The following is a 55229-nucleotide window of genomic DNA, read 5'->3' as shown; positions in this document are numbered from 1 at the left end:
CTGCACCTCGGCCGGCAGCTTCGTCAGCCGCATCATGTTGGCGACGTGGCTGCGGCTCTTGCCGACGACTTTTGCGATGTCTTCCTGGCTGCGCTTATATTCGTTGGCGAGCGCGTGATAGCCCTGCGCCTCCTCCATCGGGTTGAGGTCTTCGCGCTGCACGTTCTCGATGATCGCGAATTCCAGCGCGTCGCTGTCGCTGATGTCGACGGGAACGATCGGCACCTCGTGCAGGCCAGCGAGCTGCGAGGCACGCCAGCGTCGCTCGCCGGCGATGATCTCGTAGCGGTCTTGCGCTCCCTTCACCGGACGCACCACGATCGGCTGGATCACGCCGTGCTGCTTGATGGAATCAGAGAGCTCCTTGAGCTCGACTTCCGAGAAGGTGCGGCGCGGGTTGCGCGGATTGGGCTTGATGAATTCGATCGGCACCTTGCGCTGCGCGCGCGGCCGCTCGACATGGGCGGCCTCGCCGCCGACGTCACCGATCAGACTCGCAAGACCCCGGCCCAGTCGCGAACGCGCTTCGTCGGCCATCGCCAGCTCCCTTGGATTCACTTGGCAGTACTCCAGAACTGAATTTCAGATTCTCGATCGTAGGGTGGGCAAAGGCGAGGCTTCGCGCCGTGCCCACCATCTTTTCAATCGAACGATTTTGGTGGGCATGCTTCGCTTTGCCCACCCTACGGCAGCTAATGCGTGGTGCGCAGCTCGCGCTCGCGCTGGATCACTTCGGTGGCGAGCCGCAGGTAGGCTTCGCTGCCGACACATTTGAGATCATAGACCAGCACCGGCTTGCCGTAGGACGGCGCCTCGGAGATGCGCACGTTGCGCGGGATCATGGTCTTGTAGACCTTCTCGCCCATGAACTGGCGGACGTCGGCGACGACCTGGTTCGACAAATTGTTGCGCGAGTCGAACATGGTCAGCACGATGCCGTGGATCGACAGATTCGGATTGAGCGTCGAGCGCACCTGCTCGACCGTCTGCAGCAATTGCGACAGACCTTCGAGCGCAAAGAACTCGCATTGCAGCGGCACGAGGATCGCATCGGAGGCTGCCATCGCATTCACCGTGAGCAGGTTGAGTGATGGCGGGCAGTCGATCAGCACGTAGGTGTAGTCGGCCTCCGGCGAGACGTTGTTGTTGAGCGCACCGATGGCATCGCGCAGCTTGAACGCGCGGCCAGGCGTGGTGCCGAGCTCAAGCTCGAGGCCGGAGAGGTCCATGGTCGAGGGCGCGATGTGCACCCGCGGCACCGCGGTTGCGACCACCGCTTCGCGCAAGGCAGCTTCACCGACGAGCACGTCATAGGTCGAGCAGGATCGGTTGCGACGATCGATGCCGAGACCGGTCGAGGCGTTGCCCTGCGGATCGAGGTCGACGATGAGAACGCGCTCACCAATCGCTGCGAGTGCCGTGCCAAGATTGATCGCCGTGGTTGTTTTTCCCACGCCGCCCTTCTGATTCGCGAGCGCAAGGATCCGCGGATGGCCTTGCGGCACCGTCTCGGTCTGCTCCTGCTGAGGTTCGTCAATCACGGTCATGCCACTTCCCCACTCGACCCCGTTTCCGGGCCTCACCCACGCCGCTGGATAGTGTCCAGCTCCACGATCCAACCGTCGCCCGTCCGGCTTTGATGGAGCTTAGGCTGAATAGTCCAATATTTAGCGGCTTCGGTCAATTCAGCCTCTACATCTTGACCCTTGAGGAACAGCGCTTTTGCACCGTTGCGCACCAGGGGCTCCGCAAACCCGATGAGTTGATGTAGCGGAGCCAACGCGCGCGCGGTGACGCAATCGACCGGGCCAGTGATTCTATCCACATTATCCCCGATCTCGGCGAGATGTACGAACCCCGGCGAACCCGTGATGCGGATCGCTTCGCGCAGGAAGGCGGCCTTCTTGGCGATTCGCTCGACAAGATGGACGCTGGCGCCCGGCACCTCGGCCATCACGCAGGCCAGCACCACACCGGGAAAACCACCGCCGCTACCGAGATCAGCCCAGCGCTTGGCGGCCGGCGCCAGTGAAACGAGCTGGAGCGAATCGGCGATGTGGCGGGTCCAAAGATGCGGCAAGGTTGAGGGCGCGACCAGATTGGTCTTGGCCTGCCACTCCCGGAGCAGCGCGATGTAGAGATCGAGGCGTGCCTCCGTTTCACGTGAAACCGGAGCGAGCTTGAGGGCCGCAGCCTTGTCCGCGGCGAGCGCTGAGCCCAGCGCTTCCTCGCTCAGCGATGACGCTGGCTTCCGAGCCCCCTCGCCCGCATCAGATTGCCGTAAGGAAGATTTGCCTTTGGCCGGGCCGCGCTGTTTCACGTGAAACGCCTAAGCAATCTTGGAGGTTTTCCGGCGTGCCTCGCGGCGCAAATACGCGGCGAGAATGCCCAGCGCTGCCGGCGTCATGCCGTCGATCCGCCCCGCCTGCCCGACCGTGAACGGCCGCGCCTTCTCCAGCTTCGCCCGCACCTCATTGGAGAGGCCGGGCACGACTTGATAGTCGACATCGGCAAGGACCAGCCCTTCATCCCGCCGGAATGCCTCGACGTCGGCGCTCTGGCGCTCGAGATAGACGTCGTACTTGGCGTCGATCTCGAGATGGGTCGCGATCACGGGGTCAATGGCCGACAGCTCTGGCCATATCCCGCGAACCTGGCCCCAGCCGACATCCGGATAAGCTAGTAGCTCAAAGGCCGACCGGCGCTGGCCATCTCGGTTCAGGGACAGCCCGTGCCGCGCCGCTTCATTCGGCGTCAGCGTCAGGGACTTTGACAGCGTCTTGGCGGCCTCAAGAGCCGCCATCTTGGCGCGATGGTGCGCCGTCCGGGCATTGCCGACACACCCGAGCGCAATACCCTTCTCGGTCAGGCGCTGGTCGGCATTATCAGCCCGCAGCGTCAGCCGATACTCGGCGCGTGAGGTGAACATCCGATAGGGTTCGGAGATGCCCCGGGTAACGAGGTCGTCAATCATCACGCCGAGATAGCCATCAGCCCGGTCGAACACCGTCAACGCCGCCCCGCTGGCGGCCAGGGCCGCATTCAGGCCGGCCACGATGCCTTGAGCCGCGGCCTCCTCATATCCCGTGGTGCCGTTGATCTGTCCGGCCAGGAACAGCCCCTGCACCCGCCTGGTCTGGAGGGTCGGATCGAGCTCCCGGGGATCGACATGGTCGTATTCGATGGCATAGCCCGGCCGAACCATCCTGACCCGCTCCAGGCCCGGGATGCTGGCGAGGATCGCGAGCTGGACCTCCTCCGGCAACGAGGTCGAGATGCCGTTGGGATAGACGGTCGGGTCGTCGAGACCTTCCGGCTCCAGGAAGATCTGGTGGCCGTCCCGATCGCCGAAGCGGACGATCTTGTCCTCGATCGAGGGGCAATAGCGTGGCCCCGTGCTCTTGATCTGGCCGGAGTACATCGGCGAGCGATGGACATTGGCCCGGATCACCTCATGGGTCGCAGCCGTGGTCCGGGTGATGCCGCACTGGATCTGCGGGGTCGTAATTCGCTCGGTCATCACCGAGAACGGCTCCGGTGGATCGTCTCCCGGCTGCATCTCCACGGCGGACCAGTCGATCGTCGTGCCATCGAGGCGCGGCGGCGTGCCGGTCTTGAGCCGGCCCAGTGTGAAGCCGGCCCGCTCGAAAGACTTCGACAGACCCATCGCCGGCGCCTCGCCGACGCGCCCCGCCGGCCAGTTCTTCTCACCGAGATGGATCAGGCCGCGCAGAAAGGTGCCCGTGGTGACCACGATGGCCCCTACCCGGATGGTCCGGCCATCAGCCAGACGGAGCCCGGTGACGCGACCGCCCGAGACGATCAGCTCATCCGCCTCGCCTTCGATCACGCCAAGACCATCGGTCTGTTGGATCGCGGCCTGCATCGCGGCCGCATAGAGCTTGCGATCGGCCTGGGTCCGGGGACCGCGGACCGCCGGACCCTTGCGGCGATTGAGCATCCGGAACTGAATGCCGCCAGCATCCGCCACCCGGCCCATCAGGCCGTCGAGCGCATCGACTTCGCGGACCAGATGGCCCTTGCCGAGCCCCCCGATGGCGGGGTTGCAGGACATCGCGCCGATGGTCGAGAAACGGTGCGTTACCAGAGCAGTCGTCGCGCCCATCCGTGCAGAAGCAGCAGCGGCTTCACAGCCGGCATGACCGCCGCCAATGACGATGACGTCGAAAGTCTCTCGCTCTGTACGCATGGGCGGACTTCTAGCTCAGGGACGGAGAAGCCGGAAGTGGAAACTGGGTGAGACGGTTGTTTCACGTGAAACAGCCGTGCCCCGCCGGAGTCATTTCGCCGAAAACAACCCCATGCAAAGTAGGAGGCAAGCACCAGCGCTTGTTTCACGTGAAACAAGCTGGTCCGTTCAGTGGGGAAAGGTGTGGCGGCAAGGACCATCATGGCGAGCGCAGCGAAGTAGTGACGAGATTGGGGCGCAGCTCAACTCTCGACCGCATTGCTCGCGGCCCGCCTGGAAACGGCGACCAGAGCCGAAAGCTCTGTTTCACGTGAAACACAAGAACTGGAACAAGCGCTAGTTCTAGAATGAAGAACTAGCGCTACTTTCCGATGCAGAATTTCTGGAAGATGGCACCCAGGACGTCCTCGACGTCGACCCGACCCAAGAGCCGGCCGAGCGCGTAAGCAGCGGCGCGAAGCTCCTCCGCGGCCAGCTCCTCGCCTTCGCCGAGAAGACCGAGGCTCCGCTCCAGCGAGCTGGCGGCCTGGCTCAACAGCTCGCGCTGCCGGACGCGTGTGACCAGCGCACCCTCACTGGTCCCGAAGAATTCGGCAGCGAATTCCACCAGCGCGGTGATCAGCTCCGGCAGCCCGTCGCCGCGCCGCCCCGAGATCGCAAACATTCGGGCACGCGGGTCAGGCCCCATAACCTTGTTCGCCTCCGACCTCAAGGCGTCCCTCGCAGTCTCGCCGAGATCGATCTTGTTGCGCACAGTCCAGACCGGCGCGGGCCCGGCCGGCCGGCCCTCCTCGCCGCGATCGGCATCCGCCAGCCACAGCACGAGATCGGCGTCCGCCGCGCGGGCGCGGGCGCGACGCACGCCTTCCTGCTCGACGGGATCGTCGGTCTCGCGAATGCCGGCGGTGTCGATGACGGTCACGGGATAGCCATCGAGATCGAGCTGAACCTCGATCACGTCGCGCGTGGTGCCGGCGTGCGGCGAGACGATCGCGACCTCGCGCCGCGCGAGCTGATTGATCAGCGTCGACTTGCCGACGTTCGGCGGGCCGGCGATCGCGACGACGAGGCCTTCGCGCAGACGTTCGGCTTTGCCCTGCGCTGCAAGGACTTTTGCGATCTCGTCATGCAGCGCCTTGATGTTCGCGCGCGCTGGCGCCAGCAATTCCGCCGATACGTCGCCTTCATCGGAGAAGTCGATGCCGGCCTCGATCAGCGCTGACGCCTCGATGATTCGCTCGCGCCAGTCGCGCGCCCGCTCGCCGAGCAATCCCTGCAATTGCCGCAGCGCCTGGCGACGTTGCCGGTCGGTGTCGGCGTGGATGAGATCGTCGAGTCCCTCGGCCTCGGTGAGATCGAGTTTGCCGTTCTCGAAGGCGCGGCGGGTGAACTCGCCAGGATCGGCTATCCGTAAGTTCTGAATAGCAGAAATTTCTGCGAACAGCGCCGAGAGCACCGCGCGTCCGCCATGGACGTGAAATTCGGCAACGTCCTCGCCGGTCGCGCTCGCGGGCCCAGGAAACCAGAGCACCACGGCATCGTCGACCGCCTCGCCGTTCGCGTCCCGCAGCAGCACCCGGTGTGCAACCCGCGGCTTTGGCAGTTCGCCCACCAGTCGCATCAGGACTTGGCTGGCTTCTGCGCCCGAGACGCGGACGATCGCGATCGCGCTTGGCGGTCGGCCCGACGAAAGTGCAAAGATGGTCTGGTCGCGGGGATGCATGGCCTATTTGTCCGCGTACCCGCCAAAACGCAAATCTCGTTTTGGGGCTCTCTCCGCGAGCCCGCTAGGCGTTCCTTGCGTGGCAAGTACCGGATATTGCGATGCAATATAACGCCCAGCATTTTTTGCTGCACATTTTCTGCTACCAACCACTCGCCGGCGATCACGCAGGAACAATAACCTAGCAATCTCAGTAATTTAAATAGACTTCGATCGCGCGCATCCTGATTCACATTTTGCTGCGGTATCCCGCAGCATTGCTGCAACATAAACGCAAAAGGGCGCCTGAAAGGCGCCCTCCCGCGAAAACTGCTGCAACCCGGCTCAAGTATTCATCGAATCGAAGAACTCGGCGTTGCTCTTGGTCGAACGCAGCTTGTCGAGAAGGAAGTCGATCGCGTCCATCGTGCCCATCGGGTTGAGGATGCGGCGGAGCACGTACATCTTCTTGAGCACCTGCGGATCGGTGATGAGCTCCTCCTTGCGGGTGCCGGAGCGCGAGATGTCGATCGCCGGGAAAGTACGCTTGTCCGAGACCTTGCGATCGAGGATCAGCTCCGAGTTACCGGTGCCCTTGAACTCTTCGAAGATGACTTCGTCCATGCGGCTGCCGGTATCGACCAGCGCGGTCGCGATGATGGTCAGCGAGCCGCCCTCCTCGATGTTGCGCGCGGCGCCGAAGAAGCGCTTCGGACGCTGCAGCGCATTGGCGTCGACGCCGCCGGTCAGCACCTTGCCGGATGACGGCACCACGGTGTTGTAGGCGCGACCCAGGCGCGTGATCGAATCGAGCAAGATGACGACGTCGCGGCCATGCTCGACCAGGCGCTTTGCTTTTTCGATCACCATCTCGGCGACCTGCACGTGACGCACCGCCGGTTCGTCGAAGGTCGAGGACACGACCTCGCCCTTCACCGAGCGCTGCATGTCCGTGACTTCCTCCGGACGCTCGTCGATCAGCAGCACGATCAGATAGCAATCGGGGTGGTTGGCCGTAATCGAATGCGCGATGTTCTGCATCAGCACGGTTTTACCCGTGCGCGGCGGCGCCACGATCAGAGCGCGCTGGCCCTTGCCGATCGGCGCGACGATATCGATCACGCGCGCAGAGAGATCCTTGCGCGTCGGATCGTCGATTTCCATGCGAAAACGCTGGTTGGGAAACAGCGGCGTGAGGTTGTCGAAATTGACCTTGTGCTTGGCCTTTTCCGGGTCCTCGAAATTCAGCGTGTTGACCTTGAGCAGCGCGAAATAACGCTCGCCCTCTTTCGGGCTGCGAATATGGCCCTCGATGGTGTCGCCGGTGCGCAGGCCGAAGCGGCGGATCTGCGACGGCGAGACGTAGATGTCGTCCGGGCCCGGCAGATAATTCGCATCCGGCGAGCGCAGGAAGCCGAAGCCGTCGGAGAGAACCTCGACGACGCCTTCGCCGACGATGTCGGTCTCAGCGAGCGAAAGCTGCTTGAGGATGGCGAACAACAGCTCCTGCTTGCGCATGGTGCTGGCATTCTCGACCCCATTCTCTTCCGCGAACGAGACGAGCTCGGCCGGGGTTTTGGACTTGAGGTCTTGGAGTTTGATTTCCCGCATTGGGGTGGTCCTGTGGGGTAACCTTGGAAGGGGGGTGCGAGGAGGCTTCGAAAATGCGGACGCGAGCAGGTAAGGTCCGCAGGTCTAGCAAGGTGAGTGCCGGTGGGGCTTCAAACCTGATGCGGCGCCCGGCTTTCGAAGAAGCTCGGACACAACCACATCCGCCTGCGTTGGGTGGGGATAGGGATAATATAGAAAATCGCTTGGCCCTCCGCAAGCCGAAGCACTGAGCGCCGCCCCTCGAACTTTGCCTAGAACGGCTTCACGATCACCATGATCACGATGAAAATCATCAGGACCGTCGGCACCTCATTGATAATACGATAGAATTTCTGTGTCCGTGGACGCCGGTCGGCCGCGAAATCCTTGCAGTAGCGAGAAAAAAAGCCGTGGACCGCGGACAGCGCCAGCACCAGTGCCAGTTTTACGTGCAACCAGGGCGAGGTGAACCAATGGCCGGACCACGCGAGATAGAGCCCGGCGAGCCAGGTCACCATCATCGCGGGGTTGATGATCGCCTTGAGCAGCCGGCGTTCCATCACCTTGAAGGTTTCCGACTGCTTGGAGCCGATCTCGGCCTCGCAGTGATAAACGAACAGCCGCGGCAGATAGAGCATGCCGGCCATCCAGGAGATGACGGCGATCACGTGCAGCGCCTTGATCCAGGGGTAGAGCGCGTCGAGCATTTCCAGCTTCCGAATTTAAGCCCAGCGGCGGGATCGCTGGGGATAGTAAGAACTCGTTAAGTTCTTCCAGCGCACACATATCCGTCCGTAGCGCCCTTCTCAAATCTAGAATCTTAGATTCTTAAGGTTTGAGTCTGAATGACGGTGGATTGGACTCACGCAACGCTGTCAGACGCTTTGCGGGTGCTTGTACACATCCATCAACATATCCGGCGCGCCTTCCGCGAACGCGGATAATCCATCCATCTTCAAAGACTTGTGCGAAATTGTCGGCAGCTTATGAAAAGGCTTGCCGGTGCTGTCCCGCTTCCCCGTCGCCTGGCCCTCGGACTTGTCCTTCCGGGCAGCAATGTGAAGAAACTTGGCCGTTATCCCGCCCGTGGTGTCGCACAACCCTTTCCGAGGGGTTAAGCTCCACAGAAATTCACAAACTGCCCAGCCGTCATCCCAAGCCCTCAAGCGAAGAGTTTTCGTGCCGACCTCCAACAATTATTTCCATCTGCACCTGGTTTCCGACTCCACCGGTGAGACCCTGATCACCGTGGCGCGCGCGGTCGCCGCTCAATACGCCAACGTCACGCCGGTTGAGCATGTCTATCCGCTGGTACGCAGCCAGAAGCAGCTCGATCGCGTGCTCGACGAGATCGAAGAAGCGCCGGGGATTGTCCTGTTCACGCTGCTGGAGAAGGATCTGGTCTCCCGGCTCGAGGACAAGTGCAAGGAGATCAACGTTCCGAGCCTGTCGATCATCGGTCCGGTGATGCAGCTATTCGAGGCCTATCTCGGCGCGGCCACGACGGGCCGTGTCGGCGCCCAGCACGTGCTCAATGCGGAATATTTCAAGCGCATCGACGCCCTGAATTACACGATGATGCATGACGACGGTCAGCACGTCGACGGCCTGGAAGAGGCCGACGTCGTCCTCGTCGGCGTGTCGCGGACCTCGAAGACGCCGACCTCGATCTATCTCGCCAATCGCGGCATCCGCACCGCCAACGTGCCGCTGGTGCCGGGCATTCCCGTGCCGGCGCAGTTGGAGACGTTGACGCGGCCATTGGTGGTGAGCCTGCACGCGACGCCGGAGCGGCTGATCCAGGTCCGCCAGAACCGGCTTTTGACGATGGGCGCCGATACCAGCAGCGACACCTATATCGACAAACAGGCGGTGGCGGACGAGGTCGCCTTCGCCCGAAAGCTCAGCGCCAAGCACAATTGGCCTCTGCTCGAGGTGACGCGCCGCTCGATCGAGGAAACTGCGGCTGCGATCATGAAGCTCTATACCGACCGGCAACGCAACCGTCCCTCGAACTAGGCCGTCCATGTCACTCTGGCGCAGCAAAGCCCCGTTGATCCTGGCCTCGCAAAGCCAGGCGCGAAAATTGCTGCTGGCGAATGCGGGCCTCGCTTTCGAAGCAAGACCCGCCGATATCGATGAGCGCGGCGTGCAGGAAGCCTCGAAGCTATCCGGCCCGCGCGAGATCGCTCTGCTGCTGGCATGTGAAAAGGCGAAGGCAGTATCTGCTCAATCTCCCGGTTGTTACGTTATCGGCGCCGACCAGACCCTGGCGCTCGGCGAGCTTCTGTTCACAAAACCGTCCGGCCGGGCTCAGGCGATGGCGCAACTGCGCGATCTCGCCGGCCGCACACATGAGCTGCACTCCGCGGTCGCCGTGGCGCGCGACGGCACTGTGCTGTTCGAGGATGTTTCAGTCGCTCGCATGACCATGCGTCAAATGACCGAGGCCGATCTTTCCGCCTATCTCGATGCCGCCGGAGATGCCGTCACCACCAGCGTCGGCGCCTACCAGCTCGAAAGCCTCGGAGTTCATTTGTTCGAGAAGATCGAGGGTGATCATTTCACCATCCTCGGCCTGCCGCTGTTGCCGCTGCTTGCGTTCCTGCGGCACGAGAGCCTAGTTGCTGTTTGAATCGACAAATGGCTACGACCTGATGCTGATCCTCGGACTGACCGGCTCGATCGGAATGGGCAAATCCACCACCGCGAAATTGTTCGCGGAGGCTGGTGTTCCCGTCTACGACGCCGACGCCGCCGTCCATCAGCTCTATGAGGGCGAGGCGGCTCCCGCGATCGAAGCCGCCTTTCCCGGCACCACAGCGAATGGCAAGGTCGATCGCGCAAAGCTGTCGGCGCGCGTGGTCGGCGACGCCGCGGCCATGAAGCAGCTCGAGCAGATCGTCCATCCGATGCTCGGCGCCTCGCGCGCGCGATTTTTCGCGGATGCCGAGGCCAGGAAGGCGGCCGTCGTGGTGCTGGACATTCCGTTGCTGTTCGAGACCGGCGGCGAGAAGCGCGTCGATGCGGTCGTAGTGGTGACGACGTCGCCGGCACTCCAGCGCGAGCGTGTGCTGGCGCGCGGCACCATGGATGCCGAAAAGCTCGACGCCATCATCGCCAAGCAGACGCCCGATGCCGAGAAGCGCAAGCGGGCCGATTTCGTGGTGGATACCTCGCATGGGCTTGATCCCGTGCGCGCGCAGATCAAGCATATCCTGGCCGAGGTCGTTAAGATGCCGCAGCGGCGAAGCTGATTCGCTCAACCACCGGCATCCCCGAAACCATGCGCGAAATCGTTCTCGACACTGAAACCACCGGCCTTGATCCCCTGCGCGGCGACCGCCTGGTCGAGATCGGCTGCGTCGAGATCTTCAATCGCATGCCGACGGGCCAGACCTTTCACCGCTACATCAATCCCGAACGGGACATGCCAGCGGAAGCCTTTGCGGTGCACGGGCTGTCGGGCGAGTTTCTCGCGACCAAGCCGCTGTTTCACGAGGTCGTCGACGAGTTCCTGGAATTCATCGGCGACGCACCGCTGGTGATCCACAATGCCTCGTTCGACATCAGCTTCATCAATGCCGAGCTCGACCGCATCAAGCGCGCCGCGATCCCGCGCGAGCGGCTGGTCGATACGCTCTTGCTGGCGCGGCGCAAGCATCCCGGCGTGTCCAACCGGCTCGACGATCTCTGCTCGCGTTACGCGATCGACAATTCCCACCGCACCAAGCACGGCGCATTGCTGGACTCCGAATTGCTCGCGGAAGTCTATGTCGATTTGATCGGTGCCCGGCAATCGCAGCTCATCCTGGCCTCAGAGTCCGAGGAGATTCGTGTCGGGACGGGTGGGGACATGCCGCGGCGGCAGCGGCCGACGCCGCTGACCCCGCGCGTCAGCGAGGCCGAGCGCGACGCCCATCGGGCCTTCATTGCGACGATGGGTGAAAAGGCGATCTGGAACGAGTATCTCGCTCAGCCGGCGGCAGGTCCGACTTAACTCGACCAGACCGTGATGAGGTGAGGTCTGGTTGCTAGTCGCGGCGGAAGTGCGCTCCCTCTCCCGCTTGCGGGGGAGGACCGGGGTGGGGGTGCTTCCGCAATCGACACTCCCGATGTGGAGAGAGCCCACACCCGCCGAGGCTTTACCTCGGCGTCTCTTAAAAGAACGGTCGCCGAAGGCGGGCCTGTGCCTCCCCCGCAAGCGGGAGAGGTTGCATCGAGCCCGTGGCCAGTCGTGCTAACCAAGAGCCATTATTTATTAGATATTAGAGCCAGCCTCAGCTCGGCTTGACCTGGCCCTGAGCGGCCATTTGCCGCTCCATGTTCTGCCGGTAGAGGCCGACAAAATCGACCGGATCCAGCATCAGCGGCGGGAACCCGCCGTCGCGCACGGCGGTGGCGATGATTTCGCGCGCGAACGGGAACAAGAGCCGTGGGCATTCGATCATGACCAGCGGGTGCAGGTTTTCCTGCGGCACGTTGACGATGCGGAACACGCCGGCATAGGCGAGCTCGAACGAGAACATCACCTTGCCCGCAGTCTCGGCCTTGCCCTCGACCGACAAGACGACCTCGTACTCGTGTTCCGAGAGATTGTTGGCGTTGACGTTGATCTGGATGTTGATCTGGGGCTGCTGGCTCTGCGGCTGAAGCGAGGCCGGGGCGTTCGGATTCTCGAACGACAGATCCTTGGTATATTGCGCCAGCACGTTGAGCTGGGGAGCCTGGCCTGCCTCGGGGGTGCCGTTTCCGTTGGTCATGAAAATGTCTCCTTACCCGAATGGGCCTGTTATCGCGGCCGGTTGGCTAACATAGGCCCGCCTCGTTCCACAAGGACGAACGACCCCGGATTCGGCCTCCTTGCAGCGTCGAAAAGGGTGGCCCCTTACCCGCTCCACCCCGGCGAGGCACATCTTAAACGATTGAAGATGCGCGATTTCCAGGCAGGATCCGATTTCCCCTCAAGGATAAAACGCGCTACAATTCGCGCTGTGCCAAAAGGCGCCATTGGCCAGGCTAGATTTCGTGCCTACATCGCCTAAGGCATGATCCGGAAAAGTGCGAAGCGGTTTTCCGAAAAGATCATGCTCGAACAAGGACCTGAAGCGGACCTAAAAAGGTGATGTAGCCTTGCCGTTCTTGTATGGAACGGTTGACTGGCCGGACTGATTTTCCCGGCGAAGACCCTGAGCAGAGACCAGAGAGCGAACACGACGTGGATATCTACACCATCATCTTCCTAGCGCTGGCGGTCTTCATTTTCCTGCGTCTGCGCAGCGTGCTGGGGCAGCGTACCGGCAACGAGCGGCCTCCGTTCGACCGCACCGCCCGCAATGCGCTCCAGGGTGCCCAGGACAAGAACGTCGTGACCATGCCGGGCAAGGTGATCGATCAGGCCCCGCTGGCGCCGACCGCCGACGTCACGCAGCCTGCCGACCGCTGGAAAGGTCTGGCCGAGCCCGGCACTGCACTCGGCCAGGGGCTGGACGCGATCGTCGAGAAGGACTCCTCCTTCGATCCGCGCCACTTCCTGTCCGGCGCACGCGGCGCCTATGAGATGATCGTGCTCGCCTTTGCCAATGGCGACCGCCGTGCGCTGCGCGACCTCTTGTCCTCGGAAGTGTTCGAGAGCTTCGACGCTGCGATCAAGGAGCGCGAGAAGAACGACCAGAAGACCGAGACGCGTTTCGTCTCGATCGACAAGGCCGAGCTCGTGGGTGCCGAGCTGCGCGATCGCACTGCGCAGCTCACCGTTCGCTTTGTCTCGCAGATGATCTCGGTGACCCGCGACAAGGCCGGCAACATCGTCGATGGGAACGCCGACAAGGTCGCCGACATCACCGACATCTGGACCTTCGCCCGCGACACCACCTCTCGCGATCCGAACTGGAAGCTGGTTGGCACCGGAAGCGCGCATTAAGTCAGCCCTGACAAATTGCGTGACGGCGCTGTGCGCAGGTGCCGTCGCGCTGTCGTCGTTTTCGCTCGGCGCCGAGGCGGCGCGCCGTCATCACCACAGCCGCATTGCTCCTGAAATCGCCGCCCCACCGCCGCGGGCCTTGCCCTACCCTCAGCTCGCGTTGCCCTTTGAAATTCCCGGCGCGCAATATCTGCCGCTCGCCTGGTCCGAGGTGGCCGGCTGGAGCGATGACGATCACCTCGCGGCCTACAAGGCGTTTCGTGCGAGCTGCAAATCGATCGCCGCGCAGCAGCAATCGGTTATCGAGCCCAAGGTTATGGAGCCCAAGGCGATCGGAGGCTCGCTTGGCGAGCCGTGCCGGATCGCCAAATTTCTTGAGCTCTCCGATGAGAGCAAAGCGAAGGCGTTTTTCGAACAGCATTTTTCGCCGCTGCGCATCTCGCGGCTCGGCGAGGCCGACGGTTTCGTGACCGGCTATTACGAGCCGGTGCTCGACGGCTCGCACGTCCAGACCGACGTCTACAACGTCCCGGTCTATCGCCGCCCCTCGAACCTGTTTGTGCGCGGCTTCAAGCAGGATGCGCCGAGCCTGCCGAACAAGGGCCCGGTGTACCGCAAGATCGGTCGCCGCAAGCTGGTGCCCTATTACGACCGCGGCGAGATCGAGGACGGCGCGATCGCCGGTCGTGGCCTTGAGATCGCCTGGCTGAAGGATCCGACGGATCTGCTGTTCGCGCAGATCCAGGGTTCGGCGCGAATCAAATTCGACGATGCCTCGTCCATCCGGATCAACTACGACGCCTATAACGGCTATCCCTACACGGCGGTCGGGCGCATCCTGATCGAGCGCGGCATCATCCCGAAAGAAGAGATGTCGATGCAGAAGATCAGGGAGTGGATGGCGCAGAATCCCGACGGCGCCAAGGAGCTTCGCCGCCAGAACCGTTCCTACATCTTCTTCCGCCAGGTCAATCTGTCCGACAAGGACGAGGCGGTCGGCGCGCAGGGCATTCCGCTGACGGCCGGACGCTCGATTGCGGTCGACAAGTCGCTCCATGTCTATGGCACGCCGTTCTTCATCGAGGGCGAGCTGCCGATCGATTCCGAGAAATCCAGGACGCCGTTCCATCGCCTGATGATCGCGCAGGATACGGGATCGGCCATCATCGGCCCCGCACGAGCCGATCTTTATTTCGGCGCCGGCCAGGAAGCCGGCCGCGTTTCGGGGCGGCTCCGCCACAACATGCATTTCGTGATGCTGGTACCCAAAAGCCTCGATCCCGTCGCGCGGGGTTCGCGGCTGCCCCTGCCCGATCCGCGACCGTCAGCGAAGATCGCAAAGCTGTTTCCGCAAATTGATCAGGCCAAACCTGTTGAACCAGCGAAAGCTGGCGCCGCGTCAGCCACCGTGTCACAAGCCAGAGACGCCACCGTCGCGGTGGACAGCCCGGTGCCGTTGCCGGAGCCGCGCCCCGCGATCAAGCCTGTTCGCGAGCAACGCAAGCACGTGCGCCGTCGTACCAGCCCGCAATGAAGCGATCGTCCCGTCCGCCTGTCCTGGATCCGCCGCCCTCGCCCCGCCGCCGCGCGCTCAGCGAGGACGAGCGCGCGCTGTGGGACATGGTCGCCAAGCAGGTCAAGCCGCTTCGAAAACTTCGTGTGACGAAGACGGAGGCCGCGCGCTCCGAAGTTTTGTCGGCCGCGCCAGCCGCGAGGCATCCAGCGCCCGCAAGGCCGATCGTCCCTGCGCCGGCTCCTCGCGTGATGAAGCCCGCAATCCCGCCTCTGGCGCCGCTCGGCAAGCGCGAGCGTACAAAGCTGTCGCGCGGCCGCAGCGAGATCGACGCGCGGCTTGATCTGCACGGCATGACCCAGATGCGCGCCCATCGCGCGCTCTCGGGCTTCATCCAGCGCGCCCACCACGACGGCCTGACCTTCGTGCTCGTCATCACCGGCAAGGGCAGGACCGGCGGTGAGAGCGGCGTGCTCCGTCGCCAGGTGCCGGAGTGGCTGAGCCTGCCGGAATTCCGTGCCTTCGTCGTCGGCTTCGAGGAAGCCCATGTCGGCCATGGCGGCGAGGGTGCGCTTTACGTGCGCATCAGGCGCGCGAGATTTTAGAGAACTCGATTTGACCGCGGGTTCGCTTAGCCTCTGTCGCAGGCGGGAGAGGGAGTGCACCTCCATCGCGGTCGCCAGTAAACGTATTCGTTATTTAAAACGGTCGCACGATTCCGACGCGCGGGATCAAGGTGACGATCAGGCCAAAAATGTTCGTCGTCCTATCCTCGGCTGGAATCGAAGGCGCTTCCTGCCTGGCCGGCAGCATCTTCACCGCGTGCAGGATCAGGAACATGCAGACCGCCCAGTTCGAGATCCAGCGCGAATAGTCGAACACCATCGCGAACATGACGACGTAGGCCAGGCTGACACCAATGATGCCTGCGACGACCAGGCGCCGGTGCATCTCGTCGGAGAGCGCGCGGATCAGGCTCGCGAAATAACGCCAGAGCGGCATGTGCAGCCAGATCAGCAGCGCAAAGACGGGTACGCCGAGAATGTTGTGAGGCATGCGGCCCCAGGTATCCGCGAGCTCCTTCGTCAGGGGCTGATACCAGATGTAGCTGAATTGCAGGAGATCGGTACGCGACGGATCAGCCATCCGGCCCTTGAGGTACGCGACGAAATCGGCCTCCGGCACCTGCATCGTTCCCAGGAATTGCGCGGCGAAGAACAGCGCGCTGACACAGAGCAGCGCCGCGAGGCCGAACGCAACGTTCGCGCGAGTGATGCCGTGCGCGAGATAATGTCTGACGACGACGATCATGATGATCGTCGGCACATACATCAACAGATGGATGTGGTGGATCAGGATCAGCACGATCGAAAACAGTGCGGCGAGGGCGACATAGAGGATCGAGCGCGCCGGGATCAGCAGCAGCACGATCGCGAGCGCACAGCCATAGATGTCGAAATGGCCGAGCGTGTGCATGAAGTTCTTCAGGAAGAACGGCGAACCCGCGATGAACACGAACAGCGGCAGGGTTTTGTCGTTGAGACCGAAGACCTTGCGGAAAAGCTGAACGAACAGTGCGAGCGTCACCAGCCACGTCGCTCCACCAAGTGCGAACACCAGCCACACCGGGACCTTGGTCGTGAACAGCGCCACGATGGCGCCGATCAGCGCGCGCTTGATGAAGCCGAAATGATAGTCGACGAGCAGGTGGATATAGGGGACGTAAGGCGGCAGCAGGATTTTATGGATGAACACGCCGGCGATCACGGCGACGTTGATCGCGAGCAGCAGCCGCCAGGGGTTTTGCCAAGGGCTAGCGCGCACAGAGCACCCAGCCTGCGTATGCCCCCGCCGTCGCCCCGGACAAGCTCACGAAGTGAGCGCGGATCCGGGACCCATAACCACAGGATCTAGTTTGGCGAAGATTGGTAACCCGCATCTCGCGCCGCAACTGCTCCCTGTGGTTATCGCGACGAGCGCAAGTGCTCGCGCGGGGGGTCCCGGCTTTCGCCGGGACGACAGCGGGATAGATAGCCGACCTCCGGCGAATTACAAAATAAACCGGCTCAGATCGGCGTTCTTGGCGAGGTCGCCGATGTGCTTCTGCACGAAGTCGGCATCGATCCGGATGGTCTCGCCGTTGCGGTCGGGCGCGGTGAAGGAGATCTCGTCGAGCACCCGCTCCATCACCGTCTGAAGCCGCCGCGCGCCGATATTTTCCACCGTCGAATTGACGGCGACTGCGATGTCGGCGAGCGCGTCGATGGCGCCGTCGGTGATGTCGAGCATCACGCCCTCGGTCTGCATCAGCGCGACATATTGCTTGATCAGCGAGGCCTCGGGCTCGGTGAGGATGCGCCGCATGTCGTCGCGGGTCAGTGCCTGCAACTCGACGCGGATCGGCAGGCGGCCCTGCAATTCCGGCAAGAGGTCCGAGGGCTTGGCGACATGGAAGGCGCCGGAGGCGATGAACAGGATGTGGTCGGTCTTGACCGCGCCGTGCTTGGTCGAGACGGTGGTGCCTTCGATCAGCGGCAGCAGATCGCGCTGCACGCCCTCGCGCGAGACATCGCCGCCGACGCGGCCGTCGCGCGCGCAGATCTTGTCGATCTCGTCCAGGAACACGATGCCGTTGTTCTCGACTGCGCTGATCGCCTCCAGCGTGAGCTGATCCGTGTCCAGCAGCTTGTCGGATTCCTCGTTGACGAGGATCTCGTGCGAGCCCTCGACCGTCAGCCGCCGCGTCTTGGTGCGGCCGCCGAGCTTGCCGAAGATGTCGCCGATCGAGATCGCGCCCATCTGCGAGCCCGGCATGCCCGGGATCTCGAACATCGGAAGGCCGCCGCCGGTGGACTGGGTCTCGATCTCGATTTCCTTGTCGTTGAGCTCGCCGGCGCGCAGCTTCTTGCGGAAGGATTCCCGCGTCGCCGAGCTGGCATTGGCGCCGACGAGGGCGTCGAGCACGCGCTCTTCGGCGGCCAGCTGGGCGCGCGCCTGCACGTCCTTGCGCTTCCGCTCGCGCACCTGGGCGATGGCGACCTCGACGAGATCGCGCACGATCTGCTCGACGTCGCGGCCGACATAGCCGACCTCGGTGAATTTGGTCGCCTCGACTTTGAGGAATGGCGCGTTGGCGAGCTTGGCCAGCCGCCGCGCGATCTCGGTCTTGCCGACGCCGGTCGGGCCGATCATCAGGATGTTCTTCGGCAGCACCTCTTCGCGCAAGGATCCGGTGAGCTGCTGGCGCCGCCAGCGGTTCCGGAGCGCGATCGAGACGGCGCGCTTGGCCTCGGACTGGCCGACGATGAAACGGTCGAGTTCGGAAACGATTTCGCGGGGCGAGAAGTCTGTCATGGCACCTTAGCTAGGGTCAGAAGCCGGCCGGGACAAGCCGCAATTTGGTGGGGTCAGATGATCGGCGGACCGGATTGCCATTGTTTCACGGCCTCGATCGGATGGATCAGCATCAGAATGTTCAGCGTCAGATTGTCGCGAATGTGGAGCGCCATCATGATCTCGAACACGAACCCGATCAGGATGGTGACCTTGACCGGCAGAATGCGGGCCGCAAGGAAGCCGAGCGCCATGAACAGCGTGTCGGAGAGCGAATTGACGATGCTGTCGCCGTAATAGTCCAGCGAGATCGTGCCGGCGCGATAGCGCTCGATGATGAAGGGCGAGTTCTCGATGATCTCCCAGCTGCCTTCGATCAGCATGGCAATGATCAGCCGCGCCGGCCAGGATAGCTGGAAGAACGGCAGGCGCGCGAACAGCAGCCACGTCAATCCGTAGAACAGGAAGCCATGGAGGACATGGGAGAAGCTGTACCAGTCGGCGATGTGCTGGGAATTCTCCGAACTGTTCACCACGCCATGCCAGAGCTTGACGTATCCGCAGGTGCAGATCGGCACCCGGCCCATGGCAAACAGGATCGAGGCCTGCAGCGCCAGCAGCAGCAGCGCGAGGCCGATCCGGTAGATCGGCGGGATCGCCGTCTTGGTGCTCTCAGGCGCGAGGGTCATGAATTGCGGGTCATCAGCCGGAAGGAGCCGTCTCTTAGTCCAAAGGTGGTGCTGTGCTCCCTCTCCCGCTTGCGGGAGAGGGGTGGGGAGAGGGTGCTTCCGCATCGGGACACTCCCGGTGTGGAGAGAACCCTCACCCGCGCCTTCGGCGCGACCTCTCCCGCAAGCGGGAGAGGTTACACCGGACTTGGAGCGACGCTGTTCATTTACAGATAGTCCTAACCGCTCGACAGGCTTTCGATGGTCACGTTGCGGTTGGTGTAGACGCAGATATCGGCGGCGATGTCGAGCGAGCGGCGGACGATGGTCTCGGCGTCCTTGTCGGTGTCGAGCAGGGCGCGGGCTGCCGCCAGCGCATAGTTGCCGCCCGAGCCGATCGCCATCACGCCGGCCTCGGGCTCCAGCACGTCGCCGGTGCCGGTCAGGACCAGAGAGACCTCCTTGTCGGCCACGATCATCATGGCCTCGAGCCGCCGCAGATAGCGGTCGGTGCGCCAGTCCTTGGCGAGCTCGACCGCGGCCCGGGTCAACTGCCCCGGATATTGCTCGAGCTTGGATTCCAGCCGCTCAAAGAGCGTGAAGGCGTCCGCGGTCGCGCCGGCAAAGCCGCCGATCACGTCGCCCTTGCCGAGCTTGCGGACCTTTTTGGCGTTGGACTTGATCACGGTCTGGCCGATCGAAACCTGTCCGTCGCCGCCGACCACCACCCGGCCGCCCTTGCGGACCGTTACGATCGTCGTGCCGTGCCAGACCTGCGGGCTGTTCTGGGAATCCTGCATGAAGTACCTCGTTGTCCGGCCTGATTTAGGCGGTCCGGCCCAAAGGCACAACGGGCGCACAACGGGCCGCTCCGGCCCTAAATTCGCTCACCATAGGCAGAAGTAGAGCCCCGCCCCGGCCTTCCCGCAGTAGCGAAGGCGTGATTTGGCTGTTAAAAGACCGCCGTTTTCGGCCCTAACGAGCATGATCCGGAAAAGTGGGCGCCGGTTTTCCGAGGAGATCATGCTCACATCCAAGAGTGAAAGCTCGCTTCAATGCGCACCGCGACGATCAAGCGCAAGACCAAGGAAACCGACATCGAGGTATCCGTGAACCTCGATGGATCCGGCGTGTCCAATATCGCGACCGGCATCGGCTTTTTCGACCATATGCTCGATCTTCTCGCCCGCCACTCCCGCATCGACCTCACGGTCAAGGCGGTGGGCGACCTGCACATTGATTATCACCACACCACCGAAGACACCGGCATCGCGCTCGGCCAGGCCGTCAAGCAGGCGCTCGGCAACATGGCGGGCATCACCCGCTATGCCAGTGTCCACATGCCCATGGACGAGACGCTGTCGCGCGTCGTGATCGACATCTCGGGCCGCCCGGTCCTGGTGTTCAAGGCCGACTTCCCCCGCGACAAGATCGGCGAGTTCGACACCGAGCTCGTGCGCGAGTGGTTCAATGCCTTCGCCATGAACGCCGGCGTGACTCTCCACGTCGAGACCCTATATGGCGAGAACAGCCACCATATCGCCGAATCCTGCTTCAAGGGTCTGGCGCGGGCGCTGCGCACCGCCGTGGCGATCGACCCAAAGACGGCGGGCGAAGTGCCCTCCACCAAGGGCTCGCTCGGCGGCTGACATCTCCGTCTCGCGGCGATGGGCGCCGTCGGCGGTATCAAACACCTTCTGAGAACGGGGCATCCGACATGCCTGCCTACACAGTTCATGCTCCCGGCCCCAGCGGCGCCGACCTGCGCGCGACGGACAGCTTCGTCTTCGTGCGCGACGGCTTTCATGTCTGGGCGATGATCTTCGGCCCGTTCTGGCTGTTGTGGCACCGGCTGTGGCTGGCGCTGCTCGGCTGGGTGATCTTCTTCGCCGCGTTCCAGGCCGGGCTTTCGAGCCTCGGCGTCGGCCGCTCCTCGATCTTCTTTGCTGATATCGTTCTGGCCCTCCTGATGGGCCTCGAAGCGTCGAGCCTGCGCCGCTGGACGCTGTCGCGGCGCAATTGGCGTCAGCTCGATGTCGTGATCGCCGATGATCAGGATACTGCCGAGCGCCGCTTCTTCGAACGCTGGAGCAAGACACAGCGCGGCATCGTCAATGATCAATGGGCCGTCGATCGCGGCGGCCCGCCGCCGACCCGCTCTGTGCCGGGTCAGCCGTTCTCAAACCCGCCGCCCTTGCCGTCCGGCGGCATCATTGGATTGTTTCCAGAACCGGGAGGGTCGCGATGAGCGTTGCCATCATCGATTACGGTTCCGGCAATCTGCATTCCGCAGCGAAAGCCTTCGAGCGCGCCGCGCGCGGCATGGAGGATGGGCAGAAGGTCTTCGTGACCAGCGATCCGGACCAGGCCTACAGCGCCGATCGTCTCGTGCTGCCCGGTGTCGGCGCCTTCGCCGACTGCCGGCGTGGGCTCGATGCCGTCAACGGCATGGTCGAGGCGATCACCGAAGCGGTGCGCGTCAAGGCGCGGCCCTTCTTCGGCATTTGCGTCGGCATGCAGCTGATGGCGAGCCGGGGCAAGGAGCACGTCACGACCGACGGGCTAAACTGGATCGCGGGCGACGTCGAGAAGATCGCCCCGCGCGATGAAAACCTGAAGATCCCGCACATGGGCTGGAACACGCTCGATCTGCTGCGCGAGCACCCGGTGCTGGACAAGCTGCCGCTGGGGCCGAAGGGGCAGCACGCCTATTTCGTGCACTCCTATCACCTTAATGCCGCCTTTGAGGCGGACGTGCTTGCGCGCGCCGACTATGGCGGGCCGGTCACGGCCATCGTGGCCAGGGACACCGCCATCGGCACACAGTTTCACCCCGAGAAGAGCCAGCGCTTCGGCCTCGCTTTGATCTCGAACTTTTTGAGATGGAAGCCGTGATCCTCTTCCCCGCCATCGACCTGAAGAACGGCCAATGCGTGCGCCTTGAGCAAGGCGACATGGCGCGCGCCACCGTGTTCAACCTCGATCCCGCGGCGCAGGCGCAAAGCTTTGCCGCGCAGGGATTTGAGTATCTCCACGTCGTCGATCTCGACGGCGCCTTTGCCGGCAAGCCGGTGAACGCGCACGCCGTTGAGTCCATGCTGAAGACGCTTCAGATCCCGGTGCAGCTCGGCGGCGGCATTCGTGATCTCGCAACCGTCGAAGCCTGGCTCGCCAAGGGCATCACCCGCGTCATCATCGGCACCGCCGCCGTGCGCGATCCGGAGCTGGTGAAGAGCGCAGCGAAGAAATTCCCGGGCCGTGTCGCCGTCGGGCTCGATGCGCGCGACGGCAAGGTCGCGGTCGAAGGCTGGGCCGAGACATCGCAGGTGACGGTGCTGGAAATCGCGCAACGCTTTGAGGATGCCGGCGTCGCTGCCATCATCTTCACCGACATTGCCCGCGACGGACTGCTCAAGGGCTTGAATCTCGACGCCACGATTGCGCTTGCCGACGCCATCTCCATCCCCGTGATCGCCTCCGGCGGCCTTGCCTCGATCGAAGATGTGAAGGCCATGCTGACGCTGCGAGCCAAAAAGCTTGCGGGTGCGATCGCCGGTCGTGCGCTCTATGACGGCAGGCTCGATCCGGCGAGCGCCCTCACCCTGATCCGCAACGCGCGCGCTGCTTAGGAGATTCAGATGTTCAAGGTGCGCGTGATCCCTTGCCTCGACGTCAAGGACGGCCGGGTCGTCAAGGGCGTCAACTTCGTCGATCTGCGCGATGCCGGCGATCCCGTCGAGGCGGCGATCGCCTATGACGCCGCCGGTGCTGACGAGCTCTGCTTTCTCGACATCACCGCGACCCATGAGAACCGCGGCATCATGCTGGACGTGGTCCGGCGTACTGCGGAAGCCTGCTTCATGCCGGTCACCGTCGGCGGCGGGGTGCGCAAGGTCGATGACATCAAGACGCTGCTGCGCTCGGGCGCCGACAAGGTCTCGATCAACAGCGCGGCCGTGTCACGGCGCGAGTTCGTCAAGGAAGCCGCCGAAAAGTTCGGCGAACAGTGCGTGGTGGTCGCGATCGACGCCAAGCGCGTCAAGCGTCCCGGCGGCTCCGACCGCTGGGAGATATTTACGCATGGCGGACGCAACTCGACCGGCATCGATGCCATCGAATATGCCCAGGAGGTGGTGTCGCTGGGGGCCGGTGAAATCCTGCTCACCTCGATGGACCGCGACGGCACCCGGCAGGGCTTTGACATACCGCTGACCCGGGCGATCGCCGACAGCGTTCCCGTCCCCGTGATCGCCTCGGGCGGCGTCGGCAATCTCGATCACCTCGTCGACGGCATCCGCGACGGCCACGCCACCGCGGTGCTGGCGGCGTCGATCTTCCACTTCGGGGAATTTACCATCCGCGAGGCCAAGGACCATATGGCCCGCCGCGGCCTGCCGATGCGGCTGGATGCCTGACGACTCCACTTCGTAATGATGCTACACAGGCATGTGTCTGGACCGGCCGGTGAGGCCGGCATGTGTTTCTGAGTATTTTGTATGTCGCGTTTCACGATCCACGATCTGGCCGCAACCATCGATGCCCGCGCCGCGGCCGGTGGCGAGGTGTCCTATACCCGCAAGCTCCTGGACAAGGGCGCGGAACATTGCGCGAAAAAGTTCGGCGAGGAAGCAGTCGAAACCGTAATCGCAGCAGTCGAAAACGATCGCGCGCATCTGATCTCCGAAAGCGCCGACCTGCTCTACCACTTCCTTGTGCTGCTCAAGGCACGTGGCGTAAAGCTGGAGGAGGTCGAGGCGGCGCTGGACAAGCGGACGTCGATGTCAGGGTTGGAAGAGAAGGCGTCGCGCAAGAGCGAGTAGCAAGACGAGTAGAAAGGCTGCGTCATGGATATCCGTGCACCCGAGCAGCAGTACAATCCGTACCGCGTCTACACGCGCGAGCAATGGGCGCGGTTGCGCGACGATACGCCGATGACGCTGGAGCCGGGTGAGTTCGACCGTCTCCGCTCCATGCATGACCGCCTCGACTTGCAGGAGGTCGAGGACATCTACCTGCCGCTGTCGCGCCTGCTATCGATCTATGTCGATGCCATGCAGCGCCTGTATTACGCACAGCGCCAATTCCTCAATATCCGCGATCGCAAGATGCCCTACATCATCGGCGTCGCAGGCTCCGTGGCGGTCGGAAAATCCACCACCGCCCGCGTGCTTCAGGCGCTGCTCGCGCGCTGGTCGCCGCGACCGAAGGTCGATCTGATCACGACGGACGGATTTCTCTATCCCCTTGCCGTGCTGGAGCGGCAGGGCCTGGTGCAGAGAAAAGGCTTTCCGGAAAGCTACGACCTGCCGCTGCTGCTCGGCTTCCTTTCCGACATCAAGGCGGGCCGCCATCCCGTGCGTGCGCCGGTCTATTCACATCTCACCTACGACATCGTGCCGAACAAATGGGTCGAGATCGATCAGCCCGACATCCTGATCGTCGAAGGCGTCAACGTGCTGCAGACCGGCAAGCTGCCGCGCGATGGCAAAGCAGTGCCTGTCGTCTCCGACTTCTTCGACTTCTCGGTTTATATCGACGCCGACGAAGCGGCGTTGCGGCAATGGTATGTGAAGCGTTTCCTGGCGCTCAGGGACACTGCGTTCACTGATCCCAGGTCCTACTTTCACCGCTATGCGCTGCTGTCTGACGAGGAAGCGACCGCGACCGCGACCGCGATCTGGGAGCGCACCAACCTCGCCAATCTCGAAGACAACATCCTCCCCACCCGCCCCCGCGCGACGCTGATCCTGAAGAAGGGCGCCGATCACGTGGTGGAAAGCGTGGCGCTGCGACGGCTGTAGGTTTCAGTGCCGTCCTGGCGAAAGCCAGGACCCAGGCCGTAGTTGGGGCGCGAGCTGACAACCGCGAATCTTCGTCAACTTCTCCCTGTGGCAATGGATCCTGGATCGCGCTCGCTCTGCTCGCTTTTCCGGGACGACGATCGGAAGATCGCCTGCTCACACAACCGTCAAGCCCCGCTCAACCCTTTCGCGCCCGCCTCTGCCTGTCACGGGCGGCCCGGACCTTGGCGCGGTTGCCGCAGACGCGCATCTCGCACCAGCGGCGGCGGTTGTTCTTGGTGGTGTCGAAGAACAGCCAGCCGCATTCCTGGCCCGCGCAGCGCCTGGTGCGTGAGAGGTCCTTTTCCATCAACAGCGTCAAGGCGGACATCGTGATGGGGCCGAGGATCGCAGCTTCGATGTCGCGGCGCGGATCAAACACCCAGATGTAGCTGCCCAGGCGCATCCGCATCTCGGCGTGGCGCAAATGTTCAGCGTGGGCGGCCGACAACTGATCGAGGGCCTTCGCGGGGACCGGTCGTTGCTCGGCGAGCGCGGTGCCGATCGTCCAGATCAGCTCGCGCAGCTCGATGGCCCGCGCGAAGGCGTGGCGCGCACGTCGCGGATGACCTGACAACTGCGCACGGATATAGGCGCAATCGGAGGGCGGCATGACACGGGCGTGCTCGACCCACTGCATCAGTGTGTCGAAATCCCTCAGGTGCTCCTGATGCGCGGCCGAGCCGCGCGCCGACGACGTGTTGGTGAAATCCCACGCCAGCTCGCCGCCGACGAGATCGAGGCTGCCGGCACGCGAGGGTGGGAGCACGGTTTGGGTCCGCGGGATAGTGCTCATGTGTAACCATCAAACTGCACGAAGTCCGCTTGCCGCAATGTTCCGGGCCGGCCGCTCCGTGATGAAGCCGCTCCATCTCAGGCGTTTTCGAAGAACGGGGCAAGCGAAAAGCTGTAACCGCCTATCGATTGTTGACTGGTGCCGGGGTGCGTGACAGCCTGATACCTCTAAAACGATCTTTGGAGGTTACCATGACCTGTCGTCGCGGTGCTTTCCCCCTGCTCGCGTCCGTTCTCGCTCTTGCGGTTGCGGAGCCCTCCGCCGCCCAACTGGCCGGCAAGGACGTCAAGATCGGCATCGGGGGTCCCTTGACCACGACCTCGGCGGGTTTCGGCGTCGAGATGAAACAGGCCGTGGACCTCGCGGTCGATGAGCAGAACGCGGCGGGCGGCGTCGCCGGCGCCAAAATCGTTGCGACGGCGATCGACGACAAGGCTGATCCCGAGACCGGAAGGGCCGCCGCCAAGGCGTTTTGCGATGACCCCGCCGTTTTGGGCGTGGTCGGCCACGTCAACAGCGGCGTCGCCATCGCCACCGGCCAGGTCTATGCGGACTGCTCGCTGGCTGTGATCACGCCGATGGCGTCGAACCCGCAAGTGACGGAAAGCGGCTTTGCCACCATCTTCCGCCTGACCAATCGCGACGACCGGAAGGGACCGGGGCTGGCACGCTACCTGATGGAGAAGCTGGGCAAGAAGCGCGCGCTCGTGGTCGACGACGGGACGTCCTACGGCGTCGGCCTCGCCGACCAGTTCGTTGCGGGCTTCGGCGCCGGCGGCACCGTGGTCGCGCGCAAATCGGTCAAGGTCGGCGAGAAGGATTTTACCGATTTCGTCAAATCCTGGCCGAGGGATTTCGACGTGCTGTTCTTTGCCGGCATTCGCGAAGGCGCGCTCATCCTCAAGGAGATGCGCGCGCAGGGCCTGACCCAGCTGTTCAGCTGCGGCGACGGATGCTGGGACACCAAGGCCTTCATCCAGGCGGCCGACGGCGCGGCGACGAGCGCCGAAGGCGTTCGCATTCTCTCCGCCGCACCCGCCATCGGCGCCGTGCCCGGCTCGTCCGAGTTCGGCGCGAGGTACATCGCGAGGTACGGCCCCATCAACAACTATGCCGCGAGCTCCTATGATTCAGCGCGGGTGTTGATGGCCGCGATCGCCGAGGCCGCCAAGGCGAAGGAAGGCCTGCCAACACGTGCCGATGTCGTGGCGGCGCTGCGAAAACTGACGTTCCAGGGCATCGCCTATGCGAGGCCGGTACAATGGACCGACAAAGGCGACAACAAATCGGCCGTCATTTTCGTCAACGTGGTCGAGGGCGACCATTTCAAGCAGGTCGACCAGATCGGCGAGTGAGGCTTCGTTCGCAATGACGACGGAGAAATCCCGGCTACACCGCCAGATGCCGTGATGCCGCGAGGCCGGCGAGCGCCTCCTCCAGCTTCTCGCGGTCGAGCGGCTTGATCAGGAATCCGTCCATGCCGGCTTCGAAACAGGCGTAGCGATCTTCCACCAGCGTGTTCGCGGTCAGCGCCAGGATCGGCGTGCGGCGAGCCCCCTCGCCTGCTTCATGCGCGCGGATACGCATGGCCGCTTCGATGCCGTCGAGCCGCGGCATCTGGATATCCATCAGCACGAGATCATACGGCGTGCCCGCCGACTTCGCCGCGAGCCACGACTCCAGCGCTGCTTTGCCATGGGTTGCGATCACGACGCGGTGCCCTAGCCGGGTCAGCAGCGATCGCATCAACAGCGCGTTGATCTCGTTGTCCTCTGCGACCAGGATCGACAGACCCTTTATCACGGCGGACCGCGTCACGGATGCCTCGGCCGGCGGCTGTGGCGCAAGCTCGGGCGAGGTGACCTCCGGCGTCAGCGACAGGCGTGCAGCGAGCGAGGCGGCGCGCAGCGGCTTCACCAGATAGCCCGTAAAGGCCGGCGACAAGGGTTCGTGCCGCGTGGCGGGTGTGAGCAGCACCAGCCGCTGCACGGCATGGCTGCGCGCCGCATCGCCAAGCCGCGCCGCTACCTCCGGACCGAGCGCGCGATCGATCAGCACGGCATGCCAGGAGCGCTCCGGCAGCAGCGCCAGTGCGACGTCGACGTCCGAGACCGAACAGGTCTGGCCGCCCCATCGCTCCAGCCGCCGCGCGATCAGCGAGGCTTCGATGCCTGAGCCAGCGATCAGCAGGATCGATTTGCCGGTGAGGTCGGGGGTCGGAAACGTGGTTTGTTCCGTGCTGGCCTGGGCTGGCGCCAGCGGAATCGAGACCTCGAAGGTCGAACCCCTGCCCGGCTCGCTCTCCAGCGTGATCCGCCCGCCCATGCGCTTGACGATGCGCTCGCTGATCGCAAGGCCAAGGCCGGTGCCGCCATAGGTGCGCGCGACGCGCTCGTCGGCCTGCTCGAATTCGCGGAAGATGCGCGACTGCGCCTCGGGCGCGATCCCGATGCCGGTGTCGCGCACCAGAAAGCTGATCTCGTTCGGCCAGAGGCCCGGCTCGACGATCAGCGCGACGCCGCCATGCGCGGTGAACTTGATGGCATTGCCGGCGAGATTGAGCAGCACCTGGCGCAGCCGCGCGGCATCGCCGGTGACGTCGAGCGGCAGGCGCTCGTCGACATAGGCCGCGATCTCGAGGTTCTTTGCCTGCGCGCGCGGCGCGAGCAGCTCCGTGATCTCCTCGATCAAGGTCGACAAGGCGAAGGGACGCTGCTCGAGGTCGAGCTTGCCGGCCTCGATCTTGGAATAATCGAGCAGCTCCTCGATCAGCGCGGTCAGCGCCTCGCCCGAGGTTTTCACGGCCCGCGCATAGGTCGTCTGCTCTGGCGTCAGCGTGGTGTCGAGCAGCAGGCTGCTCATGCCGATGATGCCGTTGAGCGGCGTGCGGATCTCGTGGCTTGCCATCGCGAGGAAGCGCGACTTGGCGCGGTTGGCGGCATCGGCCTGGTCGCGGGCCTCGGAAAGCGCGCGTTCGGTCTCGGTGCGATCGGTGACGTCGCGGCCGACGCTCTGGAGCTCGGCCGGCTGGCCGGCGTCCAGCCGCACCAAGCCCTCGCGCCAGGCGATCCAGCGCGCGCCGATCGGGGTTGCGATCTTCTGGTCGTGGATGCGCGTGCCGTTGCTTTCGAGCGCGCTGTCGCCCTGCTCCACCACGTCGAAATCGAAGCGCGTGCCGACAAGTGCGCTGCGCGCCTTCCCGGCAAGCTCGCAATAGGCGTCATTGGCGAAGGTGATGCGTCCCTGGGTGTCGCGCAGCACGATGAGATCGCCCTGCGATTCGAAGAGGCTGCGCGCGCGCTCCTCCGCCTCCTTCAGCTCCCAATTGCGATCGACCAGCGCCTCGTTATGCGTCGCGAGCGTGCGCAGCCGCTTGTTGACGAAGCGCAGCCGCATGCTGAGCGTGGCAAGCCCGAGGCAGGCGAGGGCGAACAAGAAGCTCGCGCCGATCGCAAAGGCGTTGGGATCGTAGCCGGATTTCTCGGCGCGGCTGCCGGCGATGAAGCCGTAGGCGCCGCCGAACGTCGCCGAGAAGATCATGAAGGAGCGGATCGCGAAGGCGATCCTGGGATGGCGGCGCCTGAAGCGGCGCATGCGCACTTTGAACCGGAACGACCGACCCATCGCCAAAGATCCTGACCCTTCCTGAACTTCCTTTGCCCGCCCGCGATGACGATGTGTCGTCCGACCTTGCGAACAGTTTTAGGTTTTGCGGCTGCTCGAAACAGGGTTGACGAAACGTTAACGCCTCAGAGCGAGGCCGCCTGCAGGTGTCGATGTCCTCCGGCGGCGCCGACGATCAGCGCGGCGGCATCGCGGGCCGAGAACGTCTTCGACCGCACATAGATGCGGTAGTCCGCCGGCCCTTCGCTGGAAAGATAGATCACCGGGGCGTCGCTGCTCGGATGCGCGGAGATCGCGACGAGGCGAGTTGCTGCGCCGGATTGGCAAGCGTCCGTCTCGGCGGTCGGCCCGTCATCGACCAGGACGAAATCCGCAGCCTCCGCCGTCTCGGTGATCTCGACGCGGACGGTGGCGCGGGCAGGGTCGTCGGTGAAGGCAACATGCAGGCCGGCAGTCCAGGGAACCGATGCGAGCTCGACCGGTGTCTCGCCGAAGGCGATGCAGGGATGCGATGTCGATCCGGGGCCGCCGCGCACCAGCACTGCCGCCGCCATGAGGGGAACAACCGAAGCCAGGAACTTGAAACGCAACATGACACTCTACTCGCCAAGGCCCGAGATGAACGCGTGGGCCTTATGGTTTGCAGAGCGTAAAGGAAACTCGTTACCGCGGGGTTGATACGAATGCGCGTCACGCCAACTGGCGTACATCCTCCGCGAGTGCGCGGTAGGAGAGGGCTTCGGCGAGATGCAGCCGTCCGATCGTCTCGGTGTTGTCGAGGTCGGCCAGCGTGCGCGCCACCCGCAGCACGCGGTGATAGCCGCGCGCCGACAGCCGCATGGTCTCGGCGGCATCGCGCAAGAGTTTCTGGCCCTGCGCGTCGGGCTTGGCGATCTCCTCGAGCACCGAGGCCGGTGCCTCCGCATTGGTGCGGACGTTCGGCATGCCCGCGGCCTGATAACGCGCGCGCTGAATGTCGCGCGCCGCGGCGACGCGCGCGGCGACTTCCGCCGATCCTTCCGCCGGCGGCGGCAGGATCAGGTCGGCCGCGGTCACCGCAGGCACCTCGATGCGCAGATCGATGCGGTCCATCAGAGGACCCGAGATGCGCGCCTGGTAGTCCGCCGTGCAGCGGTCGATGCGGCCGCGTTTGCAGGCATAGCCGGGTTCGAAGGCGTTGCCGCAGCGGCACGGATTCATCGCAGCGACCAGCATGAAGCGGGCAGGGTAGGTGACGCGGTGATTGGCGCGCGACACCGAAACCTCACCGTTCTCCAGCGGCTGGCGCAGCGAATCCAGCACGCGCGGATCGAACTCCGGAAGTTCGTCGAGAAACAGCACGCCCTGATGCGCGAGCGAGATCTCGCCGGGCTTTGCGCGCACGCCGCCGCCCGTCAGCGCGGCCATGCTGGCGGAATGATGCGGCGAGCGGAACGGACGCCGCGAGGTCAGCGCGCCGCCTTCGATCTCGCCGGCGACGGAGGCGATCATCGAGACTTCCAAAAGTTCGCCCGGCGACAGCGGCGGCAGGATCGAGGGCAGCCGCGCGGCCAGCATCGACTTGCCGGCACCGGGCGCGCCGGTCATCAGCAGATGATGTCCGCCGGCAGCGGCAATCTCCAACGCGCGCTTGGCGCTTTCCTGGCCCTTGATGTCGCGAAGGTCGAGCGGGGAGGCGGCCGCCTCATGCACCTTCGGCGAGGGCCGCGACAGCACCTGCGTGCCCTTGAAGTGGTTGGCGATCTGGATCAGCGAGTGTGCTGCGATGATCTGGATGTCCGGGCTCGCCCAGGCCGCTTCCGAGCCGCAGGCGGCCGGACAGATCAGGCCTTCCTCGCGGGCATTGGCGCCGATCGCGGCCGGCAGCACGCCGGCCACCGGCGCGATCGAGCCGTCGAGACCGAGCTCGCCGAGCACCGTGAAGCCGGTGAGGGCATCGGGCGGAATGGCGCCGATCGCCGCCATCAGCCCGAGCGCGATCGGCAGGTCGTAATGGCTGCCCTCCTTGGGCAGATCGGCGGGCGCCAGATTGACGATGATCCGCCGTGCCGGCAGCGCCAGCCCCGAGGCGATCAGCGCCGAGCGCACCCGCTCGCGCGCCTCCGACACCGCCTTGTCCGGAAGACCGACGATCGCAAAGGCCGGCAGGCCAGGGGCGACCTGCACCTGCACGTCGACGGCGCGCGCCTCGATTCCCTCAAAGGCGACGGTAGAAACCCGTTGAACCATGCTCGAACCAGCCTGCCCTCATGCACAATCGAGGGTAGCAGGCGGCCGTTCGGCTGGCAAGAACAATACGGGAACGTTTATCCACCCCTCCAGGCACTTCCTAACGAGGCGTAAACGGGACGGGGACAGTAAGCCTCGAATGCGAGCCGATCCGCTCAGCACATCCCAACGAATGTCGGGTACCTGTAAGAGCGCGGGATGGGCCGTGATCTAACAAGTGAACAAATCGAGATGCTTGCAAATCGCCGGAGAAGCGAACGTCGGGTGTGCAGTCGGCTTGCCAAGATTCATCTTGGCGCGGGCTCGCTGCCGAGGGATTGCACGATCACGGATATTTCCGATGGCGGCGTGAAAGTGGTGGCGGAGTTTCTCGAAGTGCCGCCGCAGTTCACCATCATCTTCGCGCCGGACTATTCCCGCCAGTGCCAGCTCCGCTGGCGCATCGGCTGCGAATTCGGCGCCGAATTCATCGATTGAAATCGATTGGGGCGGCCGGACGGCCGTCCTTAACGGGAAATTAGCGTTAATCGGGAAAGCATCTCTGATCAGTCGCCGACGGTAGATCAGAGTATGTCCCAGCGTTCGTCCCAGTATTCGTGCCTTGTCTCTTCCCCGGCGCGATTGCTGCTGTCCGCGCTTCTCGCGTTAGGACTTTGCGGCTGCCAGACCACCGGGCTCGAGGACATCACGGGCGCGCTCGGCACCAGGTCGGAAAAGACCCGCGAGGCCAAGCCCGGTATCGACGCCTTGCGCGAGCGCTACCGGGCAACCCCAAGCGATCCCGAGGTCGCGCTGCAATACGGCAAGGCGCTGCGTGAAAACGGCCAGCGCTCGCAGGCCGTCGCCGTGCTCGAGCAGGCCGTGCTCACCCATTCCAGCAACAAGCCGCTGCTTGCGGCTTATGGCCGCGCGCTCGCCGACAACGGCGATTTCCAGCAGGCCTTCGATGTGCTGAGCCGCGCGCATACGCCGGAGGATCCCGACTGGCACATCCTGTCGGCGCAAGGCACGGTGCTCGATCAGCTCGGCCGCAACGAGGAGGCGCAGCAATATTACGGCAGCGCCTTGAAGATCGTGCCGGACGAGCCGTCGGTGCTGTCCAATCTCGGACTGTCCTACGTGCTGCAGAACAATCTGCCCAAGGCGGAGGCGACGCTGCGCCGCGCCTATGAGCGCGCGCCGCAGGACGCGCGCGTGCGGGCCAATCTCGCATTCGTGGTCGGACTACAGGGACGCCAGGCCGAGGCCGAAGGCATCGTCAAGGCCGATCTGCCGCCGGACGAAGCCCAGGCCAAGGTCGCGGCGCTGCGGCAGCTCCTCATCAAGAAGCAGCAGCGCGCGGAGAAGTAGCTCCGCTCGCCGCTAGAGCGTGATGGGATTGCCTCGAGGAAGGTGCGCTTCCTCCTCCGCGGGGGGAGGGCTGGGGAGAGGGTGTCTTCACAATCGAGAACCCCCAAGAGGAAAAAGCCCTCACCCGCCGCTTCGCGGCGACCTCTCCCGCAAGCGGGAGAGGTTGAACGAGCTGGTGGCCCAATCGTTTCAACCAAAAGCCATCATGCCCTACGACGCCTTGCGATGCGGCGCGGATTCGCGCTTCGGCTTGCCCTTCAGTTTCTTCAGCAGCGGCGCCAGCAGCGATTGCCTCGGCTTCTTGACCTCGCCGCGGCCGGCAAGCCGGTTGGCGAGGTTCTGGAACGTCTCGGCGGTGCGGTGGCTCCTGGAGACTTCGGCGATCATCTGGCCGTTATTGGCCGCGGTCGAGAACAATTTCGAATCGAAGGGAATCACCGCGACCGGCTGACTTTCCATGGTCTTGGCGAAGGCCTTGACCTCGATCTCCGCGCGCTTGTGCATGCCGACCTGGTTCAGACAGTAGAGCGGCGGCCGATCGTTCGGCCGCGCCGCCTTGAGCACGCTGAGCATGTTCTTGGTGTTGCGTAAGTTGGCGAGATCGGGCTCGGCCACGATCACGATGTCGTCGGCGTTGATCAGCGCGCGACGCGTCCAGCCCGACCATTGATGAGGCACGTCGAGCACGATGCAGGGCGTAGTCATGCGCAGCGTGTCGAACACGGCGTCGAAGGCTTCGGCGCCGAAATCATAGACGCGGTCAAGGCTAGCGGGTGCGGCGAGCAGGCTGAGACGCTCGGTGCATTTGGCGAGCAGGCGCTCCATCAGCGCGGTGTCGGGGCGCTCCTGCGTCAGCACCGCGTTGGCGATGCCCTGCACAGGATCCTGATTGAAGTCGAGACTCGCGGTTCCGAAGGCAAGATCGAGATCGATCACGACCGAATCGAGCGCCAGATCGCGCGCGATGGTCCACGCGACGTTGTGCGCGACCGTGGATGCGCCGACGCCGCCCTTGGCGCCGACCACCGCGATGACGCGGCCGGTGATGATGGCCTCGGAGGCCGAGAACAGGCTGCAGATCGAGCGCACCACGTCGATGGTCTCGACCGGTCCGATCACGTAGTCGTTGACGCCGCGGCGCACCAGCTCGCGATAGGGCGCCTCATCGCTGGGATTGCCGATCACGACGACGCGGGTGCCGGGATCGCAGACGCCGGCGAGATCGTCGAGCCCCTCGAGGATGTCGCGCGTGCCGTCGGATTCGATCACGATCACGTTCGGCGTCGGCATCGTGCTGTAGGCCTCGACCGCCGCAGCAAGCCCGCCTTCCTTGACGGTGAGATGGGCCTTCGCAAGCCGGCGATCCTGGCCGGCCGCGCTGATGGCGTCGTAGGTCTGCTCGGTCTCGCAAAACGCCTGCACCGAGACCCGCGGGACCGGGGCAATGTGCTCGTCGGGGTGCTGCGGACCGTCGGCGTCGTCTTCGTATTGGCCGCTCATTGTCATTTGCCCGTGTCGCTGAGTTTGGCCTTGTCGGCGTCGGGATAGGTCGTCGAGGTCGGCATGCCCTTGCGGTAGCGCTCGAACGCGATCGCGCGCCGCTCCGTATAGGCAGGGGTTTCGGCGCGCGGCTGCTCGAGATCGGCGGGGTTGTCGATCATCGCCGCGAGGTTGCGCTGCGTCGCGCAGCCGAGGTTGAAGTACGGCTTGTTCTCGTTGTAGCCGGGGTCGAAGATCGAGGGTCCGGTATCCTCCGGCCACAATCCGCAGGGGCCTGCCACCGCGGCGATTTTCGAATAGCTCAGCCGGATGGTCGGAAGCAGGCCGGGATCATCAGGGCGATAGGGGCGCTGCACGATGCCGCGCGCGGGCACGCCGCCGGCCGCCAGCACCGAGCGGATTTCGTGGTAGGTCGCAGCCGCAGCGCGGGCGTTCCTGGTGTCGACGGGCACGTCGACCACGACGGCGCCGGTGCCTTCATGCGCCCAGTCCCGCGCGATGCCCATGACGTCGGCGCGCTGCGCCCCCGACAGGCCGCCGCGGGCCTGGCCGACGAAGATCACGATCGAGCGCTTGCCCTCCTGCACCGCGATCGGATGGCGCTGGCGATAGTCGGTCGGCACCGTCTGGGTGATGACCTCCTCGGTGGTGTTGCACGCACCGAGCGTGACGGCGAGCCCCATCAGCGCGACCGCGAGGCGCAGCCTGTTGCGGCAATCGACCGGTAGTCTCGTCATCGCTTCATCCCCCTCGTGTTGAAGCTTCCTTCGTCTCAGTCGATGATGAAGCCGAAATCGCCCTGGTAGCCGGTGACGGGATCGACGTGGCTCGCGATGCCGTAGAGGCGGTTCATGCGGCCGAGCAGCGCGGATTGCGAATCCGATGGCGGCGCAAACCCGTCATTGGGCCGTGATAGTTCCTTCTGCGCGACCGCGCGCACGACATAGGGCGTCACGATCACCATCAGCTCGGTTTCGTTGTTCACGTAGTCCTGGCTGCGGAACAGCTGGCCAAGCACCGGAATCTGGTCGAAGCCGGGCAGGCCGTTGATCGCCTGCTTGGTCTGCTGCTGGATCAGGCCGGCCATCGCCATCGAACCACCTGACGGAATCTCGAGCGTGGTCTCGGCGCGGCGGGTCTGGATCGAGGGGATCGTGACGGAGCTCGTGGAGCTCGAGGAGATCGACTGCGAGACGGTGATTGAATTGGTGTTCGACAGCTCCGAGACCTCGGTCATCACGCGCAGGCTGATGCGGCCCTCGCTCAGCACCACCGGCGTGAAGTTCAGGGAGATGCCGAACTTCTTGTAGGAGATCTGCGTGGTGCAGACATGCGTGACGGGATCGCAGGCATAGCCTCCCGGAATCGGGAATTCGCCGCCAGCGATGAAGGTCGCCGATTCACCGGAGATCGCGGTGAGATTCGGCTCGGCAAGCGTCTTCACGACACCGGCGCTCTCCATCGCGCGAATGGTCGCGGCGACCGTGACATTGCCCTTGGAGAGGGCGCCCAGCCCGAGCCCGTTGTTGCTGACCAGCGGTCCGCCGCTGACCGAGAACGGGTTGGAATTGTTGAAGCTCACGACCGCCGTGCCGGCATTCAGGCTCGCGCTGAGATCGACGCCCATCTGCTTGATGATGTCGCGGCGCATTTCGGCGACCACGACCTTCAGCATCACCTGGTCGCGGCCGCGCACGACGATGTTGTTGACGACCTTGTCGGTGCCGCCGACCAGCTTTGCGGCGACGTCGCCGGCCTGCTGCGCCTCGACCGGGCTCGACACCGAGCCGGTCAGCATGACGCCGTCACCGACGCCTTCGATCTGGACGCCCGGCATCGACTGCCGGAGTGCGGCGCGCACGCCGTTGAGGTCGCGCTTCACCGCGATGTCGTAGGAGGCCACCTGCTGGCCGTCTGCCGAAAAGAACACGACGTTGGTCTGCCCGACCGCGGCACCGATGATATAGGCGCGCTGTGAGGAGCGGATCACGGCGTTGGCGATCTTGGGATCGGCGACGAGCACGTCCTTCACGTCGCGCGGCAGGTCGATCACCACCGACTTGCCGACGCCGAGCGCCAGGAAGCGGGTCCTGGCCGGAGCGGTCGTTGCGACCGGCGACACGCCGAGATCGGGCGCCTGCACCGGGGTCTGGTCGCCGACCGGTGCGTCTGCCGCAATCGCCGGTGCTGCGGCGAGGCCCAGCATCAGCATGATCCCCAGCCCGAAAGAACGTGCGCCATTCCCCCGAATGCGCATCGCGTTCCGATACTCCCCACTCGTCATCCCGGGTATCCCCATCACTTACGCGGGCACTCGAACCGCACGTGGCGGGTTCCCTCGTCATCGATGAGTAGGCAGTAAAAGTATAAGGGGTGTTGCGAGGCCGAATGTGATCGCCGGTCACGCAGCCCGTTTTGGCTGCATGGTGAACGCCGCGTTATTCGGAATGCGAGAACTCCGTAGATTCACGCAAGAGCACAGCCGTTTTGTGTCTGTGCGTGACGCGACATGGTGAACGCGTGGTTAGCTCGCGAAGCGAAAGCCTGTTGCGGTCGAGTGAAGCGTCTTGCCTCAATATCGTCCTGGCGAAAGCCAGGACCCAATACCCCAGGGAGTTGTTGCAGCAGGAGGTAGAGGCCACACGGCCGCCGTCAAAACGAGTCGTTGGGGTAATGGGTCCTGGATCGGCGCTTGCTCTGCTCGCTTGTCCAGGACGACGTGGGGAAGTGGCGGCGCGTGCAACCTTACTTGCTTCGCTTCTGCTCGATCACGTCCCAGATCTTCGCCGCGACATCCGGCCCGCCGAGCCGCGCGATCGCGCGGATGCCGGTAGGCGAGGTCACGTTGATCTCGGTGAGGCGGTCGTTGATGACGTCGAGGCCGACGAACAGCAGGCCGCGTTCGCGCAGTGCCGGCCCGACCGTTTCACAGATCTCGCGTTCGCGCGGGGTGAGGTCGGTTGCCTGCGCCGCGCCGCCGCGCACCATGTTGGAGCGGAGATCGTCGGGGGCCGGGACGCGATTGACGGCACCGGCGAACTCGCCATTGACCAGGATGATGCGCTTGTCGCCGTGCTTCACCTCGGGGATGAACTGCTGGATCACCCAGGGCTCTTTGAAGGTCACCGAGAACATGTCGTAGAGCGAGCCGAAATTCATGTCCTGCGGCATCACGCGGAACACCGCGGCGCCGCCATGGCCGTGCAGGGGCTTCATGACGACGGCGCCGTGCTGTTCGCGGAAGGCGTTGATCTCGTCGAGATCGCGCGAGATCAGCGTCGGCGGCATCAGCTGCGGAAAGTTCATCACGAACAGCTTTTCCGGCGCGTTGCGCACGCTCGCGGGATCGTTGACCACCAGCGTCTTCGGATGAATCCGCTCCAGGAAATGCGTCGAGGTGATGTAGGCGAGATCGAACGGCGGGTCCTGGCGCAGCAGCACCACGTCAAAGCCGTTCAGCGCCTCGCGCCGAGGCTCGCCGAGAGTGAAGTGATTGCCGGGCTCGTCACGCACGGTGAGGAGCTGCACCGGTGCGACCAGCTCGTCGCCGACCTGCGACAGCTTGTCGGGCGTGTAATAGGACAGCCCGTGGCCGCGCTTCTGCGCCTCCAGAAGCAACGCAAAGGTGGAATCGCCCTTGATGTTGATGCGGGCGATGGGGTCCATCTGGACGGCGACGTTCAGTTTCATGGGCTGCCTTTCAGGTCGAGGCGTCGAATGCCGCCAACACATGGCGTGGAAGTGACCGCGGCGCAATCAGCATGGCGTCGAATCGCAATTCAAATTCGGCATGCTCGGGATGCGCGACAAGCCACCCTTGCGCGGCGTCGATGATGCGCTGCTGCTGGCGCGGCGTTACGGCGAAGGCGGCGTCATCGAGGCTGGCGCGGGCCTTGACCTCGACGAAGGCGATCAGATTGCGCCGGCGCGCCACGATGTCGATTTCGCCATGCGGCGTGCGGAAGCGTCTCGCCAGGATGCGATAGCCCTTGGCGATCAGGAAGGCCGCGGCGCGGCTTTCCGCGGAAATGCCGGTCTGGAATGCGGCGATGCGTTCGGGCGAGGGGGGCTTCGGCTCCGCCGGCGGGGCGCCGTCAGTCTTCGTCATCGCCGCCCCGCAGGTTCCTTTGCAGGCTCTTGGCAAGCTCAAGCGCACGCGCATAGACTTCGCGGCGCGGACGGCCGGAGAGCTCGACCGCATGGGCGACGGCGTCCTTGACGCTGCCGGTCGCGAGCTGTTCGCGCAGGAGCTCGTCGAGCGCATCCGGCGTCATCTCCTCCACATCGGCGGCCGGCGGGCCGATCACCAGCACGAATTCGCCGCGGGTCTCCAGCGTGTCCGCTCGGCGCGCGAGCTCGCTGAGGGAGCTGCGCGAGATCTCCTCGTGAAGCTTCGTCAGCTCGCGGCAGATCGCGGCTTCGCGGTTGCCCATGACTTCGGCGAGATCGGCCAGCGTCTCCTGCACGCGATTGCCGGAATCGAACAGCACCAGCGTCGCATCGATCCGGGCGAGCTCACTGACGCGCTTGCGGCGCGCGGTTGATTTGGCAGGCAAAAAGCCTTCGAAGAAGAAGCGGTCGGTCGGCAGCGCGGCGACCGACAGGGCCGCCAGCACCGAGGACGGGCCGGGCAGCGCATACACCGCGTGGCCAGCGGCGGAAACCTCGCGCACCAGCTTGAAGCCGGGATCGGAGATCAGCGGCGTGCCGGCATCGGAGACCAGCGCGATCGAGCCGCCTCGCGCAAGCGCCTCCAGGATCTTTGGCCGGGCCGCCTCCGCATTGTGCTCGTGATAGGGTTTGAGCTGCACAGCGATGCCGTAACGTTCGGTCAGCCGTCGCGTGATCCTTGTGTCCTCGCAGGCGACGATGTCGACGCCGGCCAGCGTCTCGAGCGCCCGCAAGGTGATGTCGCCGAGATTGCCGATGGGGGTGGCGACGAGGTAGAGGCCCGGCGCCGCCTTGCTGGCTGAAAAGTGATGGGCGCCAATGGCAAAACCGCGTGCGTGGGGTTCCACCGCACCTTCAGGCGTATTTATCGGGGCGGTCTTTGCGCGCATAATGGATACTTAACGGGAGAGACGCGCTTGCGCCATATTCGCGGCGAAAAGCCCGCGTTGGTGCAGTCTCGCAAAAGTCGGCGGGCAGCTTGCCATGGTCGAAGGGCAGCCGCGTTAAGCGGTCATTATCCTTTTGTTTTGGTTAACTATTCGTCGACAATATGCTGCAATCCGCGTCCTCCCTTGCGGAGGTGAAGTCCTGACCGGCCCTCAAAAATCGGCTGGTCGTTACGAAGAGCTGCCATGCCGGGCCCGCGTTACCCCAAGTCTTCCATCTCCGGGAAGTCTCCCACCTCCGGGCCCCGATCGTCGGGGGCGACCCGGCGCGGCGCGCTTGGGATCTTGCTCGGCACGCCCTTGCTGTCTGCCTGCACCGGCGTGCAGCAGACCCTGAGCCAGTTCTCCAGTCCCCAGCCGGCGCCCGCGGGGCCGCCGCAGCAGGCCACCACTGCCGGCAACGGCGGGGTGAAGGTCGGCCTGATCCTGCCGCTGTCGGCCGCCGGCAATGCCGGGCTCGCCGCGCAGTCGATGCGCAACGCCGCCGAAATGGCGCTCGCCGAATTCCAGAACCCGAACATTCAGCTCCTGATCAAGGACGACAACGGCACGCCGCAGGGCGCGCAAGGCGGCGCGCAGCAGGCGGTCGACGAAGGCGCGGAGATCATTTTGGGTCCGCTGTTCGCCCAATCCGTGCCGGCTGTCGCGCAGGTCGCGCGCACGCGCGGCATCTCGGTGATGGCGTTCTCGACCGATGCCAGCATCGCCGGCCGCGGTGTCTTCCTGTTGAGCTTCCTGCCCGAGTCGGACGTCAACCGCATCGTCGAATATTCCGCCAGCATCGGGAAGCGCTCCTTCGCGGCGCTGCTGCCGGAGAATGCCTATGGCAATGTGGTGGAGGCGGCCTTCAAGGCGGCGGTGCCGCGGCGGGGCGGGCGCGTGGTCGCATTCGAGAAATTCGGCGGCGATCGCGCCACGCCGGCGCGCAACGTCGCGCAGGCGCTTGGCAGCGCGGATGCGCTGTTCATCGCCGATGACGGCGATTCCGTCGTCGCGGTGGCCGATGCGTTGACAGCGGCAGGCGCCAATTTGCGTAACATCCAGCTGCTCGGCACGGGGCTGTGGGACAATCCGCGCGTCTATGCCAGCCAGGCGCTCCAAGGCGGTCTCTACGCCGCACCCGACCCGGCGGGCTTTCGCGCCTTCTCCGGCCGCTACCGCACGAAATACGGCGCCGAGCCTGTGCGCACGGCAACGCTCGCCTATGATGCAGTCGCGCTCGTCGCAGCGCTCGCGCGCACGCAAGGCACCACGCGCTTCTCGCAGGACGTTCTCACCAACCCATCCGGCTTCGCCGGCATCGACGGCCTGTTCCGCTTCCGCGCCGATGGCACGAACGAGCGGGGATTAGCGGTGATGAAGGTGACGACCGGCGGCGGCGTCGCGGTCGCGGGCTCGCCAAAGAGTTTCGGGGCGTAGCTGCTTTCCTCAGCGTCGTCCTGGCGAAAGCCAGGACGACGATGGGAGAGAGCTTACGCCGCCAGATCCGCGACCACCGCATCCAGCACCGGAAATCCGCTGCTGGTCACGCGCAGGCGGCCGGTCGTGTCGACGGTGATGGCGCCTTCCTCGCGCAGAAGCGCGATGCGGCGGGGATCGAGCGTGCGGCCGGCGAGCGCGGCGTAGCGCTTGGGGTCGATGCCTTCGGCCAAGCGCAATCCCATCAGCAGGAATTCGTCGGCGCGCTCCTCGCTGTTGAGGAGCTCGTCGGTGACGACGCCGTCGCCATTGGTCTCGACCCGCATCAGCCAGGCCTCGGGACGCTTCTCGGTGGCAATCGCGTGCCTGATGCCGTCGATGTCGAGGCGGCCATGCGCGCCGGGGCCGATGCCGGCATATTCCTCGCCGCGCCAGTAGACCAGATTGTGCCGGCACTCGGCGCCGCGGCGTGCGTGATTGGAAATCTCGTAGGCGGGCAGGCCGAGCTTGTCGCAGGTCTCCTGCGTGACGTCATAGAGCGCGCGCGCGAGCGCCTCGTCAGGTGTCTTCAATTTGCCGGCCTGGTGCAGGCCGAAGAACGGCGTGCCTTCCTCGATGGTGAGCTGGTAGAGCGACAAATGCTCGGCGGCTTCATCGATGGCGTGGCGGAGCTCGCCCTCCCACATCGCCGGCGTCTGGTCGGGGCGGGCATAGATCAGGTCGAACGAGTAGCGGTCGAACGAGCGGCGCGCGATCGCAACCGCATCGAGCGCCTCGCGCGCGCTGTGCAGCCGTCCGAGCATCTTCAGCGAGACGTCATCAAGCGCCTGCACGCCGAGCGAGACGCGGTTGACGCCGGCTGTGCGATAGCCGGCAAAGCGCGTGGCCTCGACGCTGGTGGGATTGGCTTCCAGCGTGACTTCGACATCGCGAGCGACCTGCCAGTGCTTGCCGATCGCCTCCAACACGGCGCCGACGGTCGCCGGCTGCATCAGGGACGGCGTGCCGCCGCCGAGGAAGATCGAGGTGACCTCGCGGCCGGGCGTGCGCGCGGCCGTGGTCTCGATCTCGCGAGCGAAGGCGCGGGCGAAGCGCATCTCGTCGATGGCGGCGTGGCGGACATGGCTGTTGAAGTCGCAATAGGGACATTTCGACAGGCAGAACGGCCAGTGCACGTAGACGCCGAAGGCGTCCCTGTCAGCGCGGCTCAAGGCAGATCTCCGCAAGTTTCACGAAGGCGCGGGCACGGTGCGAGAGGCCAAGGCCCAAAGGCGGCAGGCCGTGCTTCTCGATGCTTTCCATCTCGCCAAAGGTGCGCGCATGGCCGTCGGGCAGGAACATCGGATCGTAGCCGAAGCCGGCGGTGCCGCGCGGCGGCCAGGCCAGCGTGCCGTCGACGCGCGCCTCGACCTCCTCGAGATGATCGTCAGGCCAGGCGACGCAGAGCGCGGAGACGAAGTGCGCCTTGCGCTTGTCCGGCGTGGTGGCGCCGCGCTCTTGCAACAGGCGCTCGATCTGCGCCATCGCGGCGGCGAAATCCTTCTTCGGGCCCGCCCAGCGCGCGCTGTAGATTCCCGGCGCGCCGTCGAGCGCGTCGACCACGATGCCGGAATCATCGGCGAAGGCCGGAAGCTTGGTCGCCTTTGCAGCGGCGATGGCCTTGATCGCGGCATTGCTGCGAAAGTCGTTGCCTGTCTCTTCCGGCTCGGGCAGGCCAAGCTCGCCGGCCGAGACTGCCTCGACGCCGTGCGGCGCGAGCAGCTCCCGCATCTCGGCAAGCTTGCCGGGATTGTGGGTCGCGATGATCAGCTTGCCTGTGATTCGCCGGTGCATGGCCTATTGACTACGCCACCGCCATTTTCTGCAAGTCCACGAGACGCGCGACACCCTTGCGGGCCAGCGCCATCAGCGACAGGAACTCGCCTTCCGTGAACGGCTCGCGTTCCGCGGTGCCCTGGACCTCGATGATACGGCCATCGCCCGTCATGACGAAATTGGCGTCGGTCTCGGCTTCGGAGTCCTCGGCATAATCGAGATCGAGCACCGGCGTGCCGTTGTAGATGCCGCAGGAGATCGCGGCGACGTTGTCGCGCAGCACGTTGGCCTTGATCATGTTGCGCGTCTTCATCCAGTTGATGCAGTCGGCGAGCGCGACCCAGGCGCCGGTGATCGAGGCCGTGCGCGTGCCGCCGTCGGCCTGGAGCACGTCGCAATCGACCGTGATCTGGCGCTCGCCGAGCGCTTCGAGATCGACGATGGTGCGAAGCGAGCGGCCGATCAGGCGCTGGATCTCGACGGTGCGGCCGCTCTGCTTGCCGGCGGAAGCCTCGCGTCGAGTACGTTCCGAGGTCGCGCGGGGCAACATGCCGTATTCGGCCGTGACCCAGCCACGGCCCTGGCCCTTCAACCACGGCGGCAAACGGTCCTCCAGCGTGGCGGTGACCAGCACATGGGTGTCGCCGAACTTCACGAGGCAGGAGCCTTCCGCATATTTGACCACGCCGCGCTCCAGCGTCACGGGGCGCAATTCGTCGGGCGCACGGCGGCTTGGCCGCATGGGAAATCCTCCAAAACTCGCAGGGAAAGGCTGTTCGCGGTGCTTGTAGGAGGGGGAAGGGGGCCCGGCAAGCGCTTTTCCCCCGGGGCGGCGAAACGCTGTCCCCACCCCGGCCAAAGACCCGCTTGTCAGGGGCCCTCCAGATGGACAAATTATGTGCAACTGAGAGGAGTTACCGTCTGTGGCCCATCACGATCCGATTCATCTGATCGCGCCGCGCGCAGGCCTCGCCCAGCTCAACGAGCGTTCTCGCGACATCTTTCGTCAAATCGTCGAGAGTTATCTGGCGACTGGCGAGCCGGTCGGCTCGCGCAATATTTCGCGCCTGATCGCGTTGCCGCTGTCGCCGGCCTCGGTGCGCAACGTCATGGCCGACCTGGAACAGCTCGGCCTGATCTATGCCCCGCACACCTCCGCCGGCCGGCTGCCGACGGAACTCGGCCTGCGCTTCTTCGTCGATGCCCTGATGCAGGTCGGTGAGCTGAACGAGGCCGAGCGGCAATCGATCCAGAGCCAGCTCACCACCGTCGGTCACGCCCAGTCGGTCGAGGCGGCCCTGGAGGAGGCGCTGACGCGGCTGTCGGGCCTCACCCGCGCCGCGGCCGTCGTCTTGACGCCGAAATCCAATGCGCGGCTGAAGCATATCGAATTCGTCCGCCTGGAACCGGAGCGTGCGCTGGTGATCCTGGTCGGCGAGGACGGCCAGGTCGAGAACCGCGTGCTGACGCTGCCGCTCGGGGTTCCCTCCTCGGCGCTGACGGAGGCTTCCAACTTCCTCAATGCCCGTATCCGCGGCCGTACCCTGGCCGAGGCGCGGCTCGAGCTGGAAACCGCACTCGGGCAGGCCCGCGCCGAGCTCGACCAGCTCACCCAGAAGGTGATCTCGGCGGGCATCGCGAGCTGGTCCGGCGGCGAGAACGAGGACCGCCAGCTCATCGTGCGCGGCCACGCCAATCTGCTCGAAGACCTCCATGCGCTGGAGGATCTCGAGCGGGTGCGGCTGCTGTTCGACGATCTCGAGACCAAGCGCGGCGTGATCGACCTGCTCGGGCGCGCCGAGACCGCCGAGGGCGTGCGCATCTTCATCGGCTCGGAGAACAAGCTGTTCTCGCTGTCGGGCTCCTCGACGATCATCTCGCCGTATCGGGATGCCGCCGGTCACATCGTCGGTGTTCTGGGCGTGATCGGGCCGACCCGGCTGAATTATGCCCGCGTGATTCCGACCGTGGATTACGCCGCCCGCATCGTCAGCCGCCTTTTGGGTGGCTGACGACCGTTTTCGCCTGATCACGGGTGCTTGATTTTCGCGCTGCGAAGCACGATATCCCGGCGAGAAAAATCCCAGACGACTTTTAGACCAGACGAGTTCGAGAAGGCAGCCGATGACCGAGCGAGACCGGCAATCCGAAGACACGACCGCGCCGACCGGCGAGCCCGTGGTGTCGAAGCCCTACATCATGCCCGACGATCCGGAACCCGGTTCGGTCGAGGTCTTGCAGAAGGAAGCCGCCGAGGCGCGCGACCGCATGCTGCGGACGCTGGCCGAGATGGAGAATTTGCGCAAGCGCACCACCAAGGAGGTCGCCGACGCGCGCCTCTACGGCATCACCGGTTTTGCGCGCGACGTGCTCGACATCGCCGACAACCTCCAGCGTGCGCTCGATGCGGTGCCGGCCGAGGCGCGTGCCAATGCCGATCCCGGCCTCACCGCGCTGATCGAGGGCGTGGAGCTCACCGAGCGCTCGCTGCTCAACGCGCTGGAAAAACACGGCGTGAAGAAGTTCGACCCCTCGGGCCAGAAGTTCGATCCGAACTTCCAGCAGGCGATGTTCGAGGTGCCCGATCCGTCGGTGCCGTCGGGCACCGTGGTCCAGGTCGTGCAGGCCGGCTACACGATCGGCGAGCGCGTGCTGCGCCCGGCCCTCGTCGGCGTCGCCAAGGGCGGCGCGAAGGCGGCTGCCGCCGCCAACAACAACGAGTCGAACGGCGCGGCGTAAGCCGTGTTCTGAAAGTTATGTCGTCATTCCGGGTTCGGCTCTTCGAGCCGCCCCGGAATGACGGTTTGCGCGCCTTACGCCGTGGCCGCGATATCCGCAGACTGGATCCGCTTCACGCCGGCCTTGGCCATGTCGGCCCAGGCTTTCGCGAGCGAGCCTTGCGTGTCGATGCCGCGGCAGGCGTCCTCCACCACATAGACCTCGAAGCCGGCCTTGCGCGCGTCGAGCGCGGTCCAGGCGACGCAGAAATCGGTTGCGAGACCCGCGACGAAGACGCGCTTGATCTTGCGCGACTTCAGATAGGCGGCGAGGCCGGTCGATGTCTTGCCGTCGGCCTCCAGGAAGGCCGAGTAGCTGTCGACGTCCTTGTGAAAGCCCTTGCGGATAATGAGCTCGGCCTGCGGGATCGACAGGTCCTTCGAGAGCGCGGCGCCGTCGGTGCCCTGCACGCAATGGTCGGGCCACAGCACCTGCTTGCCATAGGGCAGGTCGATGGTCTCGAACGGTTTCTTGCCGGAGTGAACAGAGGCGAACGACACGTGCCCCGGCGTGTGCCAGTCCTGCGTCATCACGACATTGGCGAAGGATTTGGCGATCTTGTTGATCACCGGCACCACCTGCTCGCCTTCCTTCACGGCGAGGCTGCCGCCGGGCAGGAAGCAGTTTTGCACGTCGATCACCAGCAGCGCGGAGGCATCATCGGGTTTGATCGCCGTCGCTGCCTTGAGCTTGCTTGAAACGAAGCTCGCGAGAGCAACAGTGGAAACGCCCGCGAGTACTTTGCGCCGATCCAGCATCGTACGTCCTCCCTCCAGGATGAACCTAACGGGAGGGGAGGCTAGTTCCATTTGTGTACGAACAAAAGCCCGAAAATGCGGCCGGCTTTGGCTAGGGAGTGAGCTGTTGCCGCAAGCTCGGTGCACCTCTCCCGCTTGCGGGAGAGGTCGGCGCAAGGCGCCGGGTGAGGGCTTTCTCCTCTTGGGGGTTCTCGATTGCGGAGACACCCTCTCCCCAGCCCTCCCCCGCAAGCGGGGATGGAGCGCGCCGTCCATTGTAAAGACGGCTACCCTTTCGGCTGGATGCCGTCGCGCACCGCACGGAAGCGCGTGAAGGACTCCGACCACTGGTCGCGCGGGGCGCTGGCGATGATGCGCAGCGACGTGCCGCCGCCGAAGCGGATCCATTGCACGACCGTGACAGGCGTCTTGTCCTTGCCGCTGACGCCGTCGAGCCGGGTTTCCATCGCCGGCTGGCCGTTGACGCGGATCTGCTCGGACATGGTGATTCTGGACTCGCGCAAGCCGGGGATCTGCATCGCTGCCTCCTGCGCGAAGCGGGCGCGATCATCCGCCTGCTGCGGCGTTGCGCCGATCAGGCCGATGATCATGTACGGCTTGGGCTCGAATCCCGTGGTCTCGTCGCCGTCGGCCAGCACGACGCTGGCGCCGGGCGACAGCGTGCGGACATTCTTGAAGTCGGCGAGATCGGTGATCCTGAACGGCATCTGCCCGAGCTGCTCGTCGACCGGCACCTCCTTGCGCGTCACCGCGGTGGCGAACATCTGCCGCACGGCGTCGTCCGAGTAGATCTTGGTGGCATTCTCGGGGACCTGCACGGCGACATAGCCGGAAAAGCCGGCGCCCGGCACGATCATCGAATACCGCTTCACCGTCTCCGCGCCGTTCTTGCCGGTCTCGACGGTGTAATAGGCAAGACCCGCCGGCGTATCGAGCTTGTCCGGCTTGATGTTGCCCATGCCGCCGGGATTGGTCTTGAAGGCGTTGGCGACCTCGCCATAGGCGTCGGACGGCAGCTCGGTGACCAGCACCTTGACGCCTCCGTCGTCGCTCTCGAAGCCCGGAAAGGTCTTGGCCTGGGAGAGGCCGATCAACGGCACCATGCCGACGCGCGCACCCGGCGGGAAAACGGCATCGGCCGCGAGGGCCGGAAGGGCGGAAGCAATGGCAAAGACGAGCGCGGCGAGGGGGCGTATCAATTTCATGGCTAGTCTACTTGGTCCATATTGAGGCCGTTCGATGGTCGGCCGTCGGGCCCTTTGTCGCGCGGGGCGCGGTCCCTGGCGGAGCTGTCCGGCCGTCCAGGCCTTTGTCGCCCGCTCTATTAACGGGTTTGGCCGAGCCGTAACAGGGTTGGACACGATAGCCCGGCGCTGAGGACTGAACCCCTTAATAAACCCTCACCAAGAGCGGCTTTCGAGGCCGGTATGATCTTCCAAAACCCAATGTTTTCGCGGCTGAAACTTGCGTTCGGTCCTTGCGGGCCCCTCCCCCCCTCCTATATGAGCCTCAACCATCGCAATATCGCGGATGTTTGATCTTAGGGGGTTTTGGATCGGGTGCCTTCTGGGCCCAACCAACCTGCCGCAAAAAGAAGGATATCAGGACCATGGGAAAGGTCATTGGGATCGACCTCGGCACCACGAACTCGTGCGTCGCCGTAATGGATGGCAAGAACGCCAAAGTTATCGAGAATTCCGAGGGCATGCGCACGACGCCTTCGATCGTCGCCGTCACGGACGACGGTGAGCGCCTCGTCGGCCAGCCCGCCAAGCGCCAGGCCGTCACGAATCCCGAGCGCACCTTCTTCGCAGTGAAGCGCCTCATCGGCCGCCGCTACGACGACCCGATGGTCGAGAAGGACAAGAAGCTCGTTCCGTACAAGATCGTAAAGGCTTCCAACGGCGACGCCTGGGTCGAGGCCGATGGCCAGACCTATTCGCCCTCGCAGGTCTCGGCGTTCATCTTGCAGAAGATGAAGGAGACCGCGGAAGCCCATCTCGGCCAGAAGGTCGATCAGGCCGTCATCACCGTTCCCGCCTACTTCAACGACGCCCAGCGCCAGGCAACGAAAGACGCCGGCAAGATCGCGGGCCTCGAAGTGCTGCGCATCATCAACGAGCCGACCGCGGCTGCGCTCGCCTATGGTCTGGACAAGACCAAGACCGGCACGATCGCGGTTTACGACCTCGGCGGCGGAACGTTCGATATCTCCATTCTCGAGATCGGCGACGGCGTGTTCGAGGTGAAGTCGACCAACGGCGACACCTTCCTCGGCGGCGAGGATTTCGACATGCGCCTCGTTGGCTATCTTGCCGATGAGTTCCAGAAGGAGCAGGGCATCAACCTGCGCAACGACAAGCTCGCTTTGCAGCGCCTGAAGGAAGCCGCTGAAAAGGCCAAGATCGAGCTGTCCTCGACGACACAGACCGAGATCAACCTGCCGTTCATCACGGCGGACCAGACCGGGCCGAAGCATCTGACCATGAAGCTCACCCGCGCCAAGTTCGAGGCGCTGGTCGACGACCTCATCCAGAAGACCGTCGAGCCCTGCCGCAAGGCGCTGAAGGATGCCGGCGTCACCGCCGGTGAGATCGGCGAAGTCGTTCTGGTCGGCGGCATGTCGCGCATGCCGAAGGTCCAGGAAGTCGTGAAGCAACTGTTCGGCAAGGAGCCGCACAAGGGCGTCAACCCGGACGAAGTCGTGGCGATCGGCGCCGCGATCCAGGCCGGCGTGCTCCAGGGCGACGTCAAGGACGTGCTGCTGCTCGACGTGACCCCGCTGTCGCTGGGCATCGAGACGCTGGGCGGCGTGTTCACCCGCATCATCGACCGCAACACCACGATCCCGACCAAGAAGAGCCAGGTGTTCTCGACCGCCGAGGACAACCAGAACGCGGTCACCATCCGCGTCTTCCAGGGCGAGCGTGAGATGGCGGCCGACAACAAGATGCTCGGCCAGTTCGACCTGATGGGCATTCCGCCGGCCCCGCGCGGCATGCCGCAGATCGAGGTGACCTTCGACATCGACGCCAACGGCATCGTCAACGTGTCGGCCAAGGACAAGGCGACCGGCAAGGAGCAGCAGATCCGCATCCAGGCCTCCGGTGGTCTGTCGGAAGCCGACATCGACAAGATGGTCAAGGACGCCGAGGCCAATGCCGCGGCCGACAAGCAGCGCCGCGAGGCGGTCGACGCCAAGAACCATGCCGACGCGCTGGTGCATTCCACCGAGAAGGCGCTGGCCGAGCACGGCTCGAAGGTCGCCGAGACGGAGCGCCGAGCCATCGAGGATGCCGTCAGCGATCTCAAGGAAGCGCTGAAGGGCGACGATGCCGAGGCGATCAAGGCCAAGACCAACACGCTGGCCCAGGCTTCGATGAAGCTCGGCGAAGCCATGTACAAGCAGCAGGCCGAGGCCGACGCCAAGAAGGATGCGGCCAAGGACGACGTCGTCGACGCGGAGTTCACCGAAGTCGACGACGACAAGACCAACAAGAAGTCCGCCTGAACCCGTTGAGGTTCATGATGCGGACGGCTTGCACCCATGCTGCGATTGCCTCCCCCCACAAGGGGGAGGCTGTCGTGCCGGGTCAGGCGGGGTGCGTCCCCGTTACGTCAGATCAACTCCCAGCCGCTATTCTGCATGCAGCCATGCAGCCCATTGCCGTGAGGCGAGGGGGTGCTCATATCGTCGCGTGGCGACGCTGTTTTGTCCCGGCCTGAACGACCGACCGAGCTCACAATGTCCACCAAGCGCTGCTACTACGAAACCCTCGAAGTCGAACGCGACGCCGACGATTCCGTATTGAAATCGTCCTTCCGCAAGCTGGCGATGAAATTCCATCCCGACCGCAATCCCGGGGATGATTCGAGCGAAGTTCGCTTCAAGGAGATCAACGAGGCCTATGAGGTCCTGAAGGACAAGGACAAGCGCGCGGCCTACGACCGCTATGGTCATGCGGCCTTCGAGCAGGGCGGTGGCTTCGGCGGCGGTGGCGCCGGTTTCGGCGCGGGCTTCGCCTCGTCATTCTCGGACATTTTCGAAGACCTGTTCGGCATGGCCGGACAGCGCGGCCGCGGCGGCCGTGAGCGTGGGGCCGACCTGCGCTACAACATGGAGATCACGCTCGAGGAGGCCTTCGGCGGCAAGACCGCGCAGATCGAGATCCCGGTCTCCGTCACCTGCGAATCCTGTTCGGGGACCGGCGCCAAGGCCGGCACCAAGCCGAAGACCTGCTCGACCTGCGCCGGCGCCGGCCGCGTGCGGCAGTCGCAGGGCTTCTTCACGCTGGAGCGCACCTGCCCGGGCTGCCAGGGCCGCGGCCAGATGATCGAGGACGCCTGCCCGTCCTGTGTCGGGCAAGGCCGCGTCACGCGGGAGCGGACGCTGTCGGTCAATATTCCCCAGGGCGTCGAGGACGGCACGCGGATCAGGCTCGCCGGCGAAGGCGAGGCGGGGGTGCGCGGCGGTCCGTCCGGCGACCTCTACATTTTCCTCTCGCTGTCCCAGCACCAGTTCTTCCAGCGCGACGGCGCCGATTTGCATTGCCGCGTGCCGATCTCGATGGTCACGGCGGCCCTGGGCGGCGAGTTCGAAGTGCCGACCATCGACAAGGGTAAGTCCAAGGTGAAGATTCCGGCCGGAACCCAGTCCGGTCGCCGATTCCGCATTGCATCAAAGGGCATGCCGGTGCTGCGCTCGCGCCAGACCGGCGACATGTATGTCCAGGTCGCGGTCGAGACCCCGCAAAATCTCACCAAAAAGCAGCAGGAATTGCTGGCCGAGTTCGAAAAGCTCTCCTCCGGCGTGACCCAGCCGGAATCCGCGGGCTTCTTCGCCAAGGTCAAGGATTTCTTCGGTAATCGGGCGAATTGACTCGGCTTGACCGTATCGTTCGCGGCCTATACGTCTTTATGACCATTTTCTGACACGCCGCGGCGACGCGGTCCCGTCCGGTCCTGACATGCCCATGCAATCGTCCGTGCGCGCGTTGAAGAAGCCCCGTCTCGACGACGAGGTCCGCTTTCTCAGGTCGTGGATCGAAAAGCCGCTCCACATGGGGGCGGTGATGCCGTCGGGCCGGCTGCTCGCCCGCACCATGGCGCAGTATGTCGATCTCGATGCGGACGGACCGGTGGTCGAGCTCGGGCCCGGCACCGGCGCCATCACCAGCGCGCTGGTCGAGCGCGGCATCGATCAGAAGCGCCTCGTCCTCGTCGAATACAATCCCGGCTTCTGCGCGCTGCTGCGCGACCGCTATCCGCAAGCCACGGTGGTGCAGGGCGATGCCTACCGCCTGCGCGACACGCTCTGGAAGGTGCTGAGCGCGCCTGCCTCTGCCGTCGTCTCCGGCCTGCCGCTGGTCACCAAGCCGATGTTCACGCGCCTGCGCCTCATCCGCGATGCCTTCACGGCGCTCGCGCCCGGCGCGCCCTTCGTGCAGTTCACCTATTCGGTGGTGCCGCCGATCCCGAAATCGCTGCCCGGCGTGTCCACAGAGGCCTCGGAACGGATCTGGATGAACCTTCCGCCGGCCCGCGTCTGGGTGTATCGCAAGGGCTAATTCCGTCGGCTTTCGTCTTCGCGCGGCGGATCCTTTTCGCCGAACGCGTTTTTCTGGATGGCCGCACCAAAGATACTGATCATACCCGGCTCGCTGCGCACAGGCTCGCACAATGCGAAGCTGGCGGCGGTCGCCGCCTATGAATTCGCCCAGGCCGGCGTCGACGTCACCCGCATCTCGCTCGCCGACTTTCCGCTGCCGATCTATGACGAAGACCTGCATGTGAAGTCCGGCGTGCCCAAGCACGCGGTCAATCTGAAGCGCATGATCGGCGCGCATCAGGGGATCTTGATCGTCACGCCCGAATACAATGCCTCCGTGCCGCCGCTGCTCAAGAATGCGATCGACTGGATCACTCGCGTCCAGGACCCGCACGAGAGGCGCGGCGAAGTTTTCCGCAACCGCGCCTTCGCAATCGCCGGCGCCTCGCAGAGCAGGCTCGGCGGCGCGCGTGCGCTAGGGGCCTTGCGGCTGATCCTGAGCTCGTGCCACGCCAATGTGATTGCCAGCCAGCTCGCGCTCGCCTTTGCCGACCAGGCCTATGACGATATGGACAGGCTGAAGAACGAGAGCGATATCGCTGCGTTGCAGGACCTGGTGCGGCAACTGATCGACATTTCCCAACGCATGATGTGAGGTGACATGACGCAAGCCGAAATCGCCCCCCGCGACCGCCTGATCGTCGCGCTCGACCTGCCGAGCCCGGAATTGGCGGAGACGATGATCGATCGGCTTGGCGACAGCGTCACCTTCTACAAGATCGGCTATCGGCTCACTTATGCCGGCGGCTTGCCCCTGGTCGGCAAGCTCGCGGACCGCGGCAAGAAAGTGTTTCTCGATCTCAAGCTGCACGACATCGGCAATACGGTGATGCAGGGCGTCCAGAGCATCGGCAAACTCGGCGCGACCTTTCTCACGGTGCACGCTTATCCGCAGACCATGAAGGCGGCGGTCGAGGGGCGTGGCGCGTCGGCCCTGAAGATTCTCGGCGTGACCGTGCTGACCTCCTACAATGATGACGATCTGCATGCGGCCGGTTACCGGATCGGCGTCTCCGAGCTTGTCGAGGCGCGTGCGCAGCAGGCGCAGGTGCTCGGCGTCGACGGGCTCGTCTGCGCGCCCGAGGAAGCAGGTAGCTTGCGCAAGGTCGTTGGCCACCAGATGACCCTCGTCACGCCCGGCATCCGTCCCGCAGGCGCGCCGACCGGCGACCAGAAGCGCATCATGACGCCGGGACGCGCGCTCGCCGCGGGCGCCGACTATCTCGTGGTGGGACGTCCCATCATCGAAGCCACAGATCCCAAGGCAGCGGCCGAGGCCATCCAGACAGAGATCGCGCAGGCGCTGACCTGAACATCAACGAGGAGAAGAAGAATGACGGCAAAAGGCTACTGGATCGGGCGCGTCGACGTTCACAATGACGAGGGCTACAAGGTCTATGCGGCGGCGAACGCCGCCATCTTCAAGAAATGGGGCGGCCGTTTTGTCGTTCGCGGCGGCAAGCTCACCACTGTCGAGGGCGCCAGCCGTAGCCGCAACGTCGTGATCGAATTCCCCGACTACGAGACCGCGCTCGCCTGCTACAACTCGCCGGAATACCAGGCCAACATCAAGGTGCGCCAGCCGCACTCGATCGCCGATCTCATCGTCATCGAAGGCTACGACGGCCCGCAGCCGTAAGCTTCCTCCGTCATTCCGGGTTCGCCCTTCGGGTGCGCCGGAATGACGATGATGGTTGCCCCCTCGGTTGCCGGAACAGCATCCCCCCGCTACAACGGGCCCCGAAGAGGATCACACCATGTCCGACATGCGCTTGATTGTTGCTGGAGCCGGCGGCCGGATGGGCCGGACGCTGACGCGTGCGATTACCGAGACCAAAGGCGCGGTGCTGGTTGGCGCGCTGGAGGCGCCCGGATCGGAACTCCTGGGCAAGGATTCCGGCGTTCTCGCAGGTCTCCCGGCCAATGGCGTGACGCTTTCGGCCGATCTCTGGGCGATGTCGGCCGAGGCCGACGGCATTCTCGACTTCACGGTGCCGGCCGCGACCATTGCCAATGTCGCGATCGCCGCACAGCGCGGGCTCGTTCATGTCATCGGTACGACCGGTCTCTCGGCGTCCGATGACGCGGTGATCAAGAGCGTCACCAACCGCGCCGTTGTCGTCAAATCCGGTAACATGAGCCTCGGCGTCAATCTGCTCACCGCGCTGGTCAAGCGCGTGGCGCAGTCGCTGGGCGACGACTTCGATATCGAAATCGTGGAATCGCACCACCGTGCCAAGGTCGACGCGCCCTCGGGCACGGCACTGATGCTGGGCGAAGCCGCAGCGAGCGGCCGCGGCATTTCGCTGAGGGATCATTCGGCCCGTGGCCGCGATGGCATCACCGGCGCGCGTAAGCCCGGCGATATCGGCTTTGCCTCCCTGCGTGGCGGTACCGTCGCCGGTGAGCACAGCGTGAGCTTTCTCGGCCCGTTCGAGCGCCTGACGCTGTCGCATCTCGCCGAGGACCGCATGCTGTTCGCCCATGGCGCGCTGAAGGCGGCGCTGTGGGCCCACGGCAAGAAGCCGGGCCTCTACTCGATGGCCGATGTGCTCGGCCTCGGCGATACCTGATCAATCGAACGCAAGGAACGGACAGCAGGAATGAGCGAACGTCTTCTCGTGCTCGTGCGCCACGGCCAGAGCGAATGGAATCTGAAGAACCTGTTCACGGGATGGAAGGATCCCGATCTCACCGAGCAGGGCGTGGCGGAAGCCAAGGACGCCGGCCGCAAGCTGAAGGCCAATGGCCTCGTCTTCGACGTCGCCTTCACCTCGGTGCTGACGCGCGCCCAGCATACGCTCGATCTCATCCTCACTGAGCTCGGCCAGACCGGACTACCCACCTCGAAGGACCTCGCGCTGAACGAGCGCGACTATGGCGATCTCTCCGGCCTCAACAAGGACGACGCCCGCAAGAAATGGGGCGAGGAGCAGGTCCATGTCTGGCGCCGTTCCTACGATGTGCCGCCGCCCGGCGGCGAAAGCCTGAAGGACACGCTCGCGCGCGCGCTGCCTTACTACGTGCAAGAGATCTTGCCGGGCGTGCTCAACGGCAAGCGCACGCTGGTTGCCGCCCACGGCAACTCGCTGCGCGCGCTGATCATGGTGCTGGAAAAGCTCTCGCCGGAAGGCATCTTGAAGCGCGAGCTGGCGACGGGCGTTCCGATCATCTACCGGCTGAATGCGGATTCGACGGTGGCGTCGAAGCTGGATCTGGCGTCGTAAGGCGCCTCAGCACATTCGGTGTCGTCCTGGCGAAAGCCAGGACCTATAACCGCCGGCCTTCGTTGTTGCGAAGACTGGTGGTCAGCACTTCGCGCCACAATAGCTCCCTGGGGTGATGGTGTGGACGGCCCCCTACGGCATCAGTGTGCCAGAATGAGGTTGTCAGAAACTCATTCACAGGAGCCGTCCGTGAGCCAGATTATCCGTATTGGGATGGATACGTCGAAGT

At 64.6% G+C, this 55229-nt stretch carries 56 protein-coding genes (1 of these 56 running past the window's edge); 28 read left to right on the top strand and 28 right to left on the bottom strand.

Going from position 1 to position 55229, the window contains the following annotated elements:
• The 8 genes from ACV1FX_RS31675 to ACV1FX_RS31640 form a co-directional block, all read right to left on the bottom strand.
• A protein-coding gene (locus tag ACV1FX_RS31675) for a ParB/RepB/Spo0J family partition protein (RefSeq protein ID WP_473121466.1) crosses the window boundary here: on the bottom strand, positions 1–537 show its 5' portion. It extends 351 nt beyond the left edge of the window; 537 of the gene's 888 nt are visible here — the first part of the coding sequence; its start codon is at positions 535–537; the stop codon falls past the left edge of the window.
• 155 nt (positions 538–692) lie between these two features.
• Positions 693–1547, bottom strand: a complete 855-nt coding sequence (locus ACV1FX_RS31670) for a ParA family protein (protein ID WP_473121465.1) — start codon at positions 1545–1547, stop codon at positions 693–695.
• Between the two features lie 32 nt (positions 1548–1579).
• Positions 1580–2236, bottom strand: a complete 657-nt coding sequence (gene rsmG, locus ACV1FX_RS31665) for a 16S rRNA (guanine(527)-N(7))-methyltransferase RsmG (RefSeq protein ID WP_473121511.1) — start codon at positions 2234–2236, stop codon at positions 1580–1582.
• Between the two features lie 93 nt (positions 2237–2329).
• On the bottom strand, positions 2330–4210 hold the full coding sequence (gene mnmG, locus ACV1FX_RS31660) for a tRNA uridine-5-carboxymethylaminomethyl(34) synthesis enzyme MnmG (RefSeq protein ID WP_473121464.1): 1881 nt from the start codon (positions 4208–4210) through the stop codon (positions 2330–2332).
• A 361-nt stretch (positions 4211–4571) separates the two neighbouring features.
• Positions 4572–5933 carry a tRNA uridine-5-carboxymethylaminomethyl(34) synthesis GTPase MnmE gene (gene mnmE, locus ACV1FX_RS31655; RefSeq protein WP_473121463.1) on the bottom strand — a complete coding sequence of 454 codons (1362 nt, stop codon included), beginning with the start codon at positions 5931–5933 and terminating at the stop codon, positions 4572–4574.
• A gap of 324 nt (positions 5934–6257) precedes the next feature.
• Complete coding sequence (gene rho, locus ACV1FX_RS31650) at positions 6258–7523, bottom strand: transcription termination factor Rho (RefSeq protein WP_027525104.1); 1266 nt, start codon at positions 7521–7523, stop codon at positions 6258–6260.
• Between the two features lie 251 nt (positions 7524–7774).
• Entirely contained in the window at positions 7775–8209 is a 435-nt protein-coding gene (gene hemJ, locus ACV1FX_RS31645; protein WP_473121462.1) for a protoporphyrinogen oxidase HemJ, read from the bottom strand.
• 168 nt (positions 8210–8377) lie between these two features.
• A complete protein-coding gene (locus tag ACV1FX_RS31640; protein WP_473121461.1) occupies positions 8378–8695 on the bottom strand; it encodes a hypothetical protein in 318 nt (105 codons plus the stop codon).
• Here ACV1FX_RS31640 and ACV1FX_RS31635 point away from each other — a divergent pair.
• Genes ACV1FX_RS31635 through dnaQ form a run of 4 tightly spaced genes read left to right on the top strand, consistent with a single transcriptional unit; the run spans position 8682 to position 11502 of the window.
• On the top strand, positions 8682–9521 hold the full coding sequence (locus ACV1FX_RS31635) for a pyruvate, water dikinase regulatory protein (RefSeq protein WP_473121460.1): 840 nt from the start codon (positions 8682–8684) through the stop codon (positions 9519–9521). The genes ACV1FX_RS31640 and ACV1FX_RS31635 overlap by 14 nt on opposite strands.
• Before the next feature lie 7 nt (positions 9522–9528).
• Positions 9529–10137 carry a Maf family protein gene (locus tag ACV1FX_RS31630; RefSeq protein ID WP_473121459.1) on the top strand — a complete coding sequence of 203 codons (609 nt, stop codon included), beginning with the start codon at positions 9529–9531 and terminating at the stop codon, positions 10135–10137.
• Between the two features lie 22 nt (positions 10138–10159).
• Positions 10160–10759, top strand: a complete 600-nt coding sequence (coaE, locus tag ACV1FX_RS31625; protein ID WP_473121510.1) for a dephospho-CoA kinase — start codon at positions 10160–10162, stop codon at positions 10757–10759.
• Between the two features lie 29 nt (positions 10760–10788).
• A complete protein-coding gene (gene dnaQ / locus ACV1FX_RS31620; RefSeq protein WP_473121458.1) occupies positions 10789–11502 on the top strand; it encodes a DNA polymerase III subunit epsilon in 714 nt (237 codons plus the stop codon).
• A gap of 280 nt (positions 11503–11782) precedes the next feature.
• Here the strand turns inward: dnaQ and secB are convergent, their stop codons facing one another.
• Positions 11783–12265, bottom strand: coding sequence for a protein-export chaperone SecB (gene secB, locus ACV1FX_RS31615; RefSeq protein ID WP_449380321.1), 483 nt, complete (start codon positions 12263–12265; stop codon positions 11783–11785).
• 455 nt (positions 12266–12720) lie between these two features.
• On the opposite strand from secB, the gene ACV1FX_RS31610 reads away from it, so the two are divergent.
• From ACV1FX_RS31610 to ACV1FX_RS31600, 3 genes are read left to right on the top strand one after another with little or no spacing between them, the layout of a single operon-like run.
• Positions 12721–13425: a Tim44/TimA family putative adaptor protein gene (locus ACV1FX_RS31610; RefSeq protein WP_473121457.1), complete on the top strand. Its 705-nt coding sequence runs from the start codon at positions 12721–12723 to the stop codon at positions 13423–13425.
• Positions 13403–14959, top strand: a complete 1557-nt coding sequence (gene mltA, locus ACV1FX_RS31605; protein ID WP_473121456.1) for a murein transglycosylase A — start codon at positions 13403–13405, stop codon at positions 14957–14959. The genes ACV1FX_RS31610 and mltA overlap by 23 nt, the downstream gene beginning before the upstream one ends.
• Entirely contained in the window at positions 14956–15543 is a 588-nt protein-coding gene (locus ACV1FX_RS31600; protein WP_473121455.1) for a Smr/MutS family protein, read from the top strand. Before mltA ends, ACV1FX_RS31600 begins: the two co-directional genes overlap by 4 nt.
• Before the next feature lie 94 nt (positions 15544–15637).
• Here ACV1FX_RS31600 and ACV1FX_RS31595 read toward each other — a convergent pair whose 3' ends face one another.
• From ACV1FX_RS31595 to hslV, 4 genes are all read right to left on the bottom strand, one after another.
• Complete coding sequence (locus ACV1FX_RS31595) at positions 15638–16762, bottom strand: hypothetical protein (protein ID WP_473121454.1); 1125 nt, start codon at positions 16760–16762, stop codon at positions 15638–15640.
• A gap of 225 nt (positions 16763–16987) precedes the next feature.
• The gene (hslU, locus tag ACV1FX_RS31590) at positions 16988–18292 is read right to left on the bottom strand and encodes an ATP-dependent protease ATPase subunit HslU (RefSeq protein ID WP_473121453.1); all 1305 of its coding nucleotides are present in this window, start codon (positions 18290–18292) and stop codon (positions 16988–16990) included.
• Positions 18293–18345: 53 nt separating this feature from the next.
• A complete protein-coding gene (locus ACV1FX_RS31585; RefSeq protein WP_473121452.1) occupies positions 18346–18960 on the bottom strand; it encodes a DUF2585 domain-containing protein in 615 nt (204 codons plus the stop codon).
• Positions 18961–19178: 218 nt separating this feature from the next.
• Positions 19179–19739, bottom strand: coding sequence for an ATP-dependent protease subunit HslV (gene hslV / locus ACV1FX_RS31580; protein ID WP_473121451.1), 561 nt, complete (start codon positions 19737–19739; stop codon positions 19179–19181).
• Between the two features lie 255 nt (positions 19740–19994).
• Here hslV and hisB point away from each other — a divergent pair, with 255 nt between their 5' ends.
• The 7 genes from hisB (at position 19995) to coaA (ending at position 24740) form a co-directional block, all read left to right on the top strand.
• The gene (gene hisB / locus ACV1FX_RS31575; RefSeq protein WP_473121450.1) at positions 19995–20588 is read left to right on the top strand and encodes an imidazoleglycerol-phosphate dehydratase HisB; all 594 of its coding nucleotides are present in this window, start codon (positions 19995–19997) and stop codon (positions 20586–20588) included.
• A gap of 68 nt (positions 20589–20656) precedes the next feature.
• Positions 20657–21187: a DUF2628 domain-containing protein gene (locus tag ACV1FX_RS31570; protein WP_473121449.1), complete on the top strand. Its 531-nt coding sequence runs from the start codon at positions 20657–20659 to the stop codon at positions 21185–21187.
• On the top strand, positions 21184–21834 hold the full coding sequence (gene hisH, locus ACV1FX_RS31565; RefSeq protein WP_473121448.1) for an imidazole glycerol phosphate synthase subunit HisH: 651 nt from the start codon (positions 21184–21186) through the stop codon (positions 21832–21834). The genes ACV1FX_RS31570 and hisH overlap by 4 nt, the downstream gene beginning before the upstream one ends.
• Positions 21822–22568 (top strand): 1-(5-phosphoribosyl)-5-[(5-phosphoribosylamino)methylideneamino]imidazole-4-carboxamide isomerase, encoded by a 747-nt coding sequence (hisA, locus tag ACV1FX_RS31560; RefSeq protein ID WP_473121447.1) that lies wholly within the window; start codon positions 21822–21824, stop codon positions 22566–22568. Before hisH ends, hisA begins: the two co-directional genes overlap by 13 nt.
• Before the next feature lie 9 nt (positions 22569–22577).
• Positions 22578–23354, top strand: a complete 777-nt coding sequence (gene hisF, locus ACV1FX_RS31555; RefSeq protein ID WP_027525124.1) for an imidazole glycerol phosphate synthase subunit HisF — start codon at positions 22578–22580, stop codon at positions 23352–23354.
• A gap of 81 nt (positions 23355–23435) precedes the next feature.
• A complete protein-coding gene (locus ACV1FX_RS31550) occupies positions 23436–23759 on the top strand; it encodes a phosphoribosyl-ATP diphosphatase (RefSeq protein ID WP_473121446.1) in 324 nt (107 codons plus the stop codon).
• Positions 23760–23783: 24 nt separating this feature from the next.
• The gene (gene coaA / locus ACV1FX_RS31545; protein WP_473121445.1) at positions 23784–24740 is read left to right on the top strand and encodes a type I pantothenate kinase; all 957 of its coding nucleotides are present in this window, start codon (positions 23784–23786) and stop codon (positions 24738–24740) included.
• A 178-nt stretch (positions 24741–24918) separates the two neighbouring features.
• On the opposite strand, the gene ACV1FX_RS31540 is transcribed toward coaA, so the two are convergent.
• Positions 24919–25575 (bottom strand): CGNR zinc finger domain-containing protein, encoded by a 657-nt coding sequence (locus ACV1FX_RS31540; RefSeq protein WP_473121444.1) that lies wholly within the window; start codon positions 25573–25575, stop codon positions 24919–24921.
• A 191-nt stretch (positions 25576–25766) separates the two neighbouring features.
• Between ACV1FX_RS31540 and ACV1FX_RS31535 the strand changes: the two genes are divergently transcribed.
• On the top strand, positions 25767–26930 hold the full coding sequence (locus tag ACV1FX_RS31535; RefSeq protein WP_473121443.1) for a branched-chain amino acid ABC transporter substrate-binding protein: 1164 nt from the start codon (positions 25767–25769) through the stop codon (positions 26928–26930).
• Positions 26931–26964: 34 nt separating this feature from the next.
• Here ACV1FX_RS31535 and ACV1FX_RS31530 read toward each other — a convergent pair whose 3' ends face one another.
• The 3 genes from ACV1FX_RS31530 to ACV1FX_RS31520 form a co-directional block, all read right to left on the bottom strand.
• Complete coding sequence (locus ACV1FX_RS31530) at positions 26965–29199, bottom strand: PAS domain-containing hybrid sensor histidine kinase/response regulator (RefSeq protein ID WP_473121442.1); 2235 nt, start codon at positions 29197–29199, stop codon at positions 26965–26967.
• Between the two features lie 125 nt (positions 29200–29324).
• Entirely contained in the window at positions 29325–29792 is a 468-nt protein-coding gene (locus ACV1FX_RS31525; protein WP_473121441.1) for a hypothetical protein, read from the bottom strand.
• Positions 29793–29889: 97 nt separating this feature from the next.
• Complete coding sequence (locus ACV1FX_RS31520; RefSeq protein WP_473121440.1) at positions 29890–31428, bottom strand: YifB family Mg chelatase-like AAA ATPase; 1539 nt, start codon at positions 31426–31428, stop codon at positions 29890–29892.
• A gap of 231 nt (positions 31429–31659) precedes the next feature.
• Between ACV1FX_RS31520 and ACV1FX_RS31515 the strand changes: the two genes are divergently transcribed.
• On the top strand, positions 31660–31905 hold the full coding sequence (locus ACV1FX_RS31515; protein WP_283038918.1) for a PilZ domain-containing protein: 246 nt from the start codon (positions 31660–31662) through the stop codon (positions 31903–31905).
• Positions 31906–31998: 93 nt separating this feature from the next.
• Positions 31999–32778, top strand: a complete 780-nt coding sequence (locus ACV1FX_RS31510) for a tetratricopeptide repeat protein (protein ID WP_473121439.1) — start codon at positions 31999–32001, stop codon at positions 32776–32778.
• Between the two features lie 210 nt (positions 32779–32988).
• On the opposite strand, the gene ACV1FX_RS31505 is transcribed toward ACV1FX_RS31510, so the two are convergent.
• The 6 genes from ACV1FX_RS31505 to rsmI all read right to left on the bottom strand — a co-directional run bounded on the left by ACV1FX_RS31505 (position 32989) and on the right by rsmI (position 39338).
• Complete coding sequence (locus ACV1FX_RS31505; RefSeq protein WP_473121438.1) at positions 32989–34278, bottom strand: CpaE/TadZ family protein; 1290 nt, start codon at positions 34276–34278, stop codon at positions 32989–32991.
• A 2-nt stretch (positions 34279–34280) separates the two neighbouring features.
• Complete coding sequence (locus ACV1FX_RS31500) at positions 34281–35015, bottom strand: CpaD family pilus assembly protein (RefSeq protein ID WP_473121437.1); 735 nt, start codon at positions 35013–35015, stop codon at positions 34281–34283.
• Positions 35016–35050: 35 nt separating this feature from the next.
• A complete protein-coding gene (locus ACV1FX_RS31495; protein ID WP_473121436.1) occupies positions 35051–36535 on the bottom strand; it encodes a type II and III secretion system protein family protein in 1485 nt (494 codons plus the stop codon).
• A 488-nt stretch (positions 36536–37023) separates the two neighbouring features.
• A complete protein-coding gene (gene gshB / locus ACV1FX_RS31490; RefSeq protein ID WP_473121435.1) occupies positions 37024–37968 on the bottom strand; it encodes a glutathione synthase in 945 nt (314 codons plus the stop codon).
• Positions 37969–37978: 10 nt separating this feature from the next.
• Positions 37979–38386, bottom strand: coding sequence for a YraN family protein (locus ACV1FX_RS31485; protein WP_473121434.1), 408 nt, complete (start codon positions 38384–38386; stop codon positions 37979–37981).
• On the bottom strand, positions 38373–39338 hold the full coding sequence (rsmI, locus tag ACV1FX_RS31480; protein ID WP_473121433.1) for a 16S rRNA (cytidine(1402)-2'-O)-methyltransferase: 966 nt from the start codon (positions 39336–39338) through the stop codon (positions 38373–38375). The genes ACV1FX_RS31485 and rsmI overlap by 14 nt, the downstream gene beginning before the upstream one ends.
• A gap of 243 nt (positions 39339–39581) precedes the next feature.
• On the opposite strand from rsmI, the gene ACV1FX_RS31475 reads away from it, so the two are divergent.
• The gene (locus ACV1FX_RS31475; RefSeq protein WP_473121432.1) at positions 39582–40814 is read left to right on the top strand and encodes a penicillin-binding protein activator; all 1233 of its coding nucleotides are present in this window, start codon (positions 39582–39584) and stop codon (positions 40812–40814) included.
• Between the two features lie 53 nt (positions 40815–40867).
• Here ACV1FX_RS31475 and hemW read toward each other — a convergent pair whose 3' ends face one another.
• The 3 genes from hemW to rph are packed head-to-tail and all read right to left on the bottom strand — an operon-like array spanning position 40868 to position 43371.
• Positions 40868–42025, bottom strand: a complete 1158-nt coding sequence (hemW, locus tag ACV1FX_RS31470; protein WP_473121431.1) for a radical SAM family heme chaperone HemW — start codon at positions 42023–42025, stop codon at positions 40868–40870.
• Positions 42012–42647, bottom strand: a complete 636-nt coding sequence (gene rdgB / locus ACV1FX_RS31465) for an RdgB/HAM1 family non-canonical purine NTP pyrophosphatase (RefSeq protein WP_473121430.1) — start codon at positions 42645–42647, stop codon at positions 42012–42014. Before rdgB ends, hemW begins: the two co-directional genes overlap by 14 nt.
• Positions 42648–42657: 10 nt before the next feature.
• Positions 42658–43371 carry a ribonuclease PH gene (rph, locus tag ACV1FX_RS31460; RefSeq protein ID WP_473121429.1) on the bottom strand — a complete coding sequence of 238 codons (714 nt, stop codon included), beginning with the start codon at positions 43369–43371 and terminating at the stop codon, positions 42658–42660.
• Positions 43372–43552: 181 nt separating this feature from the next.
• Here rph and hrcA point away from each other — a divergent pair, with 181 nt between their 5' ends.
• Together hrcA and grpE are read left to right on the top strand one after the other, a co-directional pair.
• On the top strand, positions 43553–44641 hold the full coding sequence (gene hrcA / locus ACV1FX_RS31455) for a heat-inducible transcriptional repressor HrcA (RefSeq protein ID WP_473121428.1): 1089 nt from the start codon (positions 43553–43555) through the stop codon (positions 44639–44641).
• Positions 44642–44753: 112 nt separating this feature from the next.
• The gene (gene grpE, locus ACV1FX_RS31450; RefSeq protein WP_473121427.1) at positions 44754–45368 is read left to right on the top strand and encodes a nucleotide exchange factor GrpE; all 615 of its coding nucleotides are present in this window, start codon (positions 44754–44756) and stop codon (positions 45366–45368) included.
• A gap of 74 nt (positions 45369–45442) precedes the next feature.
• On the opposite strand, the gene pncA is transcribed toward grpE, so the two are convergent.
• Together pncA and ACV1FX_RS31440 are read right to left on the bottom strand one after the other, a co-directional pair.
• On the bottom strand, positions 45443–46165 hold the full coding sequence (gene pncA, locus ACV1FX_RS31445; RefSeq protein ID WP_473121426.1) for a bifunctional nicotinamidase/pyrazinamidase: 723 nt from the start codon (positions 46163–46165) through the stop codon (positions 45443–45445).
• A gap of 266 nt (positions 46166–46431) precedes the next feature.
• Positions 46432–47370: a hypothetical protein gene (locus ACV1FX_RS31440; protein ID WP_473121425.1), complete on the bottom strand. Its 939-nt coding sequence runs from the start codon at positions 47368–47370 to the stop codon at positions 46432–46434.
• A 404-nt stretch (positions 47371–47774) separates the two neighbouring features.
• Here ACV1FX_RS31440 and dnaK point away from each other — a divergent pair, with 404 nt between their 5' ends.
• The 8 genes from dnaK to ACV1FX_RS31400 all read left to right on the top strand — a co-directional run bounded on the left by dnaK (position 47775) and on the right by ACV1FX_RS31400 (position 55000).
• Positions 47775–49676: a molecular chaperone DnaK gene (dnaK, locus tag ACV1FX_RS31435; protein WP_473121424.1), complete on the top strand. Its 1902-nt coding sequence runs from the start codon at positions 47775–47777 to the stop codon at positions 49674–49676.
• Positions 49677–49910: 234 nt separating this feature from the next.
• Entirely contained in the window at positions 49911–51044 is a 1134-nt protein-coding gene (dnaJ, locus tag ACV1FX_RS31430; protein ID WP_473121423.1) for a molecular chaperone DnaJ, read from the top strand.
• 88 nt (positions 51045–51132) lie between these two features.
• Positions 51133–51732 carry a class I SAM-dependent methyltransferase gene (locus ACV1FX_RS31425; protein WP_473121422.1) on the top strand — a complete coding sequence of 200 codons (600 nt, stop codon included), beginning with the start codon at positions 51133–51135 and terminating at the stop codon, positions 51730–51732.
• Positions 51733–51789: 57 nt separating this feature from the next.
• Positions 51790–52368, top strand: a complete 579-nt coding sequence (locus ACV1FX_RS31420; protein ID WP_473121421.1) for an NADPH-dependent FMN reductase — start codon at positions 51790–51792, stop codon at positions 52366–52368.
• A gap of 6 nt (positions 52369–52374) precedes the next feature.
• Positions 52375–53085: an orotidine-5'-phosphate decarboxylase gene (gene pyrF / locus ACV1FX_RS31415; protein ID WP_473121420.1), complete on the top strand. Its 711-nt coding sequence runs from the start codon at positions 52375–52377 to the stop codon at positions 53083–53085.
• 21 nt (positions 53086–53106) lie between these two features.
• A complete protein-coding gene (locus tag ACV1FX_RS31410; protein ID WP_473121419.1) occupies positions 53107–53412 on the top strand; it encodes a DUF1330 domain-containing protein in 306 nt (101 codons plus the stop codon).
• 118 nt (positions 53413–53530) lie between these two features.
• Complete coding sequence (gene dapB, locus ACV1FX_RS31405) at positions 53531–54346, top strand: 4-hydroxy-tetrahydrodipicolinate reductase (RefSeq protein WP_473121418.1); 816 nt, start codon at positions 53531–53533, stop codon at positions 54344–54346.
• Positions 54347–54376: 30 nt separating this feature from the next.
• Positions 54377–55000, top strand: a complete 624-nt coding sequence (locus ACV1FX_RS31400; RefSeq protein ID WP_473121417.1) for a 2,3-bisphosphoglycerate-dependent phosphoglycerate mutase — start codon at positions 54377–54379, stop codon at positions 54998–55000.
• Positions 55001–55229: the final 229 nt, after the last annotated feature.

The sequence above is a fragment of the Bradyrhizobium ingae genome, from assembly GCF_055791185.1.
The sequence above is the reverse complement of the archived record's forward strand: the minus strand, read 5'-3'. Positions and strand labels throughout refer to the sequence as shown.

Excerpts from the sequence above, each read along its gene's own strand:
- ACV1FX_RS31670 (WP_473121465.1), bottom strand. The coding sequence starts at position 1,547 with ATGACCGTGATTGACGAACCTCAGCAGGAGCAGACCGAGACGGTGCCG.
- mnmG (WP_473121464.1), bottom strand. The coding sequence starts at position 4,210 with ATGCGTACAGAGCGAGAGACTTTCGACGTCATCGTCATTGGCGGCGGT.
- mnmE (WP_473121463.1), bottom strand. The coding sequence starts at position 5,933 with ATGCATCCCCGCGACCAGACCATCTTTGCACTTTCGTCGGGCCGACCG.
- rho (WP_027525104.1), bottom strand. The coding sequence starts at position 7,523 with ATGCGGGAAATCAAACTCCAAGACCTCAAGTCCAAAACCCCGGCCGAG.
- hemJ (WP_473121462.1), bottom strand. The coding sequence starts at position 8,209 with ATGCTCGACGCGCTCTACCCCTGGATCAAGGCGCTGCACGTGATCGCC.
- ACV1FX_RS31630 (WP_473121459.1), top strand. The coding sequence starts at position 9,529 with ATGTCACTCTGGCGCAGCAAAGCCCCGTTGATCCTGGCCTCGCAAAGC.
- coaE (WP_473121510.1), top strand. The coding sequence starts at position 10,160 with ATGCTGATCCTCGGACTGACCGGCTCGATCGGAATGGGCAAATCCACC.
- dnaQ (WP_473121458.1), top strand. The coding sequence starts at position 10,789 with ATGCGCGAAATCGTTCTCGACACTGAAACCACCGGCCTTGATCCCCTG.
- secB (WP_449380321.1), bottom strand. The coding sequence starts at position 12,265 with ATGACCAACGGAAACGGCACCCCCGAGGCAGGCCAGGCTCCCCAGCTC.
- ACV1FX_RS31600 (WP_473121455.1), top strand. The coding sequence starts at position 14,956 with ATGAAGCGATCGTCCCGTCCGCCTGTCCTGGATCCGCCGCCCTCGCCC.
- hslU (WP_473121453.1), bottom strand. The coding sequence starts at position 18,292 with ATGACAGACTTCTCGCCCCGCGAAATCGTTTCCGAACTCGACCGTTTC.
- ACV1FX_RS31585 (WP_473121452.1), bottom strand. The coding sequence starts at position 18,960 with ATGACCCTCGCGCCTGAGAGCACCAAGACGGCGATCCCGCCGATCTAC.
- hslV (WP_473121451.1), bottom strand. The coding sequence starts at position 19,739 with ATGCAGGATTCCCAGAACAGCCCGCAGGTCTGGCACGGCACGACGATC.
- hisB (WP_473121450.1), top strand. The coding sequence starts at position 19,995 with ATGCGCACCGCGACGATCAAGCGCAAGACCAAGGAAACCGACATCGAG.
- ACV1FX_RS31570 (WP_473121449.1), top strand. The coding sequence starts at position 20,657 with ATGCCTGCCTACACAGTTCATGCTCCCGGCCCCAGCGGCGCCGACCTG.
- hisH (WP_473121448.1), top strand. The coding sequence starts at position 21,184 with ATGAGCGTTGCCATCATCGATTACGGTTCCGGCAATCTGCATTCCGCA.
- hisA (WP_473121447.1), top strand. The coding sequence starts at position 21,822 with ATGGAAGCCGTGATCCTCTTCCCCGCCATCGACCTGAAGAACGGCCAA.
- hisF (WP_027525124.1), top strand. The coding sequence starts at position 22,578 with ATGTTCAAGGTGCGCGTGATCCCTTGCCTCGACGTCAAGGACGGCCGG.
- ACV1FX_RS31550 (WP_473121446.1), top strand. The coding sequence starts at position 23,436 with ATGTCGCGTTTCACGATCCACGATCTGGCCGCAACCATCGATGCCCGC.
- coaA (WP_473121445.1), top strand. The coding sequence starts at position 23,784 with ATGGATATCCGTGCACCCGAGCAGCAGTACAATCCGTACCGCGTCTAC.
- ACV1FX_RS31540 (WP_473121444.1), bottom strand. The coding sequence starts at position 25,575 with ATGAGCACTATCCCGCGGACCCAAACCGTGCTCCCACCCTCGCGTGCC.
- ACV1FX_RS31535 (WP_473121443.1), top strand. The coding sequence starts at position 25,767 with ATGACCTGTCGTCGCGGTGCTTTCCCCCTGCTCGCGTCCGTTCTCGCT.
- ACV1FX_RS31530 (WP_473121442.1), bottom strand. The coding sequence starts at position 29,199 with ATGGGTCGGTCGTTCCGGTTCAAAGTGCGCATGCGCCGCTTCAGGCGC.
- ACV1FX_RS31525 (WP_473121441.1), bottom strand. The coding sequence starts at position 29,792 with ATGTTGCGTTTCAAGTTCCTGGCTTCGGTTGTTCCCCTCATGGCGGCG.
- ACV1FX_RS31520 (WP_473121440.1), bottom strand. The coding sequence starts at position 31,428 with ATGGTTCAACGGGTTTCTACCGTCGCCTTTGAGGGAATCGAGGCGCGC.
- ACV1FX_RS31515 (WP_283038918.1), top strand. The coding sequence starts at position 31,660 with ATGCTTGCAAATCGCCGGAGAAGCGAACGTCGGGTGTGCAGTCGGCTT.
- ACV1FX_RS31510 (WP_473121439.1), top strand. The coding sequence starts at position 31,999 with ATGTCCCAGCGTTCGTCCCAGTATTCGTGCCTTGTCTCTTCCCCGGCG.
- ACV1FX_RS31505 (WP_473121438.1), bottom strand. The coding sequence starts at position 34,278 with ATGAGCGGCCAATACGAAGACGACGCCGACGGTCCGCAGCACCCCGAC.
- ACV1FX_RS31500 (WP_473121437.1), bottom strand. The coding sequence starts at position 35,015 with ATGACGAGACTACCGGTCGATTGCCGCAACAGGCTGCGCCTCGCGGTC.
- ACV1FX_RS31495 (WP_473121436.1), bottom strand. The coding sequence starts at position 36,535 with ATGCGCATTCGGGGGAATGGCGCACGTTCTTTCGGGCTGGGGATCATG.
- gshB (WP_473121435.1), bottom strand. The coding sequence starts at position 37,968 with ATGAAACTGAACGTCGCCGTCCAGATGGACCCCATCGCCCGCATCAAC.
- ACV1FX_RS31485 (WP_473121434.1), bottom strand. The coding sequence starts at position 38,386 with ATGACGAAGACTGACGGCGCCCCGCCGGCGGAGCCGAAGCCCCCCTCG.
- rsmI (WP_473121433.1), bottom strand. The coding sequence starts at position 39,338 with ATGCGCGCAAAGACCGCCCCGATAAATACGCCTGAAGGTGCGGTGGAA.
- ACV1FX_RS31475 (WP_473121432.1), top strand. The coding sequence starts at position 39,582 with ATGCCGGGCCCGCGTTACCCCAAGTCTTCCATCTCCGGGAAGTCTCCC.
- rdgB (WP_473121430.1), bottom strand. The coding sequence starts at position 42,647 with ATGCACCGGCGAATCACAGGCAAGCTGATCATCGCGACCCACAATCCC.
- rph (WP_473121429.1), bottom strand. The coding sequence starts at position 43,371 with ATGCGGCCAAGCCGCCGTGCGCCCGACGAATTGCGCCCCGTGACGCTG.
- grpE (WP_473121427.1), top strand. The coding sequence starts at position 44,754 with ATGACCGAGCGAGACCGGCAATCCGAAGACACGACCGCGCCGACCGGC.
- pncA (WP_473121426.1), bottom strand. The coding sequence starts at position 46,165 with ATGCTGGATCGGCGCAAAGTACTCGCGGGCGTTTCCACTGTTGCTCTC.
- ACV1FX_RS31440 (WP_473121425.1), bottom strand. The coding sequence starts at position 47,370 with ATGAAATTGATACGCCCCCTCGCCGCGCTCGTCTTTGCCATTGCTTCC.
- dnaK (WP_473121424.1), top strand. The coding sequence starts at position 47,775 with ATGGGAAAGGTCATTGGGATCGACCTCGGCACCACGAACTCGTGCGTC.
- dnaJ (WP_473121423.1), top strand. The coding sequence starts at position 49,911 with ATGTCCACCAAGCGCTGCTACTACGAAACCCTCGAAGTCGAACGCGAC.
- ACV1FX_RS31425 (WP_473121422.1), top strand. The coding sequence starts at position 51,133 with ATGCCCATGCAATCGTCCGTGCGCGCGTTGAAGAAGCCCCGTCTCGAC.
- ACV1FX_RS31420 (WP_473121421.1), top strand. The coding sequence starts at position 51,790 with ATGGCCGCACCAAAGATACTGATCATACCCGGCTCGCTGCGCACAGGC.
- pyrF (WP_473121420.1), top strand. The coding sequence starts at position 52,375 with ATGACGCAAGCCGAAATCGCCCCCCGCGACCGCCTGATCGTCGCGCTC.
- ACV1FX_RS31410 (WP_473121419.1), top strand. The coding sequence starts at position 53,107 with ATGACGGCAAAAGGCTACTGGATCGGGCGCGTCGACGTTCACAATGAC.
- dapB (WP_473121418.1), top strand. The coding sequence starts at position 53,531 with ATGTCCGACATGCGCTTGATTGTTGCTGGAGCCGGCGGCCGGATGGGC.
- ACV1FX_RS31400 (WP_473121417.1), top strand. The coding sequence starts at position 54,377 with ATGAGCGAACGTCTTCTCGTGCTCGTGCGCCACGGCCAGAGCGAATGG.